Source organism: Streptomyces thermocarboxydus, assembly GCF_024760485.1.
GTDB classification, from domain to species: Bacteria; Actinomycetota; Actinomycetes; order Streptomycetales; family Streptomycetaceae; genus Streptomyces; species Streptomyces cellulosae.
On sequence record NZ_CP058273.1, the window covers coordinates 282,818 to 339,363 of the forward strand.

The 56,546-nt window shown below is 73.0% G+C and carries 50 protein-coding genes and 1 pseudogene (2 of these 51 running past the window's edge); 21 read left to right on the plus strand and 30 right to left on the minus strand.

Translation table 11 applies throughout. The annotated features are described in order from the left end of the window. Window positions 1–441 carry the 3' end of a serine hydrolase domain-containing protein gene (locus AY578_RS01295; protein ID WP_019525697.1) on the plus strand. It extends 777 nt beyond the left edge of the window, so 441 of the gene's 1,218 nt are visible here — the last part of the coding sequence; its start codon lies beyond the left edge, outside the window; it ends in the stop codon at window positions 439–441. A gap of 36 nt (window positions 442–477) precedes the next feature. On the opposite strand, the gene AY578_RS01300 is transcribed toward AY578_RS01295, so the two are convergent. From AY578_RS01300 to AY578_RS01310, 3 genes are all read right to left on the minus strand, one after another. After that, window positions 478–1,179 (minus strand): response regulator, encoded by a 702-nt coding sequence (locus tag AY578_RS01300; RefSeq protein ID WP_019525696.1) that lies wholly within the window; start codon window positions 1,177–1,179, stop codon window positions 478–480. Between the two features lie 156 nt (window positions 1,180–1,335). Further along, entirely contained in the window at window positions 1,336–2,340 is a 1,005-nt protein-coding gene (locus tag AY578_RS01305; protein WP_019525695.1) for a helix-turn-helix domain-containing protein, read from the minus strand. Between the two features lie 106 nt (window positions 2,341–2,446). Beyond that, on the minus strand, window positions 2,447–6,199 hold the full coding sequence (locus AY578_RS01310) for a S8 family serine peptidase (protein ID WP_258901713.1): 3,753 nt from the start codon (window positions 6,197–6,199) through the stop codon (window positions 2,447–2,449). 438 nt (window positions 6,200–6,637) lie between these two features. Here AY578_RS01310 and AY578_RS01315 point away from each other — a divergent pair, with 438 nt between their 5' ends. The 8 genes and pseudogenes from AY578_RS01315 to AY578_RS01350 all read left to right on the plus strand — a co-directional run. After that, on the plus strand, window positions 6,638–7,849 hold the full coding sequence (locus AY578_RS01315) for an ATP-binding protein (protein WP_026243954.1): 1,212 nt from the start codon (window positions 6,638–6,640) through the stop codon (window positions 7,847–7,849). Beyond that, entirely contained in the window at window positions 7,846–8,244 is a 399-nt protein-coding gene (locus AY578_RS01320) for a roadblock/LC7 domain-containing protein (RefSeq protein WP_019525692.1), read from the plus strand. The genes AY578_RS01315 and AY578_RS01320 overlap by 4 nt, the downstream gene beginning before the upstream one ends. Further along, complete coding sequence (locus AY578_RS01325; protein ID WP_019525691.1) at window positions 8,244–8,618, plus strand: DUF742 domain-containing protein; 375 nt, start codon at window positions 8,244–8,246, stop codon at window positions 8,616–8,618. The genes AY578_RS01320 and AY578_RS01325 overlap by 1 nt, the downstream gene beginning before the upstream one ends. Next, window positions 8,593–9,195, plus strand: a complete 603-nt coding sequence (locus AY578_RS01330) for a GTP-binding protein (protein ID WP_019525690.1) — start codon at window positions 8,593–8,595, stop codon at window positions 9,193–9,195. Before AY578_RS01325 ends, AY578_RS01330 begins: the two co-directional genes overlap by 26 nt. A gap of 157 nt (window positions 9,196–9,352) precedes the next feature. Further along, window positions 9,353–10,657 (plus strand): cytochrome P450 family protein, encoded by a 1,305-nt coding sequence (locus AY578_RS01335; protein WP_019525689.1) that lies wholly within the window; start codon window positions 9,353–9,355, stop codon window positions 10,655–10,657. Between the two features lie 154 nt (window positions 10,658–10,811). Continuing rightward, window positions 10,812–12,080 (plus strand): cytochrome P450, encoded by a 1,269-nt coding sequence (locus tag AY578_RS01340; RefSeq protein ID WP_258901719.1) that lies wholly within the window; start codon window positions 10,812–10,814, stop codon window positions 12,078–12,080. Beyond that, window positions 12,077–12,868, plus strand: a complete 792-nt coding sequence (locus tag AY578_RS01345; RefSeq protein WP_019525687.1) for an enoyl-CoA hydratase/isomerase family protein — start codon at window positions 12,077–12,079, stop codon at window positions 12,866–12,868. Before AY578_RS01340 ends, AY578_RS01345 begins: the two co-directional genes overlap by 4 nt. A gap of 75 nt (window positions 12,869–12,943) precedes the next feature. Then, window positions 12,944–13,207, plus strand: a pseudogene (locus AY578_RS01350) (GNAT family N-acetyltransferase); the annotation flags it as partial. Between the two features lie 20 nt (window positions 13,208–13,227). Here the strand turns inward: AY578_RS01350 and AY578_RS01355 are convergent. Next, window positions 13,228–13,920, minus strand: a complete 693-nt coding sequence (locus AY578_RS01355; protein WP_028958827.1) for an SDR family oxidoreductase — start codon at window positions 13,918–13,920, stop codon at window positions 13,228–13,230. 109 nt (window positions 13,921–14,029) lie between these two features. On the opposite strand from AY578_RS01355, the gene AY578_RS01360 reads away from it, so the two are divergent. Together AY578_RS01360 and AY578_RS01365 are read left to right on the plus strand one after the other, a co-directional pair. Beyond that, complete coding sequence (locus AY578_RS01360; RefSeq protein ID WP_019525685.1) at window positions 14,030–14,623, plus strand: CGNR zinc finger domain-containing protein; 594 nt, start codon at window positions 14,030–14,032, stop codon at window positions 14,621–14,623. Window positions 14,624–14,708: 85 nt separating this feature from the next. Beyond that, window positions 14,709–15,656 (plus strand): pentapeptide repeat-containing protein, encoded by a 948-nt coding sequence (locus AY578_RS01365; RefSeq protein ID WP_019525684.1) that lies wholly within the window; start codon window positions 14,709–14,711, stop codon window positions 15,654–15,656. Here the strand turns inward: AY578_RS01365 and AY578_RS01370 are convergent. Then, window positions 15,630–16,043 carry an SRPBCC family protein gene (locus AY578_RS01370; protein ID WP_019525683.1) on the minus strand — a complete coding sequence of 138 codons (414 nt, stop codon included), beginning with the start codon at window positions 16,041–16,043 and terminating at the stop codon, window positions 15,630–15,632. The two genes, AY578_RS01365 and AY578_RS01370, sit on opposite strands and share 27 nt — an antisense overlap. A gap of 75 nt (window positions 16,044–16,118) precedes the next feature. Further along, window positions 16,119–16,313, minus strand: a complete 195-nt coding sequence (locus tag AY578_RS01375; protein ID WP_006131106.1) for a DUF2795 domain-containing protein — start codon at window positions 16,311–16,313, stop codon at window positions 16,119–16,121. Between the two features lie 200 nt (window positions 16,314–16,513). Here AY578_RS01375 and AY578_RS01380 point away from each other — a divergent pair, with 200 nt between their 5' ends. Then, window positions 16,514–16,693 (plus strand): hypothetical protein, encoded by a 180-nt coding sequence (locus AY578_RS01380; RefSeq protein ID WP_199781903.1) that lies wholly within the window; start codon window positions 16,514–16,516, stop codon window positions 16,691–16,693. An 80-nt stretch (window positions 16,694–16,773) separates the two neighbouring features. After that, window positions 16,774–18,252: a glutamate-cysteine ligase family protein gene (locus AY578_RS01385; RefSeq protein ID WP_028958825.1), complete on the plus strand. Its 1,479-nt coding sequence runs from the start codon at window positions 16,774–16,776 to the stop codon at window positions 18,250–18,252. 18 nt (window positions 18,253–18,270) lie between these two features. On the opposite strand, the gene AY578_RS01390 is transcribed toward AY578_RS01385, so the two are convergent. Further along, on the minus strand, window positions 18,271–18,984 hold the full coding sequence (locus AY578_RS01390) for an FAD binding domain-containing protein (RefSeq protein ID WP_258901725.1): 714 nt from the start codon (window positions 18,982–18,984) through the stop codon (window positions 18,271–18,273). A 243-nt stretch (window positions 18,985–19,227) separates the two neighbouring features. Between AY578_RS01390 and AY578_RS01395 the strand changes: the two genes are divergently transcribed. Further along, entirely contained in the window at window positions 19,228–19,965 is a 738-nt protein-coding gene (locus AY578_RS01395; protein WP_136237877.1) for a D-Ala-D-Ala carboxypeptidase family metallohydrolase, read from the plus strand. A gap of 112 nt (window positions 19,966–20,077) precedes the next feature. On the opposite strand, the gene AY578_RS01400 is transcribed toward AY578_RS01395, so the two are convergent. After that, window positions 20,078–21,331, minus strand: a complete 1,254-nt coding sequence (locus AY578_RS01400) for a glycoside hydrolase family 16 protein (RefSeq protein WP_161107609.1) — start codon at window positions 21,329–21,331, stop codon at window positions 20,078–20,080. 162 nt (window positions 21,332–21,493) lie between these two features. Next, a complete protein-coding gene (locus AY578_RS01405; protein ID WP_026243951.1) occupies window positions 21,494–21,850 on the minus strand; it encodes a hypothetical protein in 357 nt (118 codons plus the stop codon). Window positions 21,851–22,079: 229 nt separating this feature from the next. Here AY578_RS01405 and AY578_RS01410 point away from each other — a divergent pair, with 229 nt between their 5' ends. Further along, window positions 22,080–22,502 (plus strand): DUF350 domain-containing protein, encoded by a 423-nt coding sequence (locus AY578_RS01410; protein WP_019525675.1) that lies wholly within the window; start codon window positions 22,080–22,082, stop codon window positions 22,500–22,502. Between the two features lie 328 nt (window positions 22,503–22,830). Here the strand turns inward: AY578_RS01410 and AY578_RS01415 are convergent, their stop codons facing one another. The 8 genes from AY578_RS01415 to AY578_RS01450 form a co-directional block, all read right to left on the minus strand. Beyond that, window positions 22,831–23,259 (minus strand): hypothetical protein, encoded by a 429-nt coding sequence (locus tag AY578_RS01415; RefSeq protein ID WP_161107610.1) that lies wholly within the window; start codon window positions 23,257–23,259, stop codon window positions 22,831–22,833. 162 nt (window positions 23,260–23,421) lie between these two features. Further along, window positions 23,422–24,219 (minus strand): class I SAM-dependent methyltransferase, encoded by a 798-nt coding sequence (locus tag AY578_RS01420; protein WP_215189189.1) that lies wholly within the window; start codon window positions 24,217–24,219, stop codon window positions 23,422–23,424. A 41-nt stretch (window positions 24,220–24,260) separates the two neighbouring features. Next, entirely contained in the window at window positions 24,261–24,605 is a 345-nt protein-coding gene (locus AY578_RS01425; protein ID WP_136237874.1) for a DUF3140 domain-containing protein, read from the minus strand. Beyond that, window positions 24,602–24,832, minus strand: a complete 231-nt coding sequence (locus AY578_RS01430; protein WP_026243949.1) for a hypervirulence associated TUDOR domain-containing protein — start codon at window positions 24,830–24,832, stop codon at window positions 24,602–24,604. Before AY578_RS01430 ends, AY578_RS01425 begins: the two co-directional genes overlap by 4 nt. Window positions 24,833–24,995: 163 nt before the next feature. After that, the gene (gene katG / locus AY578_RS01435; protein ID WP_136237873.1) at window positions 24,996–27,221 is read right to left on the minus strand and encodes a catalase/peroxidase HPI; all 2,226 of its coding nucleotides are present in this window, start codon (window positions 27,219–27,221) and stop codon (window positions 24,996–24,998) included. 34 nt (window positions 27,222–27,255) lie between these two features. Further along, the gene (locus AY578_RS01440) at window positions 27,256–27,693 is read right to left on the minus strand and encodes a Fur family transcriptional regulator (RefSeq protein WP_136237872.1); all 438 of its coding nucleotides are present in this window, start codon (window positions 27,691–27,693) and stop codon (window positions 27,256–27,258) included. A 140-nt stretch (window positions 27,694–27,833) separates the two neighbouring features. Next, window positions 27,834–28,715, minus strand: coding sequence for a diacylglycerol/lipid kinase family protein (locus AY578_RS01445; protein ID WP_136237871.1), 882 nt, complete (start codon window positions 28,713–28,715; stop codon window positions 27,834–27,836). Window positions 28,716–29,640: 925 nt separating this feature from the next. Then, window positions 29,641–31,236, minus strand: a complete 1,596-nt coding sequence (locus AY578_RS01450) for an FAD-binding oxidoreductase (RefSeq protein ID WP_019525667.1) — start codon at window positions 31,234–31,236, stop codon at window positions 29,641–29,643. Window positions 31,237–31,324: 88 nt separating this feature from the next. On the opposite strand from AY578_RS01450, the gene AY578_RS01455 reads away from it, so the two are divergent. Together AY578_RS01455 and AY578_RS01460 are read left to right on the plus strand one after the other, a co-directional pair. Continuing rightward, window positions 31,325–31,933, plus strand: coding sequence for a TetR/AcrR family transcriptional regulator (locus tag AY578_RS01455; protein ID WP_202503970.1), 609 nt, complete (start codon window positions 31,325–31,327; stop codon window positions 31,931–31,933). Then, window positions 31,930–33,504: a glycerol-3-phosphate dehydrogenase/oxidase gene (locus tag AY578_RS01460; RefSeq protein ID WP_028958813.1), complete on the plus strand. Its 1,575-nt coding sequence runs from the start codon at window positions 31,930–31,932 to the stop codon at window positions 33,502–33,504. The genes AY578_RS01455 and AY578_RS01460 overlap by 4 nt, the downstream gene beginning before the upstream one ends. A 43-nt stretch (window positions 33,505–33,547) precedes the next feature. Here AY578_RS01460 and AY578_RS01465 read toward each other — a convergent pair whose 3' ends face one another. From AY578_RS01465 to AY578_RS01475, 3 genes are all read right to left on the minus strand, one after another. Then, the gene (locus AY578_RS01465; protein ID WP_258901739.1) at window positions 33,548–35,593 is read right to left on the minus strand and encodes a discoidin domain-containing protein; all 2,046 of its coding nucleotides are present in this window, start codon (window positions 35,591–35,593) and stop codon (window positions 33,548–33,550) included. A 165-nt stretch (window positions 35,594–35,758) separates the two neighbouring features. Further along, complete coding sequence (locus AY578_RS01470; RefSeq protein WP_258907170.1) at window positions 35,759–38,428, minus strand: NPCBM/NEW2 domain-containing protein; 2,670 nt, start codon at window positions 38,426–38,428, stop codon at window positions 35,759–35,761. Window positions 38,429–38,568: 140 nt separating this feature from the next. Continuing rightward, window positions 38,569–38,916, minus strand: a complete 348-nt coding sequence (locus tag AY578_RS01475) for a hypothetical protein (RefSeq protein WP_019525662.1) — start codon at window positions 38,914–38,916, stop codon at window positions 38,569–38,571. 126 nt (window positions 38,917–39,042) lie between these two features. On the opposite strand from AY578_RS01475, the gene AY578_RS01480 reads away from it, so the two are divergent. The 3 genes from AY578_RS01480 (at window position 39,043) to AY578_RS01490 (ending at window position 42,529) form a co-directional block, all read left to right on the plus strand. Next, window positions 39,043–39,873 (plus strand): PP2C family protein-serine/threonine phosphatase, encoded by an 831-nt coding sequence (locus AY578_RS01480; protein WP_136237868.1) that lies wholly within the window; start codon window positions 39,043–39,045, stop codon window positions 39,871–39,873. A gap of 61 nt (window positions 39,874–39,934) precedes the next feature. Further along, window positions 39,935–40,927, plus strand: a complete 993-nt coding sequence (locus AY578_RS01485) for an MASE1 domain-containing protein (RefSeq protein WP_020700156.1) — start codon at window positions 39,935–39,937, stop codon at window positions 40,925–40,927. Window positions 40,928–41,131: 204 nt separating this feature from the next. Beyond that, window positions 41,132–42,529: a hypothetical protein gene (locus AY578_RS01490; protein WP_258907172.1), complete on the plus strand. Its 1,398-nt coding sequence runs from the start codon at window positions 41,132–41,134 to the stop codon at window positions 42,527–42,529. A 16-nt stretch (window positions 42,530–42,545) separates the two neighbouring features. On the opposite strand, the gene AY578_RS01495 is transcribed toward AY578_RS01490, so the two are convergent. Together AY578_RS01495 and AY578_RS01500 are read right to left on the minus strand one after the other, a co-directional pair. Then, complete coding sequence (locus tag AY578_RS01495) at window positions 42,546–43,127, minus strand: hypothetical protein (RefSeq protein ID WP_420341299.1); 582 nt, start codon at window positions 43,125–43,127, stop codon at window positions 42,546–42,548. A gap of 494 nt (window positions 43,128–43,621) precedes the next feature. After that, on the minus strand, window positions 43,622–47,005 hold the full coding sequence (locus tag AY578_RS01500; RefSeq protein ID WP_258901742.1) for a CARDB domain-containing protein: 3,384 nt from the start codon (window positions 47,003–47,005) through the stop codon (window positions 43,622–43,624). Between the two features lie 317 nt (window positions 47,006–47,322). Here AY578_RS01500 and AY578_RS01505 point away from each other — a divergent pair, with 317 nt between their 5' ends. Beyond that, a complete protein-coding gene (locus AY578_RS01505; protein ID WP_136237864.1) occupies window positions 47,323–48,282 on the plus strand; it encodes a hypothetical protein in 960 nt (319 codons plus the stop codon). Window positions 48,283–48,294: 12 nt separating this feature from the next. Here AY578_RS01505 and AY578_RS01510 read toward each other — a convergent pair whose 3' ends face one another. From AY578_RS01510 to AY578_RS01545, 8 genes are all read right to left on the minus strand, one after another. Then, window positions 48,295–50,193, minus strand: coding sequence for a DUF2264 domain-containing protein (locus tag AY578_RS01510; protein WP_258901743.1), 1,899 nt, complete (start codon window positions 50,191–50,193; stop codon window positions 48,295–48,297). Further along, window positions 50,190–51,212, minus strand: coding sequence for a hydroxyacid dehydrogenase (locus tag AY578_RS01515; RefSeq protein ID WP_019525654.1), 1,023 nt, complete (start codon window positions 51,210–51,212; stop codon window positions 50,190–50,192). Before AY578_RS01515 ends, AY578_RS01510 begins: the two co-directional genes overlap by 4 nt. Window positions 51,213–51,240: 28 nt before the next feature. Next, on the minus strand, window positions 51,241–52,104 hold the full coding sequence (locus AY578_RS01520; RefSeq protein WP_019525653.1) for a carbohydrate ABC transporter permease: 864 nt from the start codon (window positions 52,102–52,104) through the stop codon (window positions 51,241–51,243). Further along, window positions 52,101–53,075: a carbohydrate ABC transporter permease gene (locus AY578_RS01525; protein ID WP_258901745.1), complete on the minus strand. Its 975-nt coding sequence runs from the start codon at window positions 53,073–53,075 to the stop codon at window positions 52,101–52,103. The genes AY578_RS01520 and AY578_RS01525 overlap by 4 nt, the downstream gene beginning before the upstream one ends. A 28-nt stretch (window positions 53,076–53,103) precedes the next feature. Next, window positions 53,104–54,453 carry an ABC transporter substrate-binding protein gene (locus AY578_RS01530; RefSeq protein WP_258901748.1) on the minus strand — a complete coding sequence of 450 codons (1,350 nt, stop codon included), beginning with the start codon at window positions 54,451–54,453 and terminating at the stop codon, window positions 53,104–53,106. Window positions 54,454–54,861: 408 nt separating this feature from the next. Further along, entirely contained in the window at window positions 54,862–55,947 is a 1,086-nt protein-coding gene (locus AY578_RS01535; protein ID WP_258901753.1) for a substrate-binding domain-containing protein, read from the minus strand. Between the two features lie 102 nt (window positions 55,948–56,049). Continuing rightward, window positions 56,050–56,454 carry a hypothetical protein gene (locus AY578_RS01540; protein ID WP_019525649.1) on the minus strand — a complete coding sequence of 135 codons (405 nt, stop codon included), beginning with the start codon at window positions 56,452–56,454 and terminating at the stop codon, window positions 56,050–56,052. A gap of 69 nt (window positions 56,455–56,523) precedes the next feature. Continuing rightward, a protein-coding gene (locus AY578_RS01545) for an alpha/beta fold hydrolase (protein WP_370879108.1) crosses the window boundary here: on the minus strand, window positions 56,524–56,546 show its 3' portion. Its footprint extends 1,015 nt past the window's final position; 23 of the gene's 1,038 nt are visible here — the last part of the coding sequence; its start codon lies off the right edge, out of view; the stop codon is at window positions 56,524–56,526.

Sequence of the window (56,546 nt, forward strand, 5' to 3'; positions counted from 1 at the left end):
ACCGTCTCCTGGGCGCAGTCGGCGGGCGCGGTCATCTCGGACGCCAAGGACCTCAACCGGTTCTTCTCGGCGCTGCTCTCGGGGAAGCTGCTGCCCGAGGAGCAGCTGCGGGAGATGACCACGACGGTCCCGGTCACCGCCGACGGCAAGCAGTCGTACGGTCTGGGGCTGCGCGGGCGGACGCTGTCCTGCGGCACCACGGTGTACGGGCACACCGGCACCGTGCAGGGCTACTACACGTACGCCTTCACCACGAGCGACGGCCGGCGCAGCATGACGTCGCTGGCGAACACCTCCAACAACGGCACGGTGAACACCACGCTCGGCGCCACGCTGGAGGCGTCCTTCTGCGGCACCGATCCGGCGGCCGCGGTCCGGCGGGCGGCCGCCTCCGCGGAGCGGTTCACGGAGGACATCGCGCCGCAGATCGCCCGCGACTGATCGTTCGCGCGCTGACGGGCGCGAAACCCGCGCCCGTCAGCGGCTGTTTCCGTCGTGCCGCAGGCGGTCCCGGGCCTCGGTGGCGATCACGGCGGCCTGGATGCGGCGCTCCACGCCGAGCTTGGCGAGCAGGCGGGAGATGTGGTTCTTCACCGTCTTCTCCGCGAGGTAGAGCCGCCGGCCGATCTGGCGGTTGGTGAGGCCCTCCCCGATCAGCTCGAGGATCTCCCGCTCCCGCTCCGTGAGGCCGGGCAGGACGTCCTCCTCCTGCTCCTTCCGCGGGCCGCCGCGCAGGCGTTCCATCAGCTTGGTGGTGGCGCTCGGGTCGAGCAGCGACTGGCCGCGCGCGACCGTGCGGACGGCCTCGACGAGGTCGGAGCCGCGGATCTGCTTGAGGACGTAGCCGGACGCGCCGGCCATGATCGAGTCCAGCAGGGCCTCCTCGTCGTCGAACGAGGTGAGCATCAGACACGCCAGGTCCGGCATCCGGGAGCGCAGTTCCCGGCAGACGGTCACGCCGTCGCCGTCGGGCAGCCGGACGTCGAGGACGGCGACACGCGGGCGCAGGGCGGGGACGCGCACGAGGGCCTGCTCGACGGTGGCGGCCTCGCCGACCACCGTGATGTCCGGCTCGTCGTTCAGCAGGTCGTGCACCCCGCGCCGGACCACCTCGTGGTCGTCCAGGAGGAAGACACGGATCTGCCCGTCGTCGGGGCCGGGCTGCTCGCCGTCCGCCATCGAAATGCTCCTTGCTGTGCGCGGGGGTGTTCCACCAGGATCCTGGCCCGTCCGGGGCCGCCGTACCAGGGCCGTTCGGCCCTGATCACCCACGCGGGGGCCTGCCTGCACCCCTGCGATCAGCCTCGCCCGGCCCGGCGGCCATGGCAACTCCCCTTACAGCCATCCTCGCCGCGCCGCCTGCCAGGCGAGCTGCATACGGGTGGTCGCGCCCGCGAGTTCCATCAGGCGCTGGATGCGGCGCTGCACCGTGCGGCGGCTGAGGCCCATCTGGGTGGCCACCGCCTTGTCCGCGACGCCGGCGACAAGGAGGGCGAGCAGGCGGCGGTCCGTCGCGCCGAGGGGGTCGGGGACGCCCGCCGCGTCCGTGCCGGAGACGGCGCCGGTGTCGTCGACGTCGAGCGGGACCGCGTCCTCCCAGTACCGCTCGAAGAGGGCGACCAGCGCGGCGAGCAGGTTGCTGTCGCGGACCAGCGCGGACGTGGGTTCCTCGGGGCTGCCGTCGGGGCCGCCCGGGACCAGCGGGCAGATCGCGATGGCGCGGTCCGCGACCGCGAGGCGCAGCGGGAGATCCGGCACGGCGCGGGCCATCTCGCCCGCCCTGACCCCCTCGACAACGTTATCGACGGCGCCCTCGTCGTCGAAGAACGCCTTCTCGTACAACACCCGGTAGCGCACGCCCCGGGCCAGCGCGTCGAACTCGGCGCGGTTGCTGCCGGACGGCATGGCCACGTACTGGGCCTTGCAGAACCACAGCATCTCGTCGCGGGCGCCGTCCTGGATCTGGCGCAGGTGCTGGCGCAGCGCCTCCGCGCCGGTGATGACCTCGATGAGCTGGCCGAGGTCCTGGCGGCGCATGGTCTCGCGGTAGGACTCGAGCAGGGCGGTGGCCTCGGCGCGGGCCAGGTCGAGCGCGTCGGCGCGGCGCTTGAGGCGGGGCAGCAGGGCGACGTCGGGCGGGGTGGGGCGGTACTGGCGGGGCAGTCCGTCGCTCTGGCTGACCAGGTTCTTCGCGGCGAGCGCGTCCAGCACGTGCCGGGTGTGCTCGGGTTCGAGGCCGGCCCGGTCGGCGACCTCGCGGGCGGTGGCCCGGCCCATCGTCACCAGCAGGCGGTAGACGGTCTCCTCGGTGCCGGTGACCCCGGCGGCCTCCAGTGTCACGGCGCCCTCCCCCGCACGACGATATTCAAACGCCTGAACGGTTGAATACCGTACAACAGTCGGCGGGGGAACGGGCGGCCGTGCCCCGTTCCCCCGCCGTCCCTGCTCAGCCGCGCTGCCCGTACGCCCGGGTCACGGTCTGGCGGACCGCGGCGCCCGACGCGTCCCGCGCGGTGACGCGCAGGGTCACGGCGGCGTCGCCGCGGACCCCGGCGGGCCGGGTGACGGTGGCCGTGAAGGTGTTGCCCTTCCCGGCGCGCACCGGCGCCTCGGTGAAGTGCCGGCCGTCGTCGTAGGAGACCTCGACCGTGGTGCGCACCCCGCGCGGCGCGGCGAGCCCGTCCTGGTGGCGGACCGTCAGCCGGAGGGTGTGGGTGCGGCCGGGGCCGACGGTGTTGCGCAGGTCGGCCGGTACCTCGGTGTCGACCTGGAGCAGCGGCAGCGCCGCCTGGCCCGTGACCGTGCCGGACGGGAACTCCCAGGTGGTGTCGGTCGCCGTGGCGTACGCCCACTCCGCGGAGTCACGGGCGGTGCGCAGGCGCAGCCGGTACTCCGCGTCGCCGCCGGGCACCTCGACGTCGCGCCAGGCGTCGGCGAGGTCGGCCACCTTGCGGCCGTCGCGGTAGAGCTGAGCCTCGGCCGTCTCCGTCGCCGGCGCCCGTACGCCGACGCCGCCGTCGCCGCCGGGGGTGAACCGGGACCAGTGGCCGGGGTCCGAGTCGGTGAACTCGGGAATCCGCAGCCGCAGGACGTCGCCGTCGCGGACGCTGGCGGGCACGCCCGCACGCGGGATGCCGGGCCGGACCACGGCGCCCTGCCACCGCTCGCGGACCTGCTCACCGGCACGGTAGGTGCGGGGCGTGTCCAGGAGCCCGGTGTTCAGCGGCGAGTCGACGTCACCGACCGTCCGGTAGTTCACGACGTGATCCCACTCGGTGGTGCCGGAGGTGACGTACTCGGTGCGGGTGAACGCGGTGGGGACGTGGCGGGTGTACTGGAGCCAGGCGAACTCCTGGTACGGGCGGCGGGCGAACCGCTGTTCGGCGGCCCAGTCCACCCCGCCGTTGTCCGGGTACTCCGAGCGGATCACGGCGCTGTTGCGCTCCGACACCGTGTGCACCACGCGGTCGGGGATGCGTCCCTCGCTGATCTGCATCACGTCGTACAGGTAGGGGCTGCGGGCGGTGCCGCCGAAGGTGACGGTGGTGGTGCGCCGAGCGACGCGCTTCAGCAGGTCGGCGCCCTCCTCGGAGCCGACGCGCACGACCGGCACCTTCCAGCGGTCGCCGTGGGGCGTCCAGCGGGTCCAGCCGGTGGCGGAGAAGTTGACGACCAGCACGGCGCGGACGCCGGCCTGGGCGGCGCGTTCGGCCAACTGCGGCCCTGCGATGCCCTGTTCGTCGGTGACGACGGCGAGCCGGCCCCGCGCCTTGCGGAAGTCGGGTGCCTCCGCGGCACCGGCGTCCACGGCCTGGAGCCGCTCGCCCCGCTGGTCGAACAGGGGCGACTCGGGCATGTAGTAGGCGTCGAGGTCCGGGCCGCCGGTCACGCCGGCTTCGAGCAGCGGGGCGACCAGCTGCCAGCGGGACGCGAACTCGAATGTGCCGTCCGTGACTTGGGTGGTCGGGCTGACGTACAGCGCGGTGGCGATGTCGAAGTACATCGTGCCGTCGATCCAGGCGTGCCCGTCGATCTTCCGGTACGTCTGGTAGCTGAGGACGCCGCGCTGTTCGGCAGGCTTGGGGGTGCGGATCTCGACCTTCACCGTCTTGCGCGGGTCGACCACGACGGTGGTGTCCTTGGTGACCTTGATCTCGGGCAGGACGACCTGGCGGAGCACCTCCTTCCCGTCGCCCGTCCGCTCGACGCCGCCGGAGGTGAGCTGGTAGGTGCCCTCCTCGACCTCGGCCACGGCGTTCTCCCGGTCGGTGTAGCCGACGAAGCCCTCGGCGCCCCAGATCATGGGCAGGTTTTCGACGCGGTTGCCGTCGTTGTCGTAGGAGACGACCTTGAGCCGGTGCACGGGGCCGCGGACGGTCAGGGCGATCGTGGTGTGCACGGTGACCGAGCCGTCGGGGGCCGTGGCGGTCACATGGCCGTAGTAGGCGCCCCGTTCCGCGCGGGCCGGGTCGACGGTGAGCGGCAGGTCGGCGGTGCCGCCGGCGGGCACGGTGACGGTCCGGGCGGCGGGGGTCAGCACCCCGTGGGCGGCCTCCCGGCCGCCGCTGGTGGCGAGCGCGGTCCGCACGTCGAGGGTGACGTCCCGGCCGGAGACGTTGGTGTAGCGGACGGTGTGCGTGCGGGTGCCGGTGTCGTCGGCGGTGTACGTGCCGAGGGAGAGGCCGGCGGTGGCGAGGACGGGGGTGCGGCTCGCGGCGGCGACGTCGATGCGGCCGCCGCCCTGCTCGGTCACGCGTTGACCGTCGATCAGGCGGGCGGTGCTGGTCAGGGCGTCCTTGAGGCGGCTCGCGGTCCAGTCGGGGTGCTGCTGGGCGAGCAGCGCGGCGGCGCCCGCCACATGCGGGGCGGCCATGGACGTGCCGGAGGCGGCCACGTACGAGGCGTCGACGATCTGGCCCATCGTCGTACCCGCGGCGCGCGCGGCGACGATGCCCACGCCGGGAGCGGTCACGTCGGGCTTGACGGCGCCGTCCCCGGTCCGGGGGCCGCGGCTGGAGAAGTCCGCGAGGGAGTCGTCGCGGTCCACGGCGCCGACCGTGAGGGCGGCGTCCGCGGCGGCGGGCGATCCGATGGTGCCCTGGCCCGGTCCCGCGTTGCCGGCGGCGACGACGAACAACGCGCCGGAGGACGCGGAGAGTTCGTTCAGGGCGCGGCTCATCGGGTCGGTGCCGTCGCTCGGGGCGTCGGAGCCCAGCGACATGTTGACCACGTCGGCGCCGCGCGCGACGGCCCACTCCATGCCGTCGATGACCTGCGACTCGGTGCCGAAGCCGTCGTCGCCGAGGACCTTGCCGATCAGCAGGTCCGCGCCGGGCGCCACGCCCCTGCGGGCGCCGCCGGAGGCCGCGCCGGACCCGCCGACGATCGAGGCGACGTGGGTGCCGTGCCCGAACACGTCGCCGGTACCGGAGCTGCCGGAGAAGTCCTCGGCCTCGCCGATGCGTCCGGCCAGGTCGGGGTGGGAGGCGTCGGCGCCGGTGTCCAGCACGGCGACCTTGACGTCCTCGCCCCGGTGACCGCCCTTCCAGACCTCCGGGGCGCCGATCTGCGCGGTACTGCGGTCCAGCGTCGCCCGCACCCGGCCGTCCAGCCAGACCCGGGGCACGGCGGCGGCGCGCGCGGCGCCGTCCGCGGCGGGGGCGAGGCGCTTCCAGAAGGTGGAGAGGTCGCCCGCGGGGACGCGGACGGCGTCGGCGTCGATGGTCTCCAGGCGGCGGACCTCCGTGCCCTCGGCGGCCAGGCCGGTGAGGCGGCGCAGCGAGGTGTCGGGCACGCCCGCGCCGTCGGCGACGATCAGCGGGAGGGTGTCGGTGTGCGCCTCGTCGTACCCCTGGGCGATGAGCGCGGTCACGTCGAACAGGCCGCGGTCCAGGCGTCCGGCGGTGACGAGTCCTTCCGCGTCGGAGGGCAGGACGGTGAGGTGGCCGTCCTCCTCGACGGTGCGGAAGAGAAGGTGCCGGCGGCCCTCCCCCGGGGTCACCGAGGCGGTGCGGCGGCCGTTCACGTCCGTGCGGACGGTGACCAGGTCGCCGGTGATCAGGCGCACGGTGGCGCCGCTGTCGGCCGCCGGTGCGGCGGCCCGTGCCGGGGCGGTGGGCCCGGCCGTTCCCGCCGCGACCGGTGTCACGGCGCCCGCGGACAGGGTTGCCCCTGCCGCGACGGCTGCCGCGATACGCATTCGTCGTCTCACTCCTGTGCCCTTCGTCGTACGCGTCGTGCGACGCGTCGCGTCGTTGTGCTGTTCACGCGGCCCGCGGTGCCGTCGGTGCTGCACAGGTTCGGTCGCCGGTGCGGGCCGTGTCACCGTTTCGCGCTGGCACAGGTGGGACATGTCGCAACGGCGACACGGCGGCCGCCACTGTGAACTTCTCGTAAGGGAAGTCAAGTGCCACCGGCATCAGGCATGTTGGCTTCCGGAGACTGATACGATCAACGAACTTTCAGCAGGCTGGCGACGCGTCATGAACGCGTACGGGGGACAGTCTCTAAGGCCCCGTCGCTGAGGAGTTGAGGCTTTGTCCCGCCGTGGGTCCGCGCTGCTCGACGGCCCGGACCGGATGTCCGCGTGCGCCGGCATTCTCATGCTCCCGATGCGATGCGACTTGAAGAGAGTCTCATGACGTCATTGATCAAGGATCCGCTGTTGTGGATCCTGCTGGTGGTGCTCGCCGCTGCGGTCCTCGCAGTGCTGCGGGCCCGGAGAACCAATCTGGCGCTCCGAAGAACGAGGAAGGATCTGGAGGCGGGCCTGGGCCAGGCCCAGGGACGGATCGGGCAACTGGAAGCCCACATCGGCTCGCTCGACACCAGGCACCGGGGTGAGCTGGCCGATGTGCGGGCGGACGCCGAGTCGGCGACCAAGGCCGTGCTCAAGTCGGCCATGGGCACGCTCCAGTCGCTCGCCGAGGAGCAGCAGGTGCTCCTGGACCAACTGCTGAAGAAGTACGGCAACGACAGCGAGGTGCTGGCCGATCTGATGTCGGTGGACCACACCGGCAGCCAGTTCAGCCGCCGGGCCAAGGGCATCTCGGTGCTGTGCGGCGGCTGGCTGGGCCGCCGTGACGGGGCGGCGACGGTGTACGACGTCGCCCGCAGCGCCCAGGGCCGCATCAAGGACTTCGACCGGGTCAGCATCCACGCCCAGGTCAGCGTGGCCGTGGCGGGCAAGGCGGTCGAGCCGGTCGCCGTGGTACTGGCGGAGCTGCTGGACAACGCCACGACCTACAGCGCGCCGGGCACCCCGGTGGAGGTCAACATCCAGGCCGTGCCCACGGGTGTGGTGTTCATCGTGGACGACGCCGGCCTCGGCATGGACCAGGAGACCAAGGACCGTGCGGCGGACCTGCTGTCCGCGGACGGCGCGGTCGACATCACCGGTCTCGGCGACCCGCCCCGGTTCGGCTTCGCGGTGTGCGGCATGCTCGCGAACCGCTACGGGTTCCACGTCTCCGTCGGCTCGGTCTCGCCGTACGGCGGTGTGCGCGCGGTGATCCGGGTTCCGGAGAGCCTCCTCTCGGCCGACGTGATCGCGCCCGCCGAGCCGGAGCAGGAGCCCGCCGAGGAAGGCCAGGAGGACGCTCCGCAGCGCCTGGCGCCGGTGCCCGTGGGCCCGACGCTCGTGGTGGGCACGACGTCCGGCGGCCTGCCCAAGCGGCGGCGCCGTCAGGGCCCCATCGCGGTGGTGCCGCCCCCGCCGGACACGGCCGCCCTCGACGAGGAGACCTCCGAGTCGTCCGGCGAAGTCACCGCGTCGCGCCTGGGGGCGTTCGCACGCGGCACCCAGCTCGGACGGACCACGAACACCACGGAAGGACCTGACCACCAGTGAAGACCGACCTGTCGTGGGTGCTGAACGACGTGCTCGAGGTGCGCGGCGCCCGCCACGCCATCCTCGTCTCCGGCGACGGCCTGCTGCTCCAGCGTTCGGACGACATCTCGCGCGACGACGCGGAGACCAACGCGGCCGCGATGAGCTCCATGCAGTCGCTGAGCCGGGCGGTCGCCGGTTTCGTCGGCGCCGGGCACGGCATCTGGAAGCAGACGCTGCTGGAGTACGACGGCGGCTGGATCTTCCTCATCGCGGCCGGGCAGGGCTCCTACCTGGCGGTCTCGGCCGCGGTGGACGTCGACATGGAGGCCATGTCGTTCCGTATGCAGAAGACGGTGACGGCGCTCAACAAGGCCATGAGCGTGGCTCCCCGCTCCGACAACGGTGTCGGCTGATGACGGGTCCAGGCGAGGAATCACCCGTCACCAGTGACTTCGTCCGCTCCTACGTCATCACCGGCGGACGGAGCCTGCCGTCCTCGGACGAACTGGCGCTGCACACCCTCGTCACGCTGGCCCCCGACCGGACGCTGCCGCTGGGGGCCGGCCCCGAGGTGAAGGCGATCTGGGAGCTGTGCTCGGGTGGCTACCTGTCGGTCGCCGAGGTGGCCGGCCACCTCGGCCTTCCGGTCGGGGTGGCCCGGCTGCTGCTCACCGATTTATCGGAACAGGGGCATCTGCTCCGCCGGGCCGAGCCGCCCCGGGCCCAGAACGTTGACAGAGCGACCCTCGAGAAGGTTCTGAATGGACTCCAATCCCTCATCGGCTGAGACGGCCCAGAAGTCCATCTACGTCTCCAGCGCGGTGACCAACGCCGCAAAGATCCTCGTCGTCGGGCACTTCGCCGTGGGCAAGACGACCTTCATCGGCTCGCTGTCGGAGATCACGCCGCTGCGCACCGAGGAGAAGATGACCCAGGCGTCGGCGCACGTCGACGACCTCAGGGGCGTCACCGGCAAGACCACCACCACGGTCGCGCTGGACTTCGGCCGTCTCACCCTCAGCGACGACCTGGTGCTGTACCTCTTCGGCACGCCGGGACAGCAGCGGTTCATGCAGCTGTGGGAGGACATGGCACGCGGGGCGCTGGGCGCGCTGCTGCTGGTCGACCCGGCGCGGCTGGAGGAGACCTTCCCGGTCATCGACCTCATCGAGGGCTACGGCCTGGAGTACGCCATCGCCGTCAACTGCTTCGACTCCGCCCCCGTGTACGAGGAGGCGGAGGTGCGTGAGGCGCTCGACCTGCTGCCGGACACCCCGGTCGTCCACTGCGACGCCCGGGACCAGCAGTCGTCCGCGAAGGCGCTGATCGCGCTGGTGCGGCACCTGCTCGAGCGCACGTCCTGACCTCCTCGCGTCCGCCCGGTCCGGGGGCCGGAGGGCCCCGGCCTTCCGGCCCCCGGCTCCCGGTCACCGTGCACCGCCCCCGGTCCACGGTTGTTTCAGTTAGGAAGACTTGATGGAAGCTCACTCCCCGTCCGCGTCGGGTGCGGGCAGATGCCCCATGCACGACGCCGGTTTCGCCACCGATCCGCACCAGGTCTACGACCGGCTGCGGGAACACGCCCCGGCTGGTCCGGTGGAGCTCGCCCCCGGTGTGGACGCCACGCTGGTCGTCGGGCACGAGATGGCGCTGCGGGTGCTGCAGAACACGGAGCTGTTCGCCCGTGACGCCCGCCGCTGGAAGGCCCTGAACGAGGGCCGTATCGGCCTGGACAGCCCGGTGCTGCCGATGATGGCGTACCGGCCGAGCTGTCTGTTCACCGACGGCGCGGTGCATCTGCGGCTCCGCAAGGCCGTGGTGGACAGTCTGGCGCGGCTCAACACCACGCGGATCCGGCGTGACGTGGAGCCGATCGCCGACTACCTGATCGACCGGTTCAGCGAGCTGGGCCGGGCCGACCTGCTGGGCGACTACGCCAAGCTGCTGCCGCTGCTGCTGTTCAACAAGCTGTTCGGCTGCCCGGCGGAGATCGGCGACACCGTCACCTCCGCCGTGTCGGCGATCTTCGACGGCAAGGACGCGGTGCGTGCCGACGAGGAACTGACGTCGGCCCTCATGGAGTTGATCGCGCTCAAGCGCCGCAGCCCCGACGACGACGTCACGTCGTGGCTGATCCAGCACCCCGCCGGGCTGACCGACGAGGAACTCAAGGACCAGCTGGTGCTGTTGATGGGCGCCGGCATCGAACCGGAGCGCAACCTCATCGGCAGTTCGCTGATGCTGCTGCTGTCCGGGGCGGGCGCCCGGGAGAGCGGCATGCTGATCGAGGAGGCGATGGACCACGTGCTGTGGAACCAGACGCCGATCGCCAACTACGCCACGCACTACCCGGTGCGGGACGTGGACCTGGGCGGCCATGTGGCCGAGGCGAACACGCCGGTGGTCATCTCCTTCGCGGGGGCCAACGCCGACCCGGCGCTGGAGGAGGCCCGCCGCGTGCACAGCAAGGGCGCCCATCTCGCATGGGGCGCGGGGCCGCACGCCTGCCCCGCGAAGGACCCGGCGCAGGTCATCGCGACCACCGCGATCGAGCGGCTGCTGAACGCGCTGCCCGATCTGGAGCTCGCCGTGCCGGAGAAGGAACTGGAGTGGCGGCCGGGGCCGTTCCACCGCGCGCTGGTGTCCCTGCCCGTGACATTCAGCCCCACGCCGGCCACCCGCACGGCCACGGCCATGCGTGAGCGGGTCGCGGCGATGCCCGAGGCGGAGCGTCCCGCCTCCGTGCCGTCGTCCCAGCCGGCCCGTCAGACGCCGACGCGCAAGAAGGGGTTCTGGAGCAGCTTCCTGGACGTCTTCCGTGTCTGACGCCACCACCGGTGGCGCCACAACCAGAGCTCACGGAACGGCAGTTGGCAAGTGCTTGGCATGTGACAGGTGCAACACTCAACGACACATGACATACACATCAGGAAGGGTAGGTTCCGGCGGTAACGGTAGCGTCCAGCCGAAGGAGCACCACGTGACCGCCGTTGGCGACATAAGCGGCACCGCCATCAGTGACCGCCGAGCCGTCGTTTCCCTTCTCCGCCACCTCCGTTCGCCGGAGGGGCAGGCAGACCCCCTGCCCGTCTGGGAGGGGCTGCGCTCCATGGGGGACGTCGTGCGCGCCCCCTGGGGCGCCTACTTCGTCACCTCGTTCGAGGCATGCAGCCAGGTCCTGCGGTCCAGGAACTGGCTGGTGCCGGACTTCGCCTGGCAGGAGCGGCAGCCCGACCCGCGCCGCTGGCAGGAGCTGGCCACCCAGGAACTCACCGGCACCCTGTCCCGTATCAACGCCCCGTCGCACACCTGCCAGCGGCGCGCGCTCGGCAACCCCTTCGACCGCTCCACCCTGGAGGGTCTGCGTCCGGCGATCGCGCGGGTCGTCACCGGGCTGCTGGACGACCTGGAGGAGCGCCTGAAGGCGGACGGGGAGGCCGACTTCGTGCAGACGGTCGCCGAACTGCTCCCGGTCCGCACGGTCGGCGAGTGGCTGGGCATCCCCCAGGAGCACCACGCGCACATCCTGGACTTCGCCCACCGTCAGGCGTACGCGCAGGAACTCTTCCCGAGCAAGGAGCAGTTGGCGCAGGCGGGGCAGGCCACGCTGGAGATGCGGGCCTTCTTCGGCGAGCTGATCAGCGAGCGCCGGGCGCACCCTGGCAACGATGTCCTCACCGGCTGGATCCACCACTGGGACGCCCATTTCGCGGACGACCCGGAGGCCGCGGCGCGGGTGATCTACCACCTGACCATGTTCATCACCATCGCCTCGCTGGAGACGAGCGCGGTGCTGCTGACCAACGCGGTGCGCTTCGCCACGGCGGAGCCCGCCCGCGCGGAGTGGCTGCGGGCGCACCCGGAGCACATCGACGACCTGATCGAGGAGACGCTGCGCTACGACCCGCCGGTGTGGCTCAACTCCCACATAGCCGCGGACGACACGGTCCTGGCGGGGACCCCGCTCGCCAAGGACACCACCGTGCACATCCTGTACGGGGCGGCCGCCCACGACCCGCGGCGCAACCCGGACCCGCACGTCTTCGACATCCTGCGCGACGGCGGCCACATCACGTTCGGCAGCGGACCGCACTACTGCCTCGGCGCTCCCCTCGCCCGGTTCGAGGCGCGGGAGGCCATCGCGCAGGTCCTGGAGCGCTTCCCCACGCTCCGCCCGGCCGGGCCGCCCTCCTACGACAACTCCCGTCTCGTCTTCCGCCGCATCACGTCCCTGAAGGTGACCGTATGACCGCATCGCCCCTCGCCGAACCCCCCGCCGAACAGGTGCTCAAGACCGTGCGCACCTACCGGCAGGGGCCCCTGCTCACGGTCGAGCTGCACCTGCCGGAGGAGGGGAACGCGGTCGGCGACGCCATGCTCGACGACCTCCTCACCGTCCTGGACGACCAGGACCCGGGCGTGCGGGTCCTGGTGCTGTCGGCGGCGGGGGACGCCTTCTGCCTGGGCGGCGACCGGCGCGAGTTCCCGCAGCACCTGGACGCCGATCCCACCGGTGACGGCATCCGCGTCTCCGGGAAGAAGGCGCTGCGGGTGTGCGAGGCCCTCACGTCCAACCCCGCCGTCACCATCGCCCGGGTGCAGGGCAGGGCGGTCGGCGCGGGCGTGGGTCTGCTGCTCGCCTGCGATCTGAGGGTGGGCGTGGACACGGCCACGTTCCGGCTGCCCGAGCTGGCCCTGGGGGTGCCGCCCGCGTGGGGCGGGCTGCTCCCCCGGCTGATCAGCGAGGTGGGGGTGGCGCGGGTGCGGGAACTGATCCTCACCGCGCGGGTCTTCGACGCCCAGGAGGCCCTGGGACTGTCGGTGCTGCACAAGGTGGTGCCGGCGGAGGCGCTCGACGCCGCGGTCATGGCATGGGCGAAGCCCGTGCTGCGACGGCCGGAGCCGGCGGTGCGGGTCACCAAGGCGATGCTCAACGCCCTTGCCTCGCCGACCCGGCTCGCGGACGTGTCGCTGTTCGACCCGGAACTGCTGACGGCGGTCCTCACCGGCCAGCGCGCGGCGGGCGCGGCACGCTGACCCGGTGACGCACGGACGGCGGCGCCCCTCTTCGGGTGGGTGCCGCCGTGGTCGTACGCGGCTGCCGGAAAAGTCATTGACTGCGGTTTCCTGATCGCGCGCGACGACCGCGAGGCGATGGGATGGATCCGCAGCGTCGGCGTCGTGCCCGCCGCCCGCGGCCGGGGCCTGGGCGGCTTCCTGCTGCGGCACGCGTTCGGCGTCTTCACCGCGCGCGGCCGGGACACGGTGGGGCTCGGCGTAGACACGGCCAACGCCACCGGGGCGCCCCGCCTGTACGAGCGGCACGGGCTGACCCTCCACCACGCGGTGGACACCCGGGAGACGGTGGTGCGGTGACCGTGCGCCGGTGAGGCCGGTCAGGCCACCGCGAGTCCTTCGACGGGGCCGGACAGCGCGGCCTTGAAGTGCCGGGTCACCTCGTCGGCGAGCACCTCGCTCTCACCCTTGAGGAGCGCCTCGACCACCTGGGCGGCGACGTCACGCGGGTCGTTCTTCGGCACGTCCAGGGCGCGCACCATGTCGGTGTCGGTGTAGCCGAGGTGGACGCCGACGACCTGGGTGCCCTGGCCGGCGAGCTCGTGGCGCAGGGAGTTGGTGAGCGACCACAGTGCGGCCTTGCTCACGCCGTACGCGCCCGTGCCGGACGCCCACGACAGCACCGAGTGCACGTTCACCACCGCTCCCCCGCCCCTGCGGGCGAGCACCGGGGCGAACGCCTGCGTGACGCGCAGCGCGCCCAGGACGTTCACGTCGAGAAGGTGCGCGACCTCGTCGACGCCGTTGCCCAGCAGACCGTTGGGGATCGTCGCGCCCGCGTTGTTGACCACGATGTCCACGTCCGGCACCTGCTCCGCCAGCCGGGCCACCGACGCGTCGTCGCTCACCTCCAGGGCCAGCGGCACCAGCCGCGGGTCCGTCTCCGGCTCGGGGCGGCGCGCGGTGACGTACACCGTCTCGGCGCCGGCCTCCAGCAGCGCGGCGGCGAAGGCCTTGCCCAGCCCGCGCTGCCCGCCGGTCACCAGCACCCGGGCTCCCTTGATCTCGGTCATGATCCCTGCTCCTCGTAGGTGTGCGACGGAGTCGCGACGTAAGTAAAAGCGTTTTGCTTATGTCGCTAGAGTGCGCCCGGATCGCGACAGAGTCAAGTACGATTGACCTATGTCTTGGACCTCGACCGAGCGCTACCGCATCCGCCCCGCCCCGGGCGGCCTCGCTCTGGTGCAGGAGCTGCTCAACACCCGCGCCATCCCGCCGTACGGCGAGGACGTGCTCGGCGACGGGTTTAGCGGCGGCCGGTGGCTGCGGGAGGTGACCGCCGCGTGGGCCGAGGAACAGGGGTGGCCGGGCCCCTCGGGGGAGCCGCGCTACGGGGACCTGGAGCGGGTGAGGGCCCTGCGGGAGCGGCTCGCCGCCCTGGTGACCGGCGAGGCGCAGGCGGTCCGGGCGCCCACCGACGTCTCCCTGCGGCCGGGCCTCGACGAGGAGGGCCGGGTGGCGCTGGTGCCGGTCGGGAGTCCCGGCGAGTGGCTGGAGGCCGCCGTGTGGGCGCAGGTGCTGCTCGCGCAGACCGACGGCACCTGGCAGCGGCTGAAGCTGTGCCGCGAGCCGGCCTGCCGGTCCGCGTTCTACGACCGTTCGCGCAACAACAGCGGCGTCTGGCACGACGTCCGCCGGTGCGGGAACGCCGCGAATCTGCGGGCGTCCCGGGCCCGGCGGAAGCAGCGGGCGGCCGAGGCGCCGGCCGGGGAGTGACCGGGCGGGGACGATCACGTCGTCTGCCAGAATGAGCGGCGTTCAGGGCACCGGGGTGCCCGTCGTCGGCCCAGGAGCGTGCACGGTGTCGCCACAGCACGGAACCCGCTCGTCCGCCCACGGCGGCGGACGGCCCCGGCGGCAGGAGCGACACGAGCGGACGCGGCCTCGCCCGGACCGCGAGCTGCCCCTGGTGAACCGTGAGGATCTGCGCGCCGACTGCTCGTCCTGCTTCGGCCTGTGCTGCGTGGCCCTGCCGTTCGCCCGCTCCGCCGACTTCGCCCGGGACAAGCCCGCCGGGCGGGCCTGCGGCCATCTGCGGGACGACTTCGGCTGCGGCATCCACGCCCGGCTGCGCGAGGAGGGCTACCGGGGCTGCACCGTCTTCGACTGCTTCGGCGCGGGGCAGAAGGTCTCGCAGGTCACCTTCGGCGGCACCGACTGGCGGCGCGACCCGGAGTCGGCGTCCGCGATGTTCGCGGTGTTCCCGGTCATGCGGCAGCTCCACGAACTGCTCGCCCACACCGCCGAGGCGCTGGAGCTCCCGGCGGCCCGTCCCGTGCACCGCGAGCTGCGCCGGGCGCTGGCGCGGATCGAGAAGCTGACCCGGGGCGACGCCGCGTCGGTCGCCGCGCTCGACGTGAACGCGCTGCGCGGGGAGGTCAACCCGCTGCTGCTGCGGGCCGGCGAGCTGACGCGGGCCGCCCGGGTGCCGGGCCGCCGGAAGGACCACCGCGGCGCCGATCTGATGGGCGCGCGGCTGTCGGGGGCGGATCTGCGCGGGGCGAGTCTGCGCGGCGCACTGCTGGTCGGCGCCGACCTCAGGGGGGCGGACCTGCGCCACGCGGACCTGATCGGCGCCGATCTGCGGGGCGCGGACCTGTCGGGCGCCGACCTCACCGGCGCCCTGTTCCTCACCCAGGCGCAGCTGAACGCGGCACGGGGCGACGCGGCGACGACCCTCCCGCCGTCGCTGGACCGCCCCGCCCACTGGGCGCCTGAGAAATCAGCCGGCGGCGTTGTCGACGCGTAGCAGGACCTGCCGCTCCAGCCGCCGCAGGCTGTCGTCGAGGGCGCCGGTCGCCTGCTCCTCGCCGGGGTCGTGACGGTCGTCGAAGAAGGAGAGGTGCACGGTCACCTCGCTGGCGCCGCTGTCGATGCCGGCGACCTGGAGCCAGCCGGCGTAGCCGCCCCGCTCCCGTGTGCCCCACTCCAGGCGCATCTGCTCCCGCCGGGCCCGCAGCAGGGCGGAGGTGTCCTCGTCGGTGCGGTCCTCGTGCACCGTCACGGCGGGCAGCTCCTCGGCGCGCACATGCAGCTCCCCCGGCAGCCAGTCACCCATCTGGCCGACGTTCGCCGCCTGGTCGAAGACCTGCTCGGGCGGGGCCGGCATGGTGTGTGAGCGTTCGTACTCGGTCATCGGTGCACCGTCCTCGGTCGGTGACGGACGTCGGGGCCGGCCCATGGGAGGCGGGCGGCAGCCCCGGCATGCGGGTCATTCGTTGCCGAAGACGGCCTTCTGCACCTCGTTGGGACCGTCGAACCGCTTGGTCCCGGTCTCCGACAGCTTCTTCACGAGGCTGTCGTCGGCGCCGTTGCTCCGCGCCACCGACACGAGGTCGTCCTTGGCGGCGGGGTAGTCGGCGCCTTTGAGCGCCTTCTGCAGGTCGATGGGGCTGAGGTCGGCCATGGCGGGCCTCCCCTGGTGCTTGCGGCGCGGCGGTTCCGCGCGAGGACCGGCCGGGTACCCGGCGCCCGGCGAGCCGATTCAGCTCTCCGCGCGGTCCGGAGCCCGCATGTGCGCCGGCGCCGATGACGTTCCGCTGACGCCCTCGTCCGCCTCCCACACGCCCCGACGGGGCCGCCGGTACGAGAGACGAGGATCGCGACGTGCCGGGGCGCGCCGAGCCCTCCGTGATGGCGGTGGAGCTGGACGGTCACGGCCCGGCGACCCGGATCGGGCTGCGTCAGACCTGTGACACGAAGGAGGAGCCGGACATGGCCGAGCACCGCAGCACCATGCTGATGGACAGCCTGACCCGGTTCCTCGCGGAGGGGCCCACGGGCTGAGTGACTCGCCTGGTCGCCGACGGCCACCGGTGCGACGCTGGGGTGGTCAGCTTCCGGACGAACAGCCTGGAGGGAGACCGATGGGACGGGACGTCCCGGCGCTCACCTTCACCCGCGAGGACCGCCGCCGCTACCGGATCAAGATGCAGCAGTGCCTCGACGCGCTCGCCCAGATGCTGCGCGAGTCGCGTTTCGAGGCCGAGCGGCCCCAGGTGGGCCTCGAGATCGAGCTGAACCTGGTCGACGACCGCGCCGAGCCCGCGATGCGCAACACCGACGCGCTGGAGGCGATCGCGGACCCGGCCTGGGACACCGAGCTGGGCCGGTTCAACCTTGAGATCAACATCGCGCCCCGGCGGCTGACCGAGGGCGGTCCCGACGCCTGGGAGTCCGAGATCCGCGCCGCCCTGAACCACGCGGAGCAGCGCGCCCGCTCCATCGGCACGCACCTGATCATGACGGGCGTCCTCCCCACCCTGCGCCACGAGGACGTCGGGGAGGGCGCCCTCTCGGAGAACCCGCGCTACCGGCTGCTCAACGACCAGATCTTCGCGGCGCGCGGCGAGGACCTGCACATCGAGGTGACCGGCATCGACCGGCTGCGCACCTACGCCGACACCATCACCCCGGAGGCCGCCTGCACCAGCACGCAGTTCCACCTCCAGGTCGACCCGGAGGACTTCGCGGCGTACTGGAACGCGGCGCAGGCGGTCGCCGGGGTGCAGGTGGCGCTCGCGGCCAACTCGCCCTTCTTGTTCGGCAAGGAGCTGTGGCACGAGACGCGGATCCCGCTGTTCGAGCAGGCCACCGACACCCGCCCCGAGGAGATCAAGGTGCAGGGGGTGCGGCCCCGGGTGTGGTTCGGTGAGCGGTGGATCACCAGCGTGTTCGACCTCTTCGAGGAGAACCTGCGCTACTTCCCCGCCCTGCTCCCGCTGTGCGACGACCAGGATCCGGCGGAGACCCTGCTGCGCGGCGACATCCCGGACCTCGGCGAGCTGACGCTGCACAACGGCACCATCTACCGCTGGAACCGGCCGGTGTACGCCGTCTCCCGCGACAAGCCGCACGTGCGCATCGAGAACCGGGTGCTGCCCGCGGGCCCGACCGTCGCCGACACCCTCGCCAACGGCGCCTTCTACTACGGGCTGACCCGCGGCCTGGTGGAGGAGGAGCGGCCGGTGTGGTCGCGGATGTCCTTCTCCGCCGCCGAGGACAACCTGCGTACGGCCGCCCGGTACGGCATCGACGCGCGGCTGTACTGGCCCGGCATGGGCGAGGTCCCGGCGGCGGAGCTGGTCCTGCGGCGGCTGCTGCCGCTGGCGCACCGGGGCCTGGAGCTCTCCGGGATGGACGACGCGTGGCGGGAGCCGCTGCTCGGCGTCATCGAGCAGCGCTGTGTGACGGGCCGCAACGGCGCGGTGTGGCAGAAGGAGATGTTCCACCACATCGACGCGACCGCGCACTGCGGGCGGCACGAGGCGCTGCGCCGCATGACGCAGCAGTACATCGACTACATGCACCTGAACGCGCCGGTGCACACCTGGCCCGTGGAGTGAGGCGGGAGGCGCGTGGACTCAGGCGCGCCGGAGGATGTCCGTCACCTCCCGGCGGATTGCGTCCCAGGCCTCCCCGGGCAGGCCGCCCAGCGCCGTGCCCTCCAGGTCGTCGAGCACCCGGCCCGCGTCCGCCGTCGCGGGGACGCTCGCGCTGACGGCCTCGTCACCGTCCCGTACGGCGGTGAGCAGCCGGCGCCCGCCGTCCTCCTCCGTGTGCACGGCGGTGGCGACCACCAGCGGCGGCGGTCCGCCCACCTCGCCGGGGGCCTTCCAGTAGGCGCTGACGAGCGGACGGCGCCAGCGGATGTCGAGCATCAGGGGGCGCTTGGCCACCACCTCCGCCAGTTCGGCCTCGTACGTGCCGTCGCCGTCCATGACGGTCGCCCGCGCGTCCAGGACCAGCGCCGGGGGCAGCAGACAGCGCAGGGTGCTGCCGACGATGTTGCCGCCGACGGTGGCCGTCCGGCGCACGGCGCCGGTGCCGATGGAGGCGGCCGCGCGGCGCAGCACCTCCGGCACGCGGTCGTCGATCTGGTGCAGCAGCACGGCCGCGCCCAGGGTCTCCGCGTCCACCACGGTGGCCTCGGGCAGCCGGCGCAGGGACATCGCCTGGTCCGGGAAGCCGTCGCGCTGCCACTGTGCCCAGACGAGCGTGGCCCCGCCGACGGGCACCGCGCCGTCGGCCAGACACCGCCGGGCTTCGGACAGGGAGGTGGGGAGACGCAGCAACACGGCGATCGACCTGCTTTCCTCTGCGGAGGGTCCAACAGGGGCGGTGGGTAAGGAACTTGTCGGCGCTGAGAGGACCGGCACCGCATTCTCCGCAGCGGGCCAGGGGCGCGTACAGGGCTCACGGGGACGGGGCGTGCTCCGGTCCGGGACACCTTGCGTCAGGCCGGGTGTTTGCCTCATGGTTGACGCGCGTCACACGGCTCGTTGCCCACCTCGATCCCTCGCACCGGAAGCGGAGGCCGCATGTTGAAACGCGCACTGAGACTCGTACTGTCCGTTGTCATGCTCATGGCTGGTTTGGCGGCGGGCTCCCTGGCGACCGCAGGGACCGCGCACGCCGACGGCTGTTACACCTGGAACCGCACCCTCTCCCAGGGCGCGTCCGGCGCCGACGTCACCCAGCTCCAGATCCGGCTGAGCGGCTACCCCGGCTACGGCGCCGTGCTGACCGTCGACGGCGAGTTCGGCCCGGCCACCGCCGCCGCCCTCAAGCGCTTCCAGTCCGCCTACGGCCTCGCCTCCGACGGAGTGGCCGGCCCCGCCACCTTCAGCAAGCTGTACGCCCTCCAGGACGACGACTGCACGCCCATCCACTTCGACTACGCCGAACTGAACCGCTGCAACTCGACCTGGTCGGGCGGCGCGGTGAGCGCCGCGACGGCCAAGTCCAACGCCCTGCGCACCATGTGGAAGCTGGAGGCGCTGCGGCACGCGCTCGGCGACCAGCCGATCCGGGTCACCAGCGGCTTCCGCTCCCAGTCCTGCAACAGCGCGGTGGGCGGCGCGAGCAACAGCCGCCATCTGTACGGCGACGCGGCCGACCTCGGCGCGGGACCGCACTCGCTGTGCACGCTTGCCAAGCAGGCCCGCAACCACGGCTTCAACGGCATCCTCGGCCCCGGCTACCCGGGCCACAGCGACCACACGCACGTCGACCACCGCGGCAGCCGCTTCTGGTCGGCCTCGACCTGCGGCATCTGACGTCCGCGGCACACGCCTGAGAGACGACGAGGGGGTCCCGTGCAGGACCCCCTCGTCTGCGATGTGCGGCGTATTCACACGATGTCGGGCTCGACCCGCCGCTTCCGCGGGGTCAGCCCACCGTCCACTTCTGGTTCGCGGTGCCCGCGCAGGTCCAGATCTGCAGCCGGGTGCCGTTGGCGGAGTTGTTGCCGGTCACGTCCAGGCACTTGTCGGCCTGGGGGTTGACGATGTCACGGGCGGCGGTGACCACCCAGCGCTGGGCCGCCGTGCCGTTGCAGTCCCACAGCTGCACGGGCGTGCCGTCGGCCGTGCCGCCCGAGGTGACGTCCAGGCACTTGCCCAGCGCCCGGATCGTACCGTCGGAACCCACCGTCCAACGCTGCGCGGCGGTGCCGTTGCAGTCGTAGAGCTGGACGGGCGTGCCGTTGGCGGTGTTGGCCCCGGCGACGTCCACGCACTTGCCGGCGAGGCCGCGGATCGCGCCGCCGGTCGAGGTGTCGCTGGTCGTCACCGAGACGTGGTCGACGAGGAGTTGCTGCGGGAAGGCGGTGGAGCCGTCCGGGTCGCCGGGCCAGTAACCCCCCACCGCCAGGTTGAGGATGATGAAGAAGGGCTTGTTGAACACCCACTGGCGGCCGCCCAGGTCGGCGGGCGTGCGGGTCTGGTAGACGTTGCCGTCCACGGACCAGGTGATGCGGTCCGGCGCCCAGTCGACGGCGAAGGTGTGGAAGGCGTCCGCGAAGGCCTGACCGCCGGGCAGCGTGTAGCCGGCGCCGATGCCGCCGGACCCGGAGTAGCCGGGGCCGTGGATCGTGCCGTGCACGGCGGACGGCTCGAAGCCGACGTTCTCCATGATGTCGATCTCGCCCGAGTCCGGCCAGTTGACCGGGGTGCCGAGCATCCAGAACGCGGGCCACATGCCCTGCCCGCGCGGGATCTTCATCCTGGCCTCGACGTGCCCGTACTGCGCGTGGAACTTGCCGGAGGTGTTCAGCCGGGCCGACGTGTACTGGCAGGTGCCGTACCAGCACTGGTAGTTGGCCGGGTTCTCCTTGCGGGCGGTGATGACCAGGTGGCCCTGGCCGTCGAGCGCCGCGTTGGCGTTCCCCGCGGTGTAGTACTGCCGTTCGTGGTTGTTGACGTTGTCGCCGGTCTCGATCTGCCACTTCGATCCGTCGACCGCCGCGCCCGCGGGGCCGTCGAAGGTGTCCGAGAAGGCGACGGCCGCGGTGGAGACGTCCGAGGCCGGTGCGGCGTCGCGGGCGGGCTGCGCCTGTGCGGCCGTGCCGGCCACGCCGGAGGCGAGGAGCGCGGCGGACAGGGCTGCGACCAGCCATCTGCGGCGCGTGCGCGGAGAGGACATGGCTCTCCCTTCCGTACGGCGACCCGTGGGGACGGGTGCGCCGACCGTGGTGGGGGGTGAAGGTTCAACCACTTGATTCAAGATGTGAGATAAGAAGGCGTCAACCCCCTGGTACGGACCAGGAATTCACATCCGGTCGAACCCCCGCCACTCAGGACGGAGTCAGGCCGTGGTGCCCCAGGAGGTGCGGTGGGCGCAGTTCGGGTCGTGCTCGCTCGCGCACGACGTCCACCAACGCTCGCAGCACGCCGCCTCCACCTCGGCGCGGGCCACGGCCGCGGCGGCCACGTCCCGCCACGCCGCCCGGCGCCCCTCCCGCTCGCGCAGCACGGCGACGGCGCGACGTTCGTCGGCGATGACGGTCTCACGGACCACGCCCAGGACGGGCGCGAGCGAGGCGGCGGCCATGGCGAGGGTGGTCCAGGCGGGCACCGCGCCCCAGGTGCGCACGGTGCAGTAGGCGAGCCAGAGGGCGACGGCGGTGTACATGGCGGTGAGAACCCGGCTGCCCCTGCTCATGCTCGTCCCCTTCGGTCCGTCGGTCCGATGGACATCTGATGCCCCGGAAGCGTCGGGCCATGACACCGGAATGCGATCGGCCTGGGCGGTCACGCGTGTTGACGGCCGTCCGGACTGGTTGGCGCGAACGCCGGGGAGACGGGTCGGCACCGACGAGGCGTGCGCTAGATTTTGCTCGCCCTTGACCGCGATCATTCACGATCCCTCACGCTACGGAGCCGGCGCACCCATGAACGACATCGTCAACGGACTCGGCCGGGCCGGCGCCTACGGCGCACTCGGTCTGGTCCTTCTCGTCCTCGGCATCTTCCTGGTCGACCTGCTGCTGCCCGGCAAGCTCGGCCGCCAGATCTGGCAGGAACGCAACCGCAACGCGGCCGTGGTGCTCAGCTCCTCGCTGCTCGGCATCGGCGGCATTGTGTTCACCTCCATCTGGACGACCTACGACGACTTCGGCAAGGGCCTGGTCTCCACGGCGGTGTTCGGCGTGCTGGGGCTGGTGATGATGGCCGTGGCGTTCTTCGTGATCGACCTGGTCACCCCGGGCCGGCTGGGCGCCACCCTGGTGGAGGTCGAGCCGCACCCGGCGGTGTGGGTGACGGCATCCTGCAACATCGCGGTGTCCGCCGTGATTTCGGCGTCCATAGCCTGACGGCTTCCCGGGAACGTCCCCGAGGTCCGCGCCTCACCGCCCGGCCGGAGCGCGGACGGTGCGCGACGGCCGGGCGGTGTGCGCGCCGGGGCAGCCGGCGGTGCAGGTGAGGGACGTGGGCGCCGTCGAGCCGCCGGTGACCGACGTTGCCGCCGTTCCCTCCGGGGTCCCCGCCCGCGCCGCCTCCGCCCGCGCCGCCGTCGATGAGGACCGGCGTCTGTCACTCCCGCCGGGCAACACGGGCCGGTGTCCGTGAAGTTGTCTCTTTCGAAGCGTTACCGGTAAGTACGAAGCGCCGTTCGTCTGCGCCGACGCGCGCGGCCGGCCGTCAGGCCACCCGGCGGCGCTCCGGGGCGACCGCCGGGCGGGCGGGCGTCTGGGGGACGCGGGCGGCCGTACGGACGCGGTACGTCGTGCGGTTGGGGTCGACGACCGGCTCGCCGAGGGTGATCCGGCCGCTCGCCTGGAGCTCGTCGCACTCGGCGGTGGGCAGCGCCGCGTAGCAGCCGCCGGCGCCGGTGGCCGGGTCGATCGGACGCCAGTAGCTGTACCGCCGGCGGCCGTTGGCGAACACCGTCACGTACGTCGGGGTGCGCGGGTCCGCGATGATGCGCAGCACATCGGCCGTGGACCCGGGCGACGCGGGCGCGGCGACCCGCGGGGCCGGGGCGGCCGGGGCGGAGGCCGCCCGGGCGCGCCGTCGGCGGACGGTCGGCAGGTCGACGAGGGTGGACGGGCGGTCGACGGTGGCGAGCATCTGAAGGACCTTTCCGGAGCCGGACACGAGACCGTCTACCCAGCACCGAGCCGGAGTTGATCTCCTTTTCCGATCATTGTGCAACCTCACACCGACAACGTGCGACGGTTTTCGGACGTTCCCGGTCGACGTGTCGACATGACGACCGCGACGAGCCGTCGGTCAGCTGCTCCGCTTCCGCGCCGTCAGCTGGAAGAGTCGCGCGGTGTGCATGTAGGGCGGGCGCGCGGTGGTGGCGAGCTCCAGTTCTTCGAGGTCGGCGTAGAAGGCTGGGTCGTACTTGCGCGCATCGTCGGTGATGTAGTCGCAGAAGCCGCGGATGCCGTAATGCCCTACGTCCTGGCAGCCGAGGCCGTGCAGGACGGAGATGATCTCCTCGGCCGTGTGCAGTGTCAGCGCCGAGTCGAACGTCCGGGTCCAGGACTGGTCGGTGTCGAGCGCGGCCAGTGCGGCGGCCGGATCCATCTGGCGAACGATGATGTTCAAGGCCGCCGAATGCCGGTTGATCGCCATGACGGAGAACAGTCCGCCGTCCTTCAGCGGGGCGAGGGCCGTGGCAAGGGTGCCCGGCGCGTCGTCCATGTACTGAAGGAGGTTGTGGCACAGCACCACGTCGAACTGCCCGGTGGCGAGGTCGGCGGGCAGAGCGGCCACATCGGCCTGCACGCAGGTGATCAGCTCGGTCAGGCCGCCCGCCGAGGCTCGCTCGGTCGCGGCGGAGAGCATGGCGAGGGCGTGATCGACGATGGTGACGTGGTGTCCGCGGGCCGCGAGGCGCATGGCGTCGCCGCCGTCGCCGCCCGCGAGGTCGAGTATGCGCAACGGGCCGTCGCCGAGGCCGTCCAGATGACGGGCCAGGTTCGCCTCGGCGATCGAGTACCGCAGGCGGCCCCAGGGGGCGTCCTGGTACTCCTGCCAGGTGGTCGTCGCGGTGTCGAACTTCTCAGGAGCTTCAGGCATCCGCCGACGGTAGCGGTCCGGCCGCGGCGACCCCTTTTCCGTCAGTCGTCGGCGAGCGGGTCGTGGCCCCAGTTCATCAGCGAGTGCCGCCAGCGGGTGTCGGTGACGTCGCCGGACGGGCGCTGTGCGAGGTGGCGGTTGATGTAGCCGACGACCTTGCGCATATGGGCGTGGTCGTCCTCGGTGAGGTCGGCGCGCTTGGTCCGGAGCAGTGCGACGATGCGCCGTCCCGAGGCGTGCCCGGTGGACTCGCCGCCGTCCTTGTGCTGCCCCGCGCTCCGCGACTCGTCGGTCTCCAGCCACTTCTCCAGGTCGCCGGGGGTCATGTTGACCAGCTTCCGGAACGCGCTCCAGGTCTCCTCGTCGTCCGCGGCCACGGCGCTCACTTCTTCTTCTTGAGCGCGGACGGCTTGTGCACCGCGGTCTTCCCGGACTTGTCGCTGCGCACCTCGTACTGCGGCTCCTCCTCGGAGGCCGCGACGGTGCGTCCGGCCGCCTCGGTCCGCTCGGTTATCTTCTGCTCGACCTCGCCCGTCGTCTCGCTGCCGTGGCTGCTCCAGGCGACGTGGTCGCCCTCGTGCAGGTCCTTGCCCGGCTTCTTGTCCTTCGCCATGTCCGGCGCCTCCTTGGTGTCGCCCGTGGGGCCGCTCTCCACCCTGCTGGCAGCGGCGGCAGCGCGCATCTCGGGCGGACAGCCGTCCGGGCCGGCCCCCGTGAAGGGGACCGGCCCGGACAGGTGGATCAGCGCGCCGGCGGGACCGGGCGGGCGGTGCGGATCAGACGCAGTCGAACCGGTCGAGGTTCATGACCTTGTCCCACGCCTTGACGAAGTCCGCGACGAACTTGCCCTTGGCGTCGTCGCTCGCGTAGACCTCGGCGAGGGCGCGCAACTCGGAGTTCGAGCCGAACACCAGGTCGGCGCGGGAGCCGGTCCACTTGACCTCGCCGGTGGCGGCGTCACGGGCCTCGAACGCGGTCTGGTCCTCGGACGTCGGCTTCCAGGTGGTGCCCAGGTCGAGCAGGTTCACGAAGAAGTCGTTGGTGAGGACGCCCGGCGTCTCGGTGAGCACGCCCTGCGTGGACTGCTTGTAGGTGGCGCCGAGGGCGCGCAGGCCGCCCACGAGCACCGTCGTCTCGGGGGCGCTCAGGTCGAGCAGGCTGGCCTTGTCGACCAGCAGGTACTCGGCCTGGAGCCGGTTGCCCTTGCCCTGGTAGTTGCGGAAGCCGTCGGCGGTCGGCTCGAGCGCGGCGAACGACTCGACGTCCGTCTGCTCCTGCGTCGCGTCGACGCGGCCCGGGGTGAAGGGCACCTCGATGTCGAAGCCCGCGTCCTTGGCGGCCTTCTCCACGGCGGCGGCACCGCCGAGCACCACCAGGTCGGCGAAGGAGACCTGCTTGCCGCCGGTCTGCTCGGCGTTGAACGCCTCCTGGACGCCCTCCAGGGCGCGGATGACGCCGGCGAGGCGGTCGGGGTCGTTGGCCTCCCAGCCGCGCTGCGGCTCGAGGCGGATACGGCCGCCGTTGGCGCCGCCGCGCTTGTCGCTGGCGCGGAAGGAGGAGGCCGCGGCCCACGCCGTGTACACCAGGTCGGACACGGACACGCCGGTGGCGAGGATCCGCTCCTTGAGGGAGGCGATGTCGGCGGCGTCGACGAGTTCGTAGGTGCGCTCCGGCAGCGGGTCCTGCCACAGCAGCGTCTCCTCCGGGACCTCGGGGCCGAGGTAGAGGGACTTCGGGCCCATGTCGCGGTGGGTGAGCTTGTACCAGGCGCGGGCGAAGGCGTCGGCGAACTCGTCCGGGTTCTCGTAGAACCGGCGGGAGATCTGCTCGTAGACCGGGTCGAAGCGCAGCGACAGGTCGGTGGTGAGCATCGTCGGCTTGTGCTTCTTCGACGGGTCGTGCGCGTCGGGGATGATCGCCTCGGCGTCCTTGGCCACCCACTGCTTGGCGCCGGCCGGGGACTCCGTCAGCTCGTACTCGTACTCGAACAGGTTCTTGAAGAACCCGTTGCTCCACTGGGTGGGCGTGGCGGTCCAGGTGACCTCCAGGCCGGAGGTGATGGTGTCGCCGCCCTTGCCGGTGCCGTAGGTGTTGCGCCAGCCGAGGCCCTGCTCCTCCAGGGTGGCGGCCTCGGGGTCGGGGCCGACGTGGTCGGCGGGGCCGGCGCCGTGGGTCTTGCCGAAGGTGTGGCCGCCGGCGATCAGCGCGACGGTCTCCTCGTCGTTCATCGCCATGCGGCGGAACGTCTCACGGATGTCGCGGGCCGCGGCGACCGGGTCCGGGTTGCCGTTGGGGCCCTCGGGGTTGACGTAGATGAGGCCCATCTGGACGGCGCCGAGCGGGTTCTCCAGCTCACGGTCGCCGGAGTAGCGCTTGTCGTCCAGCCAGGTGGTCTCGGGACCCCAGTAGACGTCCTCCTCCGGCTCCCACACGTCCTCGCGGCCGCCGGCGAAGCCGAAGGTCTCGAAGCCCATCGTCTCCAGGGCGACGTTGCCCGCGAGGATCATCAGGTCGGCCCAGGACAGGCTCTGGCCGTACTTCTTCTTCACCGGCCACAGCAGGCGGCGGGCCTTGTCGAGGTTGGCGTTGTCGGGCCAGCTGTTGAGGGGGGCGAACCGCTGCTGGCCGGCGCCGGCGCCGCCGCGGCCGTCGCTGATGCGGTAGGTGCCGGCGCTGTGCCAGGCCATGCGGACGATCAGCGGGCCGTAGTGGCCGAAGTCGGCGGGCCACCAGTCCTGGGAGGTGGTGAGGACCTCGGCGATGTCCCGCTTCACCGCCGGGAGGTCGAGGGACTGGAACGCCTTCGCGTAGTCGAAGTCCTCACCGAGGGGGTTCGCGGCCGGCGGGTTCTTCGCGAGGATCTTCAGGTTCAGACGGTCGGGCCACCACTGACGGTTGCCGCCGCCCTGGGTGGGGTGCGGCGCGCGGTCGTGCGCCACCGGGCAGCCGCCTGCCCCCTCCGCCTTGGGTTCGGTGACGATCGCGTCATGGTTCTCGGTCATGGGGATCCTTCCGGGCGAAAAAGGTTCGCGCAGTTCACGCACTGCGGGAGGTGGAACAGCCGGGGCACAGGCCCCAGTAGACGACTTCGGCCTCGTCGACCTCGAAGCCGTGACCGTCCGACGCGGTCAGGCAGGGGGCTTCGCCGACCGCGCAGTCGACATCGGCCACGGCGCCGCAGGAACGGCACACCAGATGGTGGTGGTTGTCCCCGACGCGCCCCTCGTAGAGGGCGGCGCTGCCGGCCGGCGTGATGCGCCGCACCAGGCCCGCGGCGCTCAGCGCGTTCAGGCCCTCGTACACCGCCTGCAGGGAGACATGCCCTATGCGCCGGCGCACCTCGTCGGCGATGGTCTCGACGTCGAGATGGCCGCCCTGGCGCACGGTGTCGAGGAGCGCGGCACGGGCGGCGGTCACACGGAGCCCCGCACCGCGCAACTCCTCGGCTGTGGTCGACGGCCGGGATGCGGTCATGGCGCCGAACCTACCGCCGAAGACGCGAACAATTCCAGAGAACGAACGGATCCATTCTTGGGGCGTGTCCGGTTACAGGGGGTGGCTCCCGGGTTGCGCACGGCGCGGGTGCGGAAGTCTCTTCTCGTACGGTCCGGGGCTCAGTGCAGGACGTCGAGGGCCCCCGGAAGGATTCTCGCCGTGACGGGCAGCGTCGCGTCGACCTCGCCGTCCGTGCCGTACGGAATCGCCCGGTCGGCCTCGATGCGAATCTCCCGGCCGCGCAGGACGCGCACCTGGGGGCGGTGCACGTGGGCGCCGGTGCGCAGTTCTTTCATCAGGGCGAAGAACAGCAGGCGGGGCGCGTGGCGGATCATCACGACGTCGAGGAGGCCGTCGTCCGGTCGGGCGTCCGGCGCGATGAGCCGGCCGGATCCGTACGTGCCCGAGTTGGCGGCGACGACGGTGTAGCCCGTGTGGGTGTGTTCCTCGCCGTCGACGGTGACGGTGTAGCGGGCCGGGCGCCAGGTGGTGACGGCCCGCAGGCCGCCCGCGTAGTAGGACGCCGAACCGCGCAGCAGACGGGAGCGGTTGGCGTGCCGGTTGGCGAGGGCGTCCACCCCGGCGTAGACGCTGCCGAGGACGACGACGCGGTCGTGGGTGGCCGAGGTGACCTCGATGGTGTCGACGGGGCGGGGCTCGGCGTGCAGCAGGACGGCGGCGAGGGCCTCCGGGTCGCGGGGCAGGCCGAGCGCCCGGGCGAAGTCGTTGCCCCGGCCGGCCGGGACCAGGCCGAGGGTGGCGCCGGTGCCGCTGAGGGCGCCGCCGACGCAGCCGGCCATGCCGTCCCCGCCGACGGCCAGCACGGTGCGGCCCGCCGCTCCGGCGGCGACCGCGAGCTCCTTGGCGTGGGCCAGGCTGCGGCTGTACTCGGTCACCAGTTCGGCACCCGCCTCACGCAGATGCCGGGCGACGGCGAGCAACGCGGCCGCGGAACCGGCCGCGCCCGCGGTGGGGTTGACGACGGCGGTGAACTGTCGCATGGGATGCCTCCGGGGGGACGGCCGAGGGGTGGGTGGATGTGCGGGATGCCCGGCGGGGCCGGGTGCTTGGCGCTTGGTGCTTGGTGCTTGGCGCTTGGCGCTTGGCGCTTGGCAGGGTGCCTGGCAGGGCGGTGCGGGACGGTGGCGCGGTGGGCGCCCCCACGGCCCAGCGGGGGGCCGGTGAGGGTCACCGGCGCGGGCTGCCGGAGCCGAGCGCCCGGACCGGGCCGCTCGAGCCGGTAGCCGAGACGCGCCCAGGAACGGGCGCCACGGACAATGGCGGCGGCCGGCCCTGGAGAGGGTGACCGGGCATCTGCACCCAGGCCGGCGAGGGCCGTTCGGCCGACGGATCGGCGCCGACGCCTCGCCGCCGCGGGCCCACCGACGGACCGAGCCGCGCTCGGGGGCGGGCGGCTCCCGGCCGATGTCTCGTGCCGGTCCGGGTGATCGGCGCCGGGCCAGGCAACCGGTGGCGAGCCCGAGAACGGGTGCCGAGCCGAACAACCAGTGGCGGGCCGGACAGCCGGCGCCGGGCCAGGCACTCGGCGCCCGTCCGGCACGGCCGGCGCCGAACCGGACCACCAATGCCGCGCCGGGCGACCGGTGCCGGTCCGGCGACCGGGGCAGAACCTGCGACTGGTACCGAACCCGCGACCGGTACCGGTCCGGCGACAGGGGCAGAACCGGCGACTGGTACCGAACCCGCGACGGGTACCGGTCCGGCGACAGGGGCAGAACCGGCGACCAGTGCCGGTCCGGCGACCGGTACCGAACCTGCGACCGGTACCGAACCCGCGACCGGTACCGGTCCGGCGACCGGGACAGAACCGGCGACCGGTGCCGAGCCGTCGACCGGTGCCGAGCCGGTGACCGACGCAGGTCCGGGTGACCGGTGCCGAAGTCCGGCGCACGGGAGCCCCGCCCCTCAGTCCGCCGGCAGGAGCACGCCGGGATTCAGCACGCCCCCGGGATCCAGCCGCCGCTTCACCGCGCGGAGCGCCTCCGCGCCGAGGGGGCCGATCTCGCGGAGGTACCAGTCGCGGTGGTCCGTGCCCACGCCGTGATGGTGGCTGATGGTGCCGCCCGCGGCGAGGATCGCCTCGTTCGCGGCGTGCTTGGCGCGGGTCCAGTGGGCCACGGGGTCCTCGCCCTGCGCGGAGACGACCGTGAAGTACAGGGAGGCGCCGTTCTCGTAGACGTGGGAGATGTGGCACATCACCAGCGGCGGGGTGCCGGCCTCGGTGAGGGTGGTGGTGAGCGCGTCGCGGACGGCGGCGTACAGGCCGGGGAGGCCGGACCAGAACGTGGCCGTCTCCAGCGTCTCCGCGAAGGCCCCGGCGTCGAGGAGGGCGTCCCGCAGGTAGGGCGCGGAGTAGCGGCCGTGGGCCCAGCGCCGGCCGGGCTCCTCGCCGAGGGGGGTGCCGCCGCACTCCCGCAGGACGGCGGCGGCCCGCTCGCGCCGGTACGCCGTGTCCTCCTCGGTGCCCTCGTACCCGGCGACGGCGGTGCAGCCGCTCGACTTGAGCTCGCCGGAGCCGATCGCCTCAGGGTTGGCGAGGCCGACGAGGGTCTCGGTCTCGTCGGACAGGCGCAGCACGGTGGGCCGGGGCCCGTCCTGGGCGAGGCGACGCAGGGCGGTGGCGCCCGCGTCGAAGTCGGGGAAGCTCCAGCCCTCGTAGACGCGGGTCTGCGGCACCGGACGGATCCGGACGGTCACCGAGGTGATGACGCCGAACGCGCCCTCGGAGCCGAGGAGGAGCTGGCGCAGGTCGGGTCCGGCGGCGGAGCGCGGGGCGCGGCCGGTGTCGAGGGCGCCCTCGGGGGTGGCGAGGGTGAGGGAGAGGACCATCTCGTCGAAGCGCCCGTACCCGGCGGAGGCCTGGCCGCTGGAGCGGGTGGCGGCGAAGCCGCCGATGGTGGCCCATTCGTAGGACTGCGGGAAGTGGCCGAGGGTGAAGCCGTGTTCGGCGAGGAGCGCCTCGGCCTGCGGGGCGCGCAGACCGGGCTGCAGGGTGGCGGTGCGGGAGACCGGGTCGAGGTCGAGCAGGCGGTTCATGCGCCGCAGGTCGAGTGCGGCGAACGTGCCGCGCGCCTCGGGGGCGAGTCCGCCGACGACGGAGGTGCCGCCGCCGAACGGAACGGCCGCCAGGCCGTGTTCGGCGCACAGCCGGAGCACGGCCAGGACCTCGTCGTGCGTGGCGGGCAGCAGCACGGCCGCCGGGAGCGCGGCCGCGAGGTCGCCGCCGCGCATGCGCAGCAGGTCGGGGGTGGACTTGCCGCGGGTGTGCCGGACGCGGGTCTCGGCGTCGGTGCGGACGTGCGCCTCGTCGCCCAGCGCGGCGGCCAGGGCGCGGTGCGCGTCGGGGGCGAGCGGGCTCGCGGGGACGTCCAGGTCCTCGAGGGCGACCGTCGCCGCCTCGCGCGGCTTGACGCCGAGCAGGTCGCGCAGCAACCCGGTCACCGCGTCGGGCAGCGGGGCCGCCCGCCCCGGGTCGCCCCAGCCGCTCCAGAGCATGTCCATGTCTGTCGTCCTCACGGGTCCGTCCTGACGGGTCGGAAGAGAGCGATGCCGTCGCCCGACGGCCTCACGTGGCGTTACACTGTGACACATGACGCCCATTCGTCACAACGGCTCGGCAGGTTCGGACAACGACGCGGTGCTCGACGCGGTGCGCGACTGCGTGCTCGCCGTCGGGGTCCGCCGCACCACGCTCACCGACGTGGCCCGCCGCGCCGGTGTCTCCCGCATGACGCTGTACCGGCGCTGGCCGGACGTGCGGTCGCTGGTCGGCGACCTGATGACGCGGGAGTGGATCGCGGTGGCCACCGGGGCCATGCCCGAGCGCAGACCGGACATGACCGCGCGGGAGCTGCTCACCGTGGGACTCGTGGACGCGGTGCGGGACTTCGTCGCCCATCCGCTGTTCCGCAAGATCCTCGACGTCGACCCCGAACTGCTCCTCCCCTACGTGCTGGACCGCCGCGGCGCGAGCCAGGAGGCCCTCCTCGAACTGCTCGCGGGCGTGCTGCGCGAGGGGCACGCCGACGGCTCGGTACGCCGCGCGCCCGTCGAACGGCAGGCGCGTTCGGTGCTGTTGATCGTGCAGTCCTTCACCCTGTCCCTGCGGACCATGACCGACGAGGACGACCCCGAGCTGTCCGCCGAGGCGTTCCTCGGCGAGCTGCGCGGCATTCTGGAGAGGACCCTCACACCATGACCCCCCTCAGCGGCTCGTCCCTGTCCGCCGCCCGGCGCGCCCGCGACCTGACCGACTCGGTGCCCGGCGACACCGTGGACGTGCTGGTCGTCGGCCTGGGCGTGACCGGCGCGGGCGCCGCCCTGGACGCCGCGGCGCGCGGACTGCGGGTGGTGGCGGTCGACGCCCACGACCTGGCGTTCGGCACCTCCCGCTTCAGCAGCAAGCTGGTCCACGGCGGGCTGCGCTACCTGGCCTCCGGCCGGCTCGACGTCGCCCACGAGAGCGCGGTGGAGCGCGGCATCCTGATGGAGCGCACGGCGCCCCATCTGGTCCACGCCCAGCCGTTCGTGCTGCCCCTCACCCCGCTGGTGTCGCGCGGGCAGGCCGCCCTCGCCCGGGCCGGGTTCCACGCCGGCGACACGCTGCGGCTGGCGGCGCGCACGGCCCGGGCGACCCTCCCTGCGCCGCGCCGCCTCTCCGTGGTGGAGACCCGCCATCTCGCCCCCGCGCTGCGGCTGGACGGGCTGCGCGGCGGCCTGCTGTCGTGGGACGGCCGGCTCACCGACGACGCCCGGCTGGTGACGGCCCTGGCCCGTACGGCGGCCGCGCACGGGGCGCGGGTCCTCACCCGCGTACGGGCGCTGGAGCTGACCGCGACGGGCGCCCGGGTCCGTGACGAACTGACCGGCGAGGAGGGCGAGATCCGCGCCCGCGCGGTGATCAACGCCGCCGGGGTGTGGGCGGGCGGCCTCGTCGACGGGGTCCGCATCCGCCCCTCCCGCGGCACCCACCTGGTGCTGCGCCCGGAGAGCCTCGGCCCGCTCACCGCCGGGCTGCACATCCCCGTGCCCGGGGAGACCAACCGCTTCGTCCTGGTCCTCCCCCAGGACGACGGCCGGGTCTACGTCGGCCTCACCGACGAACCCGTGGAGGGGGACGTCCCCGAGGTCACCGAGCCCCCGGAGACGGACATCGGGTTCCTGCTGGACGTCCTCTGCTCGGTGCTGCACGTGCCGGTGCACCGCGACGACGTGGTGGGCGCGTTCGCCGGGCTGCGGCCCCTGCTGGACACCACGCCCGAGGACGCGGGCGCGCCGCCGAGGACCGCCGACATCTCCCGCCGGCACGCCGTGCTGACCTCGCCGGAGGGCGTGGTCACGGTCGTCGGCGGCAAGCTGACCACGTACCGGAGGATGGCCGAGGACGCGGTCGACGAGGCCGTACGGCTCCGGGGCCTGCCCGCCGGTCCGTCCCGCACCGCGTCACTGCCCCTGGTGGGCGCGGCGCCTCCGCACGCCCTCGCCGGACTGCCGGCGCCCCGCCGTCTGGTGCGCCGCTACGGCACCGAGGCGCCGGCGGTCGCGGCGCTCGCCGAAAGGGACCCGCGCCTCGCGGAGCCGGTGCTGCCCGGGTATCCGGTCACGGCCGCCGAGGTGCTGTGGGCGGTGCGTCACGAGGGCGCGCTGGACGAGGAGGACGTCCTGGACCGCCGCACCCGCATCGGCCTGGTCCCGGCCGACCGGACGGCGGCGCTGGACGCGGTACGGGCCCTGCTGGCGGAGCACCTTCCGCACAGCCGGCCCGTGTGACGGGGTCCGGGCTCACGGGAGCGTGGACCCCGGCACCGGCACGTCAGTGCACCTCCACCTCCCGCACCGAGTAGCCCCACTGCGTCCCCCGCCTTAGGAACTGCAGCCGGACGTGACGGGCCTCGACGGGCGGGAACACCGCCGTGTCCAGCCCGCCGTCGCCCGCCGTCGTGGACCACACGGTGCGCCAGTTCGCGCCGTCGGTGGACACGTCCACGCGGTACGCGCTCCCGTACGCGCGCTCCCAGTCGAGCGTGACGCGGCTGATGCGGTGGGCGGCGCCGAGGTCGAGGCACAGCCACTGGTCGTCGCTCCAGTCGCCGGCCCAGCGGGTGCCCTGGTCGCCGTCGACGGCACGGGCGGGGGCGTAGCTGGTGAACGGGTTCCACTCGGTGGATGACGCCGTCGCCCGCGCGTCGCGGGCGAGGTTGGCCGCCGGGCGGTGGCGTTCGGTCGCGCCCCAGGTGGTGAGGTAGGACTCGGCGCCGCGGAAGAGGTCGTCGACGACGTGCTGTCCGCCGACGCGCCGGATGTCCTCGATCCAGTCGGGCACCAGCCCGTAGTGCGCGGCGCCGTCCGTGTTCAGGTCCCAGGTGCGCTGCCCGGTGGTCTGCCGGTCGAGCACGGAGCCGCCGTCGACGCTGCGGTAGGGGTAGGTGACGGGGTCGGGCGCGTCCGCGCCGCGCGGGGCGGGCCAGCCGCCGACGCCGTTCATGTCGGTGCCGAAGCCGTAGCCGACGCCGTAGGCGTCCCGCAGCGCCTCCGTGCGGCCGGCCTCGGTGACGAACTGCTCGGAGCCGTTCATGTACTGGGCGGTGAACCCGCCGAGCCGGTAGACGCGTTCGGTCCAGTTGAGGTCCATCCAGCTGTGCGAGGACAGGACGCCCGGGTAGGACGCGGACTCGAAGAGGTCGAGGACGCGGCCGGCGGCCTTGACGCTCATGTGGTCGATCTCGAGCATCATGTTGCGCTTCATCATGCCGCGCACGGCGTACTCGCCCAGCCCGGTCAGCCCGCGCACGTTGCACTGTGCGTCCGCGTCGTACGAGGGGATCTCCACGCCCGCGGGGAGGCGCTTCTCGGCCGCGGGGGCGGAGGCGAGACCGATGGGGTTGTCGTGCTGCGGGCCGGTGCAGCGCTCGGTCCGCCAGAAGGTGCCGGTGGACAGGAACTGTCCGGCATTGATGGCGGTGCCGAGCGCCCCGGAGTCGAAACGCACGCCGCACAGCGCGTTGTCGAACTTGTGGCACAGGAACATGCTGCGCACACCCAGGTCGTACAGCTCGTCGAGGCCCGCGTCGATGTCCTCACGGCCGCACTGGGCGACGTCCAGGATCATCTTGCAGCCGAACGGCTCCGACGTCTCCACGCCCAGCACCACGGCGAGTCTGCCCTGCCCGACCACCTCACGCGCCTGCGCGCTGTCGGTGACGACACGGAACCATCCCTTGCCCGGCCCGCCGTACATCGCGTCGACGTAGTCCTGCATGCGGTACGTCAGTCGGGCCTGGAGGCGGATGGAGGTCATCTCGTCGCAGCTGCGGTCCTTGAAGAAGTACACCGAGCAGATCACGCCGTTGGTGACCAGGTCGTTGACCAGCACGCGCTGACCGCCGCGCCAGGCGCGCTCGATCCAGGCGTAGTAGTTCTGCTGGTGGGTCAGCGAGTCGTGGGCGGGCCAGTCGGCGAAGGTGGGCCAGCCGTCCGGGTCGTGGCGGCCGTCGCCGCCGCCCGTGATGAAGTCGAAGACGGCGAGGGAACCGTCGGGATAGTGCTCGGGGCAGTCCTTGAGCGCGTCGGCGATGCCCTTCTCGGAGAACGCCTTGCCGCAGATGAGCCGTCCGCCGAAGGCCTCGTTGGACATGATGTGGTTGTGCGCGTCGACGAATCCGCGCACCCGCCCGGCGGAGTCCGCGCCCCGGAACGGCTCGCCCGTGACGTTGATTTGAGAATCCGGCGCGGGCCGGGCCACCGGGTCCCACCAGTTGCCGTCGGCGGCCGAGCTGGGCGTCGGTGTGAGCGCGGCGGCCAGGACGAGGAGGAGCAGCGTCACGATCCCGGCGTGGCGTTGTGCGCGTGAGGTGGTCACCGGCGGGTCCCTCCGTCGACGGAGTCGCCATGACGAGTTGTCATGACCTCTGCAAACCCCCTCGGGGAGCATCGCCACTCGCGCGTACGCCGTCAAGACCGCGCGCACCCCACGTCGGCCGGCGGGGCGGCCCACAGGCGCCTGTGGGCCGCCCCGCCCGCACCGCTACGGCACGAGCCGCGCGTCCGCCCAGTCGGCGTGGTCGGAGTCAACCCCGTCCCCGCCGTCCAGCACGCGCAGGGTCAACTGCCGTACGCCCGTGACGTCCACGTCGACGGGGAAGGCCGGGTCGGAGCCGTCGAGCACCCCGGTGGTCAGCAGGCTCCTGCCGTCGCCGAGCACCTCGAAGGCCACCGTGCCCTTGGCGCCGACCTCGTCGTCGACACCGACCTCGGCGGTGAACCGCCGGTATCCGCCGTCGAGTTCGACGACCACCTCGCCGACCGCGTGTGTCCCGAGGCCCTTGTCGTACACCGCCCCCTGAAGGGTGAGCGGACCGCCGTCGGCGGGGTCGCGCTCGCCGTTGGACATGTCCCGCTCGACCGGGCCCCACCCGTTGCGCTCGGAGGTGAACGGCAGGTCGCTCACGTAGGTGACGCCCGGCTCCGGCACGAACACCCGCACCGGGCGCACCACCCGCAGCACGCCGGAATCCGGCCGGTCCGGCGTGCGGTACTCCGCGCGCACGGTCAGGTCGTAACCGCCGGGGCGGGCGCCGGACGGCACCCGGACCGTCCAGTCCGCCGACAGCGCCTTCCCCGTGGGCAGTTCGGCGGCCCTGGGGTCGTCGCCGTCGACGGTCCAGCCGTCGGGGGCGTCGAGCGTCACGCGGACGTCCGCGGCCGGCCCCGACTCCTCCACCGCGAACCGGCCGGTGACGGCGACCGAGCCGCCCGGGTCCGCCTCGGCGCGTGCGGGACCGGCGGTGAGCGCGGTGAGCGGCAGCCGGGTCACCGGCCGGTCGCAGGTGTCGCGGCCTGGAGTGAACCGGCAGATCTGCCCCGCGAATCCGCCGTGTTCGGCCGTCGGCACCTCGAGGGTGTCCTCGCGGGAGACGACGTGCCGTTCGCGCAGCAGCCCGCCGTCGTCGCCGTCCCGGACGACCTCCGCCAGCCACCGCCCGCCGCTCAGGAAGCCCAGCGGCACCCGCTCCGTCGCCGCCTCACCGGCGTGGACGCTGCCGAGGAACCAGCGGTCACCGTGGCGCCGGGCGAACACCGCGCTCTCGCCGGGCAGTCCCGACAGCAGCCGCGTCTCGTCCCACACCGTCGGCACCTGCTCCAGGAAGCGGGCCAGCTCCGGCCGTTCGCGGTAGGCGGCGACCGAGCCGGCGAAGTTCTGGAAGCCGGACTCGAACACCACCGACAGCGCCAGTTCGGCCGCGTCGGAGACGGTACGGGTGCCGAACTGGAAGCCCATCGGCGTGTAGTCCATCGAGCCGACCGCGTTGCGCGTGTACGGCAGCGCCGTCAGCCCCGCCGCGGGCACGGTGCCCTGCTCGGCGCCGTACACCGCCTCCAGACTCATCACATGCGGCCAGGTCCGCTGGACGCCCTTGGGGAGGGTCGCGCCGTGGAAGTTGACGAGCAGCCGGTGCCGGGCGGTGTCCCGGAGGATGTCGTCGTACCAGCGGAAGCGCTCCTGGGAGTCGGAGTCCATGAAGTCGATCTTCAGCCCGGCCGCGCCCCACTCCTTCACGCGGGGCAGGAACTCCGCGCGCTCGGCGGCCGTGTCGAGATCCGTCCAGTGCACCCACAGCAGGACGTCGACGCCCCGCTGCCGGGCGTACGCGATCAGCTCGGGCATCCAGTCGGTGGTCTTCCAGCCGTCGTCGACCAGGGTGTACGGCCAGCCGCGGGCCGCGGCGAGGTCCACGAACCGCTGCTGGGCGGCGAGGTCGCGCTGGGCGGCACCGAAGCCGTCCAGCCAGGACCAGGCGACCTTGCCGGGCCGGATCCAGGAGGTGTCCGCGATACGGGAGGGCGGGGCGAGGTCGTCGACGAGGGTGGACTCCGTGACGGTGGCGAGGTCACCGACGACAGCCGTGCGCCACGGCGTGGCCAGCGGCCCCTCGGACGTCACCTCCGGGTCGGCCAGGCGCACCGTGTAGCGTCCGTCGCCCTCGTGGACCAGCCGGCTCGCGTCGTAGCGGCCGTCGACGTCCGACTCGGTGAGCAGGGCGTAGGCGTCCCCGACCTGGAACAGCGCCGGGTAGGCGTACTCACCGGGGGCCGCGCCCGACGCCGTGGACGGGGCGTACAGGCGCTCGTAGTTGGCCGAGTACGGCGTGAGCCAGGCCCGTGCGGCGGCCGGCGGGCGGAACGCGGACTCCTCCCGCTCGACGGTGATCGTGCCGGGTCCGGGAAGGACGTAGCGGTAGGCGACTCCGTCGTCGGCGACGCGGACCACGAGGCCGAGGCGTGCGCCGTCCCGGCCGGTGAAGGTGAAGCGGGTCTCCGTCATCCGCGCGGTGCGGCGGAGCCGCTTGCCGGTGGTCATGGTGTACCGCTCGGTCACCTGCCGGGTGTGCCGGGAGTCGGCGCGCAGCCCCGAGGTGAGGTCGGCGGCGGAGGTGACGACGCCGAGCGGCGCCGGTTCGAGCACCGTGGTGGCGCCCTTGCGGGCGGCGAGGGTGAGGGCGCCGTCCGCCGGGTCGAGGCGGACGACGGCCGTGACGCCGTCCCGGGGCGCTCCGGGCTGGTGCACGGTCCAGGTTCCTCCGCCGGGCTCCGCCGCCCGCGCGGGGGCGGTGAGCGTGGTGAGGGCGAGCGCGGCGGAGAGCAGCAGGGTGAGCAGGGCGGGAAGGAACGTCCGGCGCGGGCCGCCTGGCGACATGCGCGACGATCTGGGCACGGGGGCCTCCGTCCAAGAGGTGACATCGTTGTCGGTCTTGGTTCCGGGACAACCCTTCCCGCTCACCCGTTCCTCAACCACCCTCCGTCACACGGCGGTTGAGGAGCACTCCGAAACTCGACTCAGGAATCGCCCCGCTCGTAGTGGAGCGCGATGGAGCGCAGGACGTCGGCGGACGACACGTCGGTGCGGCCCTCGTCGTGGATCTCGGCGAGCTGGACGAACGCGAAGGTGAGCGCGGAGGTGATCTGCACGATGGCCGGGCCGAGCTTGCCGGTGACGATCTCGGCGACCTCGCGCGCGCTCGCGTCGGCGGGGAGCTGGATGCGCGGCAGCATGTCCTCGAGCAGCCCGGCGACCGCGCTGCCGGCGGTCACGTCGGCGTCCGGGTCGGCGCGCAGCCGGCGCCGCATTTCCAGGGCTTCCGTGAGGATGCCGACGCTCCGCTGCATGATCTCGCGCTGCTCCATGCCGCCAGCCTTCACACCGACTGGCCCGGCCAAACGCATTCCGCCTATCATCCTGGTGAATGTTGCTTTCATATGGTTTGTCCCTGTGGGGGCGGACCGCAGCGTCCCGGCCCGAGTGAGTGATCCATGTCCCGCACCGGCTCCAAGGACCACGGCGACGAGCTGCTGAACAGACTCGGGACGCTGACGGCCCAGGCGCGCGCGGCCGCGGAGGTGCAGCGCTCGCGGGTGGAGCTGGCCGTCGCGCTGCAGCGCGGGATGCTGCCGAGGGACCTGCCCGCCGGTGACGGCGTGCGGCTCGCGGTGCGGTACGTGCCCGCCAACCAAGGTCTCAACGTGGGCGGCGACTGGTACGACGCGTTCACCATGCCCGACGGCCGGATCGGCCTGTCGATCGGCGACGTGCAGGGGCACAACATCGAGGCGGCCGCCTTCATGGGGCAGGTGCGGGTCGGTCTGCGGGCGCTGGCCTCCGTGGGCGGCGACCCGGGCGAACTGCTGGCGCGGACCAACGAGCTGCTGCTGACGCTGGGCGGGGACCTGTTCGCGACCTGCACCTTCATGCGGCTCGACCCGGAGACGCGGCTGCTGGAGAGCGCCCGCGCCGGTCATCTGCCGTGCGTGTGGGCCACGGCGGACGGGAGGTCCGGCGTGACGGAGGACGAGGGCGGTCCGCCGCTGGGCGTGCAGTCCGGCGCGGTGTACCCGGTGACGCGGTACCGGCTGGACTCCGGCGGGGTGTTCGTGATGGTCACCGACGGGGTGGTGGAGGGCCCGTCGATGCGTCTGGACGAGGGGTTGGAGCAGGTGTCGCGGCTCGCGGGCATCGCGGCGGTCGCGCGCATGGACGTGGACGCGCTCGCCGCCGCCGTGATCAAGGGGGCGGCCGAGGTGGGGCACGACGACGACGCGGCGGTCCTGGTGATCGGGCACGACAAGCCCGCCGGTCAGCCATAGGGCCGACAGCGCCCCGCCTCTCACCTCGCCGTCGGGGCCGCCTCGGTGTCTGATGACAGATGTGGTGCCTCGCCAGGATCTCCGTGCACCGGCCGTCTACGTGCTGCAGACGCTGACCGTCGCCGCCTGCTACTACGCGGGGGGCCGGCTCGGGCTGCTGTACGAACTGCAGGTCAACGGTTCGGTCGTCTCACCCATCTGGCCCCCGACCGGGATCGCCGTCGCGTCCCTGCTGATCCTCGGGGCGCGCGTCTGGCCGGGCATCACCCTCGGCGCGCTGCTGGTGATCGGGCACCTCACCTCCCTCGGGCCGACGTCGCTCGGCCTGCTGTGCGCCCACACCGCCGCGCCGCTGTGCGCCTACTGGCTGCTGCGCAGGGCCGGGTTCCGCACCGACCTCGGCCGATTACGCGACTGCCTCAGCCTGGTGTTCCTCGGCGGCTTCGCCGCGATGCTGGTCAGCTCCACCATCGCGACCGGACTGCTCGTCGTCTCCGGTGAGCTGCCGGCCGGGTCCTTCTGGTCGGTGTGGCTCCCCTGGTGGGTGGGCGACGCGATGGGGGTGCTGCTGATCACCCCGACGCTGCTGGTCCTGCCCCGGGTACGCTCCCCCGCGCACTGGTCGCGCTGGAAGGAGGCACTGGGCCTGGCGGCCGTCGCGGGCGTCGTGGTGCCGTTCGCCACGCAGAGCACGGGCAGCCTGCTCTTCAGCGTCTACCCGCTGCTCATCTGGTCGGCACTGCGGTTCGAGCTGCCCGGCAGCATGCTCTGCGCCCTGTTCGCCTCCGTCCTCGCGACGAAGGCGGCGACGCAACGGTCGGGACCGTTCGCGCATGTGTCGGACACGCAGATCATGGTCAACCTGCATGCCTTCAACGCGGCGGCGGCCCTGACGGCCCTTCTGCTGTCGGCGGTGATCACCGAGCAGCACAACACCCGCCGCTCGGTGGAGCAGGCGTGCCAGGAACTGGCGGAGGTGCTGGAGCATCTGACGGCGGGCGAGGCCGTCCCGCACGGACGGGCGCAGAGGTCGGAGGGGTCGGGCGCGGCCTGAGCGGCGAAGGCGAACCGGCGGCATGCGCGGGCCCGTTGCGGCAGAACGGCGGCCGAACAGTATGAACGCAAACGCTCCGTCCATGGTGTCCGGCGGCCGGCGTTCCTAACATCGCCGACCGTGCGCAGCAACGCGCCGCCGAACCAGGAGCCGCACGTGAACAGCTTCCGTCATGCCCTCCGTCTCCCCCGCTCCCGCCGACGCGTGGCGGGCCTGCTGCTCGCCGGGACGCTGGCCGGCGCCCTCGCCCCGGCGCCGGCCGCGCAGGCCCGGGACGCCGAGCCCCGGCCGGCCGCCTGTCCCGGGGGGCTGCCGGACGGCACCTCCTGCTACACCGGCACGGACGCCAACGGCGCCCACTACGCGATCGCGGTGCCCGAGCGCTGGAACGGCTCCCTCGTCGTGCACGCCCACGGCGGCCCCGACCTGGGCGACGCGTCCGACCCGGAGCGCAGCGTCGAGGACCTCGGGCGCTGGCGGGTCGTGGTGGACCAGGGGTACGCGTGGGCCGGCTCGTTGTACCGCAGGGGCGGCTACGGCACCCGGATGGCCGCCGCCGACACCGAGAACGTACGGCGGCTCTTCGCCGAGGAGTTCGGCGCGCCGCGGCGGACGTACGTGCACGGCCAGTCGTGGGGCGGGAACGTGGCCGCGAAGGTCGTCGAGACGTACGGCGGGAAGGGCGGCCCGTACGACGGGGCGCTGCTCACCAACGGGGTGCTGGGCGGCGGCTCCCGCGGCTACGACTACCGCGTCGACCTGCGCGTGGTCTACCAGTACTACTGCGCCAACCTGCCCCGGCCCGAGGAGCCGCGGTACCCGCTGTGGCAGGGGCTGCGCCGCGGCTCGACGCTGACCACGGCCGGGCTGCGCGCCCGGCTGCAGGAGTGCACCGGGTACGCGTCGCCGCCTGGGGAGCGCACCGCCCTGCAGCAGCGGAATCTGGACGACATCCTGAACGTCACCGGGATCCCGGAGCGGACGCTGGAGTCGCATCTGCGCTTCTCGGTGTTCACCTTCCGGGACATCGTGCACAAGCGGCTGGGCGGCCGTAACCCGTTCTCCAACCGCGGGGTGCGCTACTCCGGTTCACACGACGACAAGGCGCTCAACGCGGGCGTGGAGCGGTTCGCGGCCGACCCGTCGGCGGTGCGTGACCTGTCGTACGACAGCGACCTCACCGGGCGGGTGGACATCCCGGTGCTGACGCTGCACGCGAAGGACGACCCGACCGCGTTCGTCGAGCACGAGGGCGCCTACCGGGACACGCTGAGGGGCGCGCACCGCGACCGGTGGCTGGTGCAGACGTTCACCGGTGAGCACGAGCACTCCGCGCTCAGCGACGCCGAGTACGCCACGTCGCTGGCGGCACTGGACCGCTGGGTGCGCACCGGGCAGCGGCCGACGCCGCGTGCGGTCGCCGCGTCCTGCCCCGCGTTCGACCAGGTGTACGCCACCGGCTGCTTCTACGACCCCGCGTTCCGCCCCGCGCCGTACGCCTCGCGGGTGCTTCCGCGGCCGGGCGGCACGTCCTGGCCGGCGATGACGGCCGTGCGGGAGAAGGCGTGGAGCCGCGTCCCCGGGGTGGGCATCGCGCCCTGACCGCTCGGGGCGGTGGTCACTCGCGCAGGGACGCGGCGTCGCCCATGACGACCACCGGGTGCTGCGCGGGGTCTAGGGCGAGCAGCAGGTCCCGCATGTGCTGCTCGCTCAGGCTCACGCAGCCCTGAGTGGGGCCGCCGTGGTCGACGTGCAGCCAGATGCCGCCGCCCCGGTCGGCGCCCAGCGGCCGGGTCAGGTCCAGGGGGGAGGCGCCGGGTTCGCGGTTGTAGTCGATGGCGACGACGTAGTCGAAGGACCCCTCCAGCGGCTCGCCCTCGAATCCGGTGCCGCTGACGGCGAAGCCGTCCGACCGGTCGTAGGGCAGCCGGGTGCCCGGGTCGGGCAGCAGTCCGCCGGCGTCGGAGAGGCTGTAGACGCCGATGGGCGAGCGCAGATCGCCGGCCCAGTGGTCGTCGGTCCAGCCGCGGAGCGCGTTGCGGGCGGGCCACGCGGGTCCTGCCTGCCAGCCGGCGCCGGTGTGCCGGTACAGCACGGCCTGCGAGTGGCTGGCGTTCCGGTCGCGTCCGGTGACCACGACCACCTGGCGGGCGTCGCCCGGGATCCATGCCCGGGTGCGGGGGCCGAGGCCGGGGATCACCGCGGGCGTCTCGGTGGCCGGGCGGCCCTGCGCGGTGCCGGCCGCCCCGGGCGCGCCGGCCGCGGGGGCGGTCGCGACGGCGCTCGCGCGCGTGGTGCGGTGGGGCGGGATCGTCCCGGGCGCCGGTGCCGCTGCCCGCCCCGCACCCGGTGAGGGCCGCGAGGACGGCGAGGACGATGAGCACGACGGCCCGCGGCCACACCCCGGTACGGAGGCGGGCGGGCCCGGCGGACGGCCGCCGGGCGGCGCCGGACACGGCGCGGGGCGCACGGTCCGGGCAGTCGGTCGATGAAGCCATGGACTCAGCCTGACTTCGTCCTCCCGCGATCGCCTCGGCTCCCCGCGCGCGTCCGCCCGAAGTCCCCCGTCTGCGCCGCCCGCGAGCGGGGCCACCCGCACCGGGTCGCCTTCCGGCAAGGGGCCGTACGGGTGACGGGCCCGCACCCTCGCGAGGGGTGCGGGCCCGCCGGACGGAGCAATCGGCGCGTGACCGCCTACCGGTTGATCACGAAGGTGGAGCCGGGCTCGATCAGTACGTCGCCTTCCGCCGATCCGGTGATGGTGACGTTGGTCAGGGTGGCGCTGCCCCGTGCCCCGCTCATGGCGAGGATGCCGGAGCCGTTGTGGGACGTGCTGATCGTGACGTCCGAGATCCGCACGTCCGGCATGGCGCCGCCGCCGGTCTTGAACTGGATGCCGTCGTACGTCGAGTCGTGGATGTCGGTGTCGCGGATGAACACGCCGGGGATGTCGGGTCCCTGTGCGAACAGGGTGATTGCGCCGAACTCCTGGTCCTCGTTCCAGAAGGCGCCGCCGGTGCGGTACAGCCCGTTGCCGGCGATCAGGGTCTGCCCGGAGAACGGGGTGGGGTCGTGGTCGGTGGCGAGCATGATGCCCGGGTAGTTCATGGTGTCGTACACGAGGTTGTTCTCGATCGTGTTGCCGTGGCCGCCGTAGATCGCGATGCCGTTGGCGCGCCAGGGCAGTTGGACGGTGTTGTTGCGGAAGTGGTTGTCGTGCCCGGTGTCGGTCGCCGGGTTCTTGACGTACTTGCTGGACCACACGGCGAGGGCGTCGTCGCCGGTGTTGCGGAACGAGGAGTTCTGCACCGTGGAGTCGTGGCTGCCGTTGGTGAGGTTGATGCCGTCCGCGTAGGTGTCGCGGATCCGCATGCCGGTAAACTCCAGTCCGTCGGCGGGGTTCCACAGCTCGGGAATGTTCGAGTAGTCGCGGCCCACCCAGACGCCGACGTTGGCGTGCTCGATCCACACGTTGCTGATCTTCGTGTTCCTGCCGAAGCGTCCGTTGAGGCCGACGCCGCCCTCGGCTCCGCCGTCGCCGCCCCGGATGGTGCCCGAGCCGAAGATCGCGATGTCGGAGATCCACGTGTTGTCGTCGATGTCGAAGCCGAAGTTGCCCTCGTGCGGGTGGTTGATGCCGGCCGCCTGGTGCGGAGGCGTCAGGGTGTACAGCTGGGAGTGCCACATGCCGGCGCCGCGGACGGTGACGTCGCGGATGCCGACCTGGTTGAACTGCCCCCGGTCGAGGGGGTCGTCGGTGAGGATCTTCTGTTCCTGGCGCCACTGCCCGGCCGGGATCCACACGCAGTCGATCTCGCCCCGCTGGTCGGCGGTGACGGCGCGCTGGATCGCGGCGGTGTCGTCGATGCCGTCGTTGGGGACGGCGCCGTACTCGGTGATCGAGACGCATCCCGCGGGCTTCTCGGCGGGCGGGGCCACCTGCTCCAGGTCGATCAGGTCGACGACGTAGAAGGCGGCGCTGTCGTCGGCGTCGCGCTGGAGCCGGAACACGGTGCCGGCCGGGTAGGTGCCGGCGAGCAGCGCGTGGGACTCGTCGAAGAGGCGCCGCGCGTCGGCCTGGGGGGTGTTGGTGAGTCCTTCGGGGTCGTCGGTCCTGCCGTACAGCCAGCTGTGCTTGGAGCTGAGGCCCAGCTTCTGCACGAACGTCCCGTCGGCGTAGAGGCTGAGCGTGGCCTCGGTGCCCCCGCCTCCCGGGGCGTCGGGGATGGAGTTGCGCACGACGATCGAGTTGGTGGCGTCGGTGGAGGTGAACTCGACGTACTGGCCGGTGGAGTCGAGCCGGACGGACTGACGGCCGGAGGACTCGGTGGCGAAGTTGGTGTGGCCGAAGGTGCGTCGGGCGTCGGCGGTCAGCAGGGTGCCCCGGTAGGCGCCGTCCTCCGCCTCGTACTCGGTGTACGGGACGGCTGCGCCACGGCCGACGACGATCGGCCGGCTGAGGACGTTGTTGTGCTCGTCGGTCTCGGTGACGGTGCCGGTGGCGTCCGCGGTGGCGGTGAGGACGGCGGGTCCCGCCGTGGCGGTCCAGGCGCCGGCGACGGCGACCTCGGCGGTGGCGCCGGCGGCGACCGCCCCCGTGGCCCCGTCGAGGGTGCGTCCGGCGACGGTGAGCCGGGTGACCGAACCGGCGGGGGCGGGTGAGGTACCCCGGTTGTGCACGGAGACGGTGAACGACACCGAAGCGCCGACGGCGGGGGCGGCCGGGCTGGTGCGGATGCCGGTCACCTCCAGGTCGGGGCCGGGGCTCTGCGCGACGGTCAGCTTCTGGGAAGCGGTGCGGCTGTTGTTGGTCTCGTCCAGCTCGGGGACGGTGTCCGTGGGGTCGACCACGGCGGACACGGTGTAACTGCCCCTGGGGCGGGTGCCCGCGTTCACCGGCACGGTGGCGGTGGCGCCCGGTGCGAGGGCGGCGACGGGGGCGCTGCCCACGACGGTGCCCTCCAGGCTGACGTTCACCGTGGCGGCGGCGGACTGCGCGGTGCCGGCGTTGCGCACGGTCGCGCGGACGGTGACCGGGTCCGTCTCCGTGGGCGCGGCAGGCGTCCAGTCGAGGGTGGTGACGGTCAGGTCGGGGTTGGGCGCGGCCGTGCCCCGGACCTCCAGCTCGGCCACCTGGGCGCCGTAACCCGCCGAGTTGTGGCTGAACTCGAGCTGTACGTCGGAGACGCGTCCGGTGAGGGGGATGGTGACGCCGTTGCCGTTGCCCGCCGGGTCGAAGGTGTGGTCGGCGCGGGCCTTGAGCGTGGTGTAGGCGCTGGACGAGCGGTCCCGTCCGAGGACCTCGATGCTCTGGGTGCGCCGCTCCCATGCCGCGTCCGGGTTCAGTTTCACCACGACGGCGGTGACATCGGCCTCGGCACCGAGGTGGACGGTGAGTGTGGCGGGGTGACCGGCCGACTCCCAGTAGGTGTCGATGCGCCCGTCGTTGGCGTTGGCTGCCACGAAGGAGTGAATCGTGGAGGACGCCTCGACCGGTTTCCCGAGCGCCAGATCGGTGCCGTCGGCGGGTGGCTGCTCCGGTCCCCCTCCCCCGTCCTCGCCGTACACCTCGAGCGCGGACAGCTGGGCGGCGTTCCAGCCGGTGTTGGCGGTGACGCGGACACGGAGATGGCGTACGTCGCGGGCCGGGAAGGTGAGCGTGACGGTGTTGGCGCGGTCGGGGTCGAAGCGGTGGGCGGCCGAGGCGGACAGCGCGGTGAACGACGTGCCGTCCGTGCTGCCCTCCACGGCCAGGGTCTGGGTGCGCGCCTCCCAGGAGGCCGGCAGCTTCAGCACGACCTCGTCGACGCCGACCGTGGCGCCCAGGTCGACGCGCACGGACTGCGGGAAGTTACCCAAGGGCCCTTCCCAGTAGGTGAGTTGACTGCCGTCGGTGATGTTGGTCGCGGGGTGTTCGGGATGGGACCCGGTGACCGTGACGCTTCTGCCGAGCGCCAGGTCGGGTCCGCGGTCCGCCTCGGCGGCGGCGCCGGCCGTACCGGGTGAGAGACCGGCGGCGACCAGGCCGGCCAGGAGCAGGCCGGTGATCGTACGCAGGCCGAAACGCGTGCGTCTCATGAAGTCCTCGTTCCACGGCGGGTGCTGAGGGCGCGCGGCCACCCGGGCAGCCCGATGCCCCTGCCGAGGATTGCCGACGCCTGATGCGATATTTGCGGGACGTCGTTCATTTCTTGCGGCTCTCGCTTTGAAGTTTCCGGCTCGCGCATCAGTTGTCAATGGCGTGGACACGGCATCCGGCAGAGAGCGGGGGCATCTCGCGCCTCACGGGCGTCAACCGGGCGTCCTTTGTGGAGTTTGCGGAGGAGAAACGGTCAACCCCGCCCGGCCGTACCATGACTGGCCACCGGCAGACCACATGACGAAAGGACACCCTCATGTCCGACCACTCGACCGTCTCCACCACCGATCTCACGTCGCAGTACGTCGCCCAGGTCGCGAACGACCTCGAGCGCAACGCCAAGGAGCAGGAGCGGGTCGGCGCCGAGATCGCCGAGCTGCAGCAGCAGTTGGCTGCGCTTCAGCGGGACCATGCGTTGCTGGTGAAGATGCAGCAGGCGCTGGATCTGGCGGCGGGGTCCGCGGCTGACACCGTTTCCGCCGCGGAGGGCGTTTCCGCGCCGGAGGCCGTCGAGGACAGCGCGGCCGCCGAACCCGCCACGGTCACCGAGCCTTCGACGGAGGAGACCGCCGAGCCGGCGGAGGAGACCGCCGTGTCCGGGCACGCGACCGTGCCCGCGCCGCGCAGCCGCGGCGGCGTCAAGTCCGGGGCGGACAAGCCGAAGCGGGAGCGCAAGAAGGTGTCGGCGGGCGGTGCGGGCAAGAGCGCCGCGACCACGAAGCCCGGTGCTGCGAAGGCGGGCGGCTCGGCGAACACCTCGGGTGCCGCCAAGCCCGCGGGTGCCGCCAAGTCCGGCAGCACGGCGAAGGCGGGCGGCGCGTCGAAGCCCGCCGGCTCGGCGAAGCCCACCGGCGCCAGGTCCACGCGCAAGCCCGCCGCCCCCAGGCCCGCCGGGAAGGCGTCCGCGGTGAAGGCGCCGCGCAAGGCGCGTACGAAGGCCGCGAAGTCCGCCCAGGGCGACGCGCCGAAGCTGGTCGACCTGGTCCGCCGCCATCTGGACGAGCAGAAGGAGCCCCGCTCCGCGGCGGAGGTCGCCACGGCGCTGGGCCAGGCGCATCCCGAGCGCACCGTCAAGGTGACGGTGATCCGCTCCACCCTCGAGGGCCTGGTCGCGCGCAACCAGGCCCAGCGCAGCAAGCAGGGCACCTCGGTGTTCTACACCGCCCCGGACAACGGCGTGCCGGCCCCGGAGCGTGCGGCGGACGCACAGTCCTGAGGCCGGCCGCGTTCACGGGCGCGTGTGGCGCACCTCCGGCGGCCCGAACGAGACGCGGGTGCGGGAGCCGTCCGCCGCCCACGTCACCTCCACGGTCCCGTCGTCCACGCGCACGTCGGTCACCGCGTCCTCCAGTGACGGTGCGTCGGGGCCGGTGGTGAGGGACGCCAGGGCGAGGTGCACGGTGGTGCCGCCGCAGCCGCCGGTGAGGCGGGGCACGTGCGCCCAGGGGGTCCAGGCGGTGCCCTGCGGCGCGGGGAGCGTCTCCGGCGCCGGGGCGTCCCAGCCGTACAGGCCGTGCAGGGCGGACACCGTCGGCTCCTCCGGGCCGGTGGCCCAGCCGGTGAGGGTGACCCGCGATCCGGGCGGCGCCCCCACCACCCGGTGCGCGCGCAGTTCCAGGCCGCCGTGCGCGACGGTGACGCTCTCGACCGTCAGGCCCGGCACCATCGGCGGGCCCGCGGTGAACACCGGCCGGTGCCAGGATGCGGCCCAGCCCCAGCCGTCGCCGTGCCCCGCGCCCAGGGGGTGGACGCGGCGGCGCACACTGCCCCGCCCGGCCACCTCCACCGACACGTGGTTGTCGGCGACGTTCGCCGGGGCGGTGGGTCCGGTGCGGGTGGAGTACGCCAGGCGGCCGTAGTGCGGGTCGTCGTCGGCCGCCGACTCCCCCTCGTGCGGCCGCACATGGTCGCTGCCGTGGTTGTGCAGCCGTACGGTGCCGTCGGCTCGGGTGGACTGCAGGAGCAGGCCGGGTCCGGGCAGGGAGAGCACCCGGTCGGCCTCCTCCACCGGGGCGGGCTCCTCGGTGTCCGTCCACAGGGGGTGGTCCGCGGGGGCGAACAGCGCGACGAACGCCTTCGACGCCCAGTACGGCGACGCGGGACCGGAGTACTCCTGAAGGCTCGCCTCGTGCGGGCCGTACCAGCCGAGGGACAGCAGCCCGTCGGGGGTGAGCGCCCCCCGGTCGAGGAAGTGGCGCAGACTGCCGCTCACGATGCGGCGCGAGGCGCCCGGCGTCAGCGGGGTGTGCCCGGTGACCGCGCCCAGTGACACGGCGGCGGAGGCGGCGAAGCGGTAGGTGAGCGAGCGTCCGTAGTGCAGCGGGGCGCCGTCCGCGCCGAACATCAGGGAGAAGCCGTCGAGGTGGGCGCGGAGGCGTCCGCCGTGGTGGGCGAGGGCGTCGGCGTCACCGGAGAGATGGGCGTCGAGGACCGGGTAGAGGTGCAGGGCCCAGCCGTTGTAGTGGTCGAAGGCGCGTCCGTCGCCGTCGGCGTACCAGCCGTCGCCGCGGTACCAGCTCTCCAGCAGGCCCAGTGCCCTCTCCCGGGCGGCGGCGGTCTCGGCGTCGCCCCGGCCGACGGACTCCAGGAAGCCGGCCACGGTGTACGGGAAGAGGTACCAGTTGTTGGGCGCGGGGGTGTGCCGCAGCGCGCCGCGCAGCCACTCCTCGGCGCGGTCCTGCACGCCGGTGTCGAGCTTGTCCCACAGCCAGGGCGCGGTGAGCCGCAGACCGAGCGCGACGGACGCGGACTCGACCATGGGCTGGCCCTGGACGTCGAAGTCGAGGATCTCGGGCCAGGACTCGCTGTCGTCGCGGCCGGGGGTGCGGGTGCCGGCGGCCAGACCTGCCGCGTACCGCTCCAGCAGGTTCCGCGGGTCGTCCCCGTCGGCGCCCGCGACGCGGAAGGCGGCGGCGAGGAACGTACGGGCGTACCCTTCGAGGCCGTCGGAGCGCACGCCCGAGCGGGAGGGGCGGCCGGGCAGGCGGAGCAGGGCGCCGGCCGGGGTGGCCCAGCGCCAGGCGGCCGTGAGCAGCCCGTCCGCCACCGCCTCCCAGTGGGCCCGGGTGTATCCGGTGCGGGGACTGATGTCGTGGTCGTCGGCGGGCAGTTCGAACGGGATGCTCATGCGAGGAAGGCCAGCCTTTCGCGTCGGACGGGGTGCAGGAAGCCCTCTCCGGCTGCCCAGCGGGCGACCTCGGAGACGGCGGTGTCGGCGAGCCGGCGCCACTCGTTGCCCTGCGAGCCGGCGAGGTGCGGGGTGATGAGGACGTGGTCGCAGTCCCACAACGGGTGGTCGGGCGGGAGGACTTCGGGTTCGGTCACGTCGAGCACGGCGCGGATGCGGCCGGCGAGGACGGCGTCGGTGAGCGCGTCCTGGTCGAGGACCGCGCCGCGTGCGGTGTTGATGAGCACGGCGCCGGGCCGCATGGAGCCGATCAGCTCCCGGGAGACCAGGCCGCGGGTCTCGGGCAGCAGCGGTGTGTGGACGCTGACGGTGTCGCTCATCCGGAACAGCTCGGCGAGTCCGACGCCGCGCACGCCGAGCCGGGCGGCCTCGGCCTCGTCGACGTACGGGTCGTGCAGCAGTACGTCGACGTCGTGCGGGCGGAGCAGGTCGATCACGCGGCGGCCGATGAGGGACGCGGAGAGGATGCCGACGGTACGGCGGTGGTTGCCGACCGTGCGGGGGGTGTGCAGCCAGTCGGCGCGGGTGCGGGAGGCGCGGTACTCGCGGGCGCTCTCCAGGACCCGTTTGCCGGTGAGGAGGATCATCGCGAGGGTGTACTCGGCGACGGGGACGGCGTTGGCCGCGGCGGCGGAGGACACCTCGACACCGCGGTCCCAGCAGGCGTCGGTGACATGGCCGCGGACGCTGCCGGCGGTGTGCACGACCGCCCGCAGCCGGGGCGCCGCCCGCAGCACGTCGTCGTCCAGGGACGGGCAGCCCCAGCCGGTGACGAGCAGTTCGACGTCGGCGAGCACGGCGCGGGCGGCGGGGGTGGTGAAGTCCTCCAGCACCGTCGGGGCGAGGTCGCACAGGGCGTCGAGGGCGGCGCGCGACTCGGGGTCGAGGACGGCGGAGGCGGCGCCCGCGGACATGGCGAGGGCGGCGCGGGGACGGGGGCCGGGCGTGGGCTCGGTCATGTGGTGCGGCAACTCCTTGCGTGGGCGTTCACTTCACGGCGCCGGCGGTGAGACCGCTGCGCCAGAAGCGCTGGAGCAGGACGAAGGCGAGGATCAGCGGCACCACGGCGAGCAGCGATCCCATGATGACCACGGGGTAGTACTCGGGTGAGACGGACGCGGAGCTGTTCCACGCGTACAGGCCGAGGCTGACCGGGTACAGGTCCTGGTCGGAGAGCATCACCATGGGCAGGAAGAAGTTGTTCCAGATGGCGGTGAGCTGGAACAGGAACACGGTGACCAGTCCGGGTCCGAGCATCCGCAGCGCGACCCGCGCGTACATGGTGAGTTCGCCGGCGCCGTCGATGCGGGCGGCCTCCAGCACCTCGTCGGGGACGTAGCCCTGGCTGAAGATGCGGCCGAGGTAGACGCCGAACGGGTTGAAGAGGACGGGGATGAACACCGCCCAGAAGGTGTTGACCAGCCCGGCCTCGGAGGCCATCAGGTACAGCGGCAGGGCGAGCACGGTCTGCGGCACCATGACGGCGGCGAGGACCAGGCCGAACAGCTTCTCCTTGTGCCGGAAGCGGTACTTGTCGAAGGCGTAGCCGCAGGCCACGCTGATCAGGGCGCCGACGGCGGCGCCGAGCACCGCGTACAGCAGGCTGTTGACGTACCAGCGTCCGTACAGGCCGCCGTCCATGGCGAACAGGTCGGTGAGGTTCTGCCCGAAGGAGAAGCCGCTCAGGGAGAGCAGGTCGCTGCCGAAGAGGGCGTCGCGGTTCTTGGCGGCGGCGAGCACCAGCCACAGCACGGGCAGCAGCGTGTAGAGCACGGAGATCGCGACGACGGCGTTGACGGTGGCCCGGCCCAGCAGGCGGGGGCGCAGCGCGGTGGTGCCGGTGGCGCTCATCGGGTCTCCTCGGCGGTGGAGTCGCGGCTGGTGAGGCGGGTGACGCCGTAGGACAGGGCGACGGTGCACAGCAGCAGGACCACCGAGGCGGCCGCGGCGAGGCTGTAGTTGTTGCGGGTGAAGGCCGCGTCGTAGATGTACATGCTGGGCGAGAAGCGGGAGCTGATCATCTGGGAGGACTGGCTGAGCAGCATCGGCTCGGTGAACAGCTGGAGCGCCCAGATGAGGGTGAACATGGCGACCATCACGATGGAGGCCCGCACCAGCGGAGTCTTCACCTGGAGAGCGGTGCGCATGGGTCCCGCCCCGTCGACCACGGCTGCCTCGATCACCTCACGGGGCACGGCCTGGAGGGCGGCGTAGAAGACCACCATGTTGTAGCCGAGGTTGCTCCACAGGGCGATGTTCACGATGGACGGCAGGACGGTGTGCACGCCGAGGAAGTCGATGGTGATGTCGGCGCGGGCGAACAGGTCGATGACCGGGCTGATGCCGGGGGTGTAGAGGTACAGCCAGATCAGCGCGGCGATGATGCCGGGCACCGCGTGCGGCAGGAACAGCCCGAGCTGTGCGAAGGCGCGCAGGCGTACGACGCCGGAGTCGAGCAGCAACGCCAGCAGCAGCGCGCCGGCCACCATGAGCGGGATGTAGATCAGGCAGTACGCGGCGACCGTGCCGAGGCCGCCCAGGAAGGTCGGGTCGGTGAGGACGGCGGCGTAGCTGCGCAGTCCGACGAAGACGGTGTGTTCGGGGCCGAAGCCGAGTCCCGGCTGGTCGTCGCTGTAGAAGCTGAGGTAGGCGGCGGTGCCGACGGGGATCAGGAAGACGGTGGTCAGCAGCAGGAAGAAGGGGGCCATCAGCACGCCGGCGGCGCCCAGCCTGCGGCGCCGGGCGGTGCGGCGGGTGCGGGCGGAGGGGGCGGCGGTGCGCGGGGCGGGGACCCGCACGGTGTGCTCGGTCGTCGCGGTCATGAGGGGTGTCACCTGCCTTTCGGGCGGCTCAGGTGCTGTGCTGGGTGGTCGACAGGCCGAGGGCCTTGAGGTCGGGCATGGTGCCGTCCTGCGCGGCGCGCATCGAGTCGGCGATCGTCCCGCGGCCCGCGGAGACCCGGGCGAAGGAGTCCTGCATGACGCGGCCGGTGGCGGTCATCCGCGGGCCCCAGACCCAGCCGTCGCGGATCTTCTCCGCCTCCTGCTCGAAGAGGGTGTAGATGTCCTGGCCGCCGTAGTAGGAGCGGTCGAAGGCGTCCCGGCCGACGGCGACGAGGGCGGACGCCGCCGGGTACTGGCTGCTGGTGCCGCTGGACAGGCGGGCGCGCAGGGCGTCGGGGTGGGAGACCTGCCAGGCGATGAACTCCATGGCGGCCTCGGGGTCGCGGCTGTCCTTGGTGACGGCGAAGGTGGAGCCGCCGTGGGTGCCGACGGCGGGGCGGGCGGTGTCCCACTGGGGCAGCTGGGCGATACGCCACTGACCCTTCTGGCCGGGGCGGGCGTTCATCTGCGCGCCGGCGTCCCAGGCGCCGCTGAGCCGGGTCAGGACGAGTCCGTTGCCGATCTGGGCGTCGGACTGCCGGCTCTCGACGGCGTTCATGAAGACGTCGTCGCGGTCGATCAGGTTCTGCCAGTACGCGGCGACACGGCGGGTGGGGGCGTCGGCGAGGGAGACGTTCCAGGCGCCGTCGCGGGTGTCGAACCACTGGGCGCCCGCCTGCCAGGAGTAGGCGGCGAACTGGGTGGCGCCGTCGGTGGGGAACAGCACCAGCCGCCGCTCCGGCGCCTTGCGCCGGACGACGCGGGCGAGGTCGGCGAACTCGTCCCAGGTGCGCGGCACTTGGAGGCCGTACCCGTCGAACAGGTCGGCGCGGTAGTGCATCACCATCGGCTCGACGTCGAGCGGGACGCTGAACACCCGCCCCTGGAAGGTGGTCAGGGCGAACGCCTGCGGCAGCAGTTTCGCCCGCAGCCGGCAGTCGACGAGGTCGGTGATGTCGCGGGCGACGCCGTCGATCGCGAACCCCGGCGCCTGCGGGTACTCGATCGTGGCGACGTCGGGGGCGTTGCCCGCGCGGGCGGCGTTGCTGAGTTTCGCGTAACCGCCCTGGCCTCCTGAGGGGATCTGCTGGAAGTCGACCTGGATGCGGTCGTGGGTGCGGTTGAAGGCGTCGACCACTTCCTGGCTGCCGCGCAGGGCGGACCAGAAGGTGACGCGAACAGGCTTCTTTCCGGTACCGGTTCTGCTGCTGCCTGATGGGGCGTCGTCCGCGCCCCCGCTGCAGGCGCCGAGGGCTCCTGCAAGCGGCGCGGCGGCCATTGCGGCGAGCACGGACCGACGGCGGTGTCGACCGGGCATGGCGCCTCCCGCGGCTCCTGGCGTGTCTGGGACACGGCTGTTCGGGACACGGGAATCGTGGGGGCTCGACCAGTAAACGGTCAATAGATCGATCAGAAGAAAATGAAACGTTCAAACGCTCACTTGGCGTGCGCGGTCTCTCTTGGGCTTGGTGCGGGTCTGCGCGAGCCTGTGGTCTGCGGCCTGCTGGGGCCGTGCGCGGCCGACCGAGGCAGACCGGTGCGCGGTCGACCGGTCCGCGCTCGGTCGGCCGGCGACGGGCCGTGGCCGTGCGGCGCGCCGGGTCTGCTGGGGCTGCCTGTCCCCTGTGGCAGGGGCCTTTGGGCCGCCCTGTCCGTCGAGACGGGTCGGCGCCCTGGCGCAAGGCCAATATGCCCCGCCGGGGCTGCCGGGAGGCTGAAGCAATGGTCAGAGGGCGCGCGTGGAGCCGCGTACGGACAGGGAGGGCAGGAGCTCCACCCGGCGCACCGGGGTGTGCCCGGCCGTCTCCGTGTCCAGTCGCTCCAGGAGGAGTTCGGCGGCCGCCCGGCCGACGTCCGCCTTCGGCGGGGCGACAGCGGTGAGCGGGGTCGTGCCCAGGCCGGCCACCACGTCGTCGTAGGCGACGACGGAGCAGTCCTCCGGGACCCGCACCCCGTGGTCCGCGAGCCGCTGCACCAGCATCAGCGCGTCGACGTCGCCGTGCAGCACGGCCGCCGTGGCGCCCGTCCTCCGCAGCACCTCGTGCAGTCCGGCGGTCTCCTCCGGCGTGTACGGGCCCTCCTGGCCGGCCTCGGGAGCGCTCAGCGTCCACGCCCACGCCTCGACGAGAGGGTGCGCCTCGGCGATCCGCGCGCACGCCGAGCGCAGGGTGCGCGCGGTGGGGCTGTCGTCGCGGGTGGCGAACACGATGCGCCGGTGCCCGAGGCCCACCAGGTGCTCCACGGCCAGGTGGGCGCCGTACACGTGGTCGGAGCAGACCGAGTCCATGGCGTGCAGCACGGTGCCCGCCCCGGGGCGCCGCTCCATCAGCACGGCGGGTACCTCGACGGCGGCGAGCCAGAGGTGGTCGGCCTCCTCGTCGGCGAGGGTGCGCCAGCGCGGGGCGAGCAGCAGACCGGCGGCGCCGTCCTCCAGCGCACGCTCGACGAGCGGTCGTTCGGCACCCGCGACCTGGGGGGCGATGTGCAGCGCGATGCGCTTGCCTGAGGCCTCCAGCACGGAGCGGGCGCCGTGCAGGGACTCGTACAGGTAGTGGTGGCGCTCGGGCACGACGACAGCCACGGTGTCGCCGTCCGGCGGGCGCGGCGCGGGGATGTCGCGGGCGGCGAGGGTGGAGCGCACGACGCCGTGCCCGCGGCGCAGCCGCCCTTCCTGGGCCAGCTCCTCCACGTCCCGCCGCACGGTCACCACGGACACCTCGAGCTCGGCGGCGAGATCGCTCACCCGCGCGGACCCCCGGGACTCCACGGCAGCGAGGATCCGCTGCCTCCTGACCTCGACCGGCTCGCGCATGAGGCCCCTCCCCGCGGCGGAATGTTCGTTTGAACGATGCGGGCATCATAACGATCGAACCGGCGGGCGTCCGCGGAAGCGGTCCGGCTCACGCGGCGCGGGTCAGGACGGGCGGGTGCGGATCGTCATGCCCGGGCGGCGGCGGTGGACGGTGAGGTAGGTGAGGCCGTCGGGGCCCGCCGTCAGGGAGCGGGTGGAGCCGTGGGGGAGCCAGGTCAGGGTGCCGGTGGGCAGGGGGTGGTCGCCGTCCGGGGCGGTGAGGGTGCCGTCGCCGGCGAGGACCAGCAGGAGGACGTCGAGGTCGGGCTCGCGGTGGGTGTCCACGCGGTGGCCGGGCGGGAGGTGGACGACGTTGGCGTCGAGCTGGCGGCCGGACTCGGCGAGCCGCCACAGCGCGCCGGCGGTCCCGTCGCCGGCGGCGGCCGCCAGTGCGGCCGTGTCGCAGAGGATCCGAGGCAGAGGCGCCTCGCCGTCACCGTCCGGTGTGCCGGTGTGCTCCGACGTCATGGATCGCCGCCGTCCGTCCCCGAGAGCCCGGCCGCGCCGGGTGTCACGCGCTCGCTGTCGTGCGGGAACCTAACACGCGGCCGGGGGCAGGG

Bases quoted from the DNA above. Each gene is read 5' to 3' on its own strand.
- AY578_RS01300 (WP_019525696.1), bottom strand. From the start codon at position 1,179: ATGGCGGACGGCGAGCAGCCCGGCCCCGACGACGGGCAGATCCGTGTC.
- AY578_RS01310 (WP_258901713.1), bottom strand. From the start codon at position 6,199: ATGCGTATCGCGGCAGCCGTCGCGGCAGGGGCAACCCTGTCCGCGGGC.
- AY578_RS01315 (WP_026243954.1), top strand. From the start codon at position 6,638: ATGACGTCATTGATCAAGGATCCGCTGTTGTGGATCCTGCTGGTGGTG.
- AY578_RS01325 (WP_019525691.1), top strand. From the start codon at position 8,244: ATGACGGGTCCAGGCGAGGAATCACCCGTCACCAGTGACTTCGTCCGC.
- AY578_RS01330 (WP_019525690.1), top strand. From the start codon at position 8,593: ATGGACTCCAATCCCTCATCGGCTGAGACGGCCCAGAAGTCCATCTAC.
- AY578_RS01335 (WP_019525689.1), top strand. From the start codon at position 9,353: ATGCACGACGCCGGTTTCGCCACCGATCCGCACCAGGTCTACGACCGG.
- AY578_RS01345 (WP_019525687.1), top strand. From the start codon at position 12,077: ATGACCGCATCGCCCCTCGCCGAACCCCCCGCCGAACAGGTGCTCAAG.
- AY578_RS01355 (WP_028958827.1), bottom strand. From the start codon at position 13,920: ATGACCGAGATCAAGGGAGCCCGGGTGCTGGTGACCGGCGGGCAGCGC.
- AY578_RS01360 (WP_019525685.1), top strand. From the start codon at position 14,030: ATGTCTTGGACCTCGACCGAGCGCTACCGCATCCGCCCCGCCCCGGGC.
- AY578_RS01370 (WP_019525683.1), bottom strand. From the start codon at position 16,043: ATGACCGAGTACGAACGCTCACACACCATGCCGGCCCCGCCCGAGCAG.
- AY578_RS01375 (WP_006131106.1), bottom strand. From the start codon at position 16,313: ATGGCCGACCTCAGCCCCATCGACCTGCAGAAGGCGCTCAAAGGCGCC.
- AY578_RS01385 (WP_028958825.1), top strand. From the start codon at position 16,774: ATGGGACGGGACGTCCCGGCGCTCACCTTCACCCGCGAGGACCGCCGC.
- AY578_RS01395 (WP_136237877.1), top strand. From the start codon at position 19,228: ATGTTGAAACGCGCACTGAGACTCGTACTGTCCGTTGTCATGCTCATG.
- AY578_RS01400 (WP_161107609.1), bottom strand. From the start codon at position 21,331: ATGTCCTCTCCGCGCACGCGCCGCAGATGGCTGGTCGCAGCCCTGTCC.
- AY578_RS01405 (WP_026243951.1), bottom strand. From the start codon at position 21,850: ATGAGCAGGGGCAGCCGGGTTCTCACCGCCATGTACACCGCCGTCGCC.
- AY578_RS01410 (WP_019525675.1), top strand. From the start codon at position 22,080: ATGAACGACATCGTCAACGGACTCGGCCGGGCCGGCGCCTACGGCGCA.
- AY578_RS01415 (WP_161107610.1), bottom strand. From the start codon at position 23,259: ATGCTCGCCACCGTCGACCGCCCGTCCACCCTCGTCGACCTGCCGACC.
- AY578_RS01420 (WP_215189189.1), bottom strand. From the start codon at position 24,219: ATGCCTGAAGCTCCTGAGAAGTTCGACACCGCGACGACCACCTGGCAG.
- AY578_RS01430 (WP_026243949.1), bottom strand. From the start codon at position 24,832: ATGGCGAAGGACAAGAAGCCGGGCAAGGACCTGCACGAGGGCGACCAC.
- katG (WP_136237873.1), bottom strand. From the start codon at position 27,221: ATGACCGAGAACCATGACGCGATCGTCACCGAACCCAAGGCGGAGGGG.
- AY578_RS01440 (WP_136237872.1), bottom strand. From the start codon at position 27,693: ATGACCGCATCCCGGCCGTCGACCACAGCCGAGGAGTTGCGCGGTGCG.
- AY578_RS01445 (WP_136237871.1), bottom strand. From the start codon at position 28,715: ATGCGACAGTTCACCGCCGTCGTCAACCCCACCGCGGGCGCGGCCGGT.
- AY578_RS01450 (WP_019525667.1), bottom strand. From the start codon at position 31,236: ATGGACATGCTCTGGAGCGGCTGGGGCGACCCGGGGCGGGCGGCCCCG.
- AY578_RS01455 (WP_202503970.1), top strand. From the start codon at position 31,325: ATGACGCCCATTCGTCACAACGGCTCGGCAGGTTCGGACAACGACGCG.
- AY578_RS01460 (WP_028958813.1), top strand. From the start codon at position 31,930: ATGACCCCCCTCAGCGGCTCGTCCCTGTCCGCCGCCCGGCGCGCCCGC.
- AY578_RS01470 (WP_258907170.1), bottom strand. From the start codon at position 38,428: ATGTCGCCAGGCGGCCCGCGCCGGACGTTCCTTCCCGCCCTGCTCACC.
- AY578_RS01475 (WP_019525662.1), bottom strand. From the start codon at position 38,916: ATGGAGCAGCGCGAGATCATGCAGCGGAGCGTCGGCATCCTCACGGAA.
- AY578_RS01480 (WP_136237868.1), top strand. From the start codon at position 39,043: ATGTCCCGCACCGGCTCCAAGGACCACGGCGACGAGCTGCTGAACAGA.
- AY578_RS01500 (WP_258901742.1), bottom strand. From the start codon at position 47,005: ATGAGACGCACGCGTTTCGGCCTGCGTACGATCACCGGCCTGCTCCTG.
- AY578_RS01505 (WP_136237864.1), top strand. From the start codon at position 47,323: ATGTCCGACCACTCGACCGTCTCCACCACCGATCTCACGTCGCAGTAC.
- AY578_RS01510 (WP_258901743.1), bottom strand. From the start codon at position 50,193: ATGAGCATCCCGTTCGAACTGCCCGCCGACGACCACGACATCAGTCCC.
- AY578_RS01515 (WP_019525654.1), bottom strand. From the start codon at position 51,212: ATGACCGAGCCCACGCCCGGCCCCCGTCCCCGCGCCGCCCTCGCCATG.
- AY578_RS01520 (WP_019525653.1), bottom strand. From the start codon at position 52,104: ATGAGCGCCACCGGCACCACCGCGCTGCGCCCCCGCCTGCTGGGCCGG.
- AY578_RS01525 (WP_258901745.1), bottom strand. From the start codon at position 53,075: ATGACCGCGACGACCGAGCACACCGTGCGGGTCCCCGCCCCGCGCACC.
- AY578_RS01530 (WP_258901748.1), bottom strand. From the start codon at position 54,453: ATGCCCGGTCGACACCGCCGTCGGTCCGTGCTCGCCGCAATGGCCGCC.
- AY578_RS01535 (WP_258901753.1), bottom strand. From the start codon at position 55,947: ATGCGCGAGCCGGTCGAGGTCAGGAGGCAGCGGATCCTCGCTGCCGTG.
- AY578_RS01540 (WP_019525649.1), bottom strand. From the start codon at position 56,454: ATGACGTCGGAGCACACCGGCACACCGGACGGTGACGGCGAGGCGCCT.